We start from the raw sequence: 56730 nt of genomic DNA on the forward strand, positions 1-56730 counted from the left end.
GACGTCGCCGACGATCACGCCGCCGACCTCCAGGGCCCGGTGGGCGCGGAAGGCGGCCTGCACGTCGTGGGTGAACACCCCTGCCTGGAGGCCGTACTTGGAGTCGTTGACGGCCGCGAACGCCTCGGCCTCGCCGTCCACCTTGACGACGCTGAGGACCGGCCCGAAGACCTCCTCGCAGGCGAGGGTCACCTCGGCCGGCAGGTCCGTCAGCACGGTCGGCGCGTACGAGGCGCCGTCCCGCTTGCCACCGGTGAGCAGCTGGGCGCCGGCGGCCACGGCCTCGTCGACCCAGGACTCGACGCGCTGTGCGGCGGCCTCGCTGACCAGCGGCCCGACATCGGTCTTCGGGTCGGCCGGGTCGCCGGTGACCTGGGCCTCGACGGCGGCGACGAGGCGCGGCAGCAGCCGGTCGTGGACGGCGGCGTCGGCGATCACCCGCTGCACGGAGATGCAGGACTGTCCGCCCTGGTAGTTCGAGAAGGTCGCGATGCGGGTGGCGGCCCAGTCGAGGTCGGCGTCGCTCGCCCAGTCGCCGAGGACGACGGCCGCGCCGTTGCCGCCCAGCTCCAGGGTGCAGTGCTTGCGGGGCACCGAGTCCATGATCGCGTAGCCGACGGTCTCGGAGCCGGTGAAGGAGATCACCGGGAGGCGCTCGTCCTGGACCAGGGCGGGCATCTTGTCGTTGGCGACCGGCAGGATGCTCCAGGACCCGGCGGGCAGCTCGGTCTCGGCGAGCAGGTCGCCGATGATCAGGCCGGAGAGCGGGGTGGCCGGGGCGGGCTTGAGGATGATCGGGGCGCCGGCCGCGATGGCCGGGGCGATCTTGTGGGCGCAGAGGTTCAGCGGGAAGTTGAACGGCGCGATGCCGAGCACGACGCCCTTGGGGAAGCGCCGGGTGAGGGCGAGCCGCCCCTGTCCACCGGCGTCCGTGTCGAGGCGCTGTGCCTCACCGCCGTTGAACCGCCGGGCCTCCTCGGCCGCGAACCGGAAGACCGAGACCGCGCGGCCGACCTCGCCGCGCGCCCACTTGACCGGCTTGCCGTTCTCGGCGGAGATCAGCTGGGCGATCTCCTCGGTGCGCTCGACGAGCCGTCGGCTGACGTGGTCCAGGGCGGCGGCGCGCACATGCGCCGGGGTGGCGGCGAACTCGGCGCGCACGGCGTACGCGGCGGCCACCGCCTCCTCGACCTGGGCGTCGGTCGGCACGCTGACCGAGGCGACGGTGCGGCCGTCCCACGGGGAGGTGACGTCGAGGGTGTCCTCGCCGGTGACCTGGCGGCCGGCGAGCCAGAAGGCCTGGACGGCCCCCACGGTCTTTTCCTTGGGCATCTGCGAGTCCCGGCCCTTCCGCATCGGTGGTGTGTACGTGACGTTCGGCTCCACCGTAGGGCGGGGACGGCGCGGGTGCGTTTGTCCGGGGTGGAGCGGTGCGCCGCCGGGATGCTACGCATTGGCCGAACGGCGGCTCGGGTGAGGACGGCTACGCGGCCGAGGTGGTCTTCAGGGCGAGCCACAGTTCCATCCGCACGTCCGGGTCGTCCAGGGAGCGGCCGAGGATCTCCTCCACCCGGCGCATCCGGTAGCGGAGCGTGTGCCGGTGCACGCCGAGGTCGGCGGCGGCCGCGTCCCACTGGCCGTGCCGGGTGAGCCAGGCGCGCAGCGACGCCACCAGGTCGCCCCGGCCGGTCGCGTCGTGCTCCCGCAACGGCCGCAGCAGCCCGTCGGCGAAGGCCCGCACCGCGTCGTCGGCCAGCAGCGGCAGCACCGAGCCGGCCGCCAGCTGCTCGTGCTCGACGTATGCCCGGCCGCGCCTGCGGGCCACCGACAGCGCCTGTTCGGCCTGCTGGTACCCGGCCGGGGCGGCCATCGGACCCAGCGGCGCCGACACGCCCACGACCAGCTGCTCGTCCTCGCCCCCCGCCGACCGGTCGTCGGGGGCGCGGGCCGCCTCCAGCGCCGTCGCGTGCCGCTCGCAGCCGGCGAGCGCGGCGCCCGCGTCGGCGGCCAGCACGACCAGTCGTTCGCCGTCGGGCACCGCGAGGACCACCTCACCGGCGCGGGCGGCGGCGGACTCGACGGCCTCGGTGAGCCCGGCGAGCAGCTCGCCGCCGGTACCCCGCACGGGCTCGGCGACGATCATCCGGAACGGCGTGTCGAGCAGCCCCCCGTAGAGGTCGCCGGCGACCGCGCGGGCGTGGTCGGGCTGACCGGCGAGGAGCATGCGCAGCACGGCGGCGCCGATCCGCTGCTCGGCCGCCTGCAAGGCCCGGGACCGTTCCGTGGTGAGGGTGAGCAGGGCGATCGCGGAGTGCACGGCGTACCGCTCGGCGGTGCCGAGGGGCGCGGCGGTGCCGACGGCGAGGGCGGTGCGGGGGCGGCGTCCGGTGCCCAGGGAGTGGAGTTCGACGCGGTCCTCGTGGTCCGGGCCGCCGACCACCGAGGAGGCGGGCGCGGCGCGTTCGCGCAGCCGTTCGACGTCGGCGGTGAGCCGGGCGGCGCGGCGGCCCGCCCACTCGGGGGCGGTGGCGACGACGGCGCCGGTCGCGTCGTAGAGCGCGGCCCAGCCGTCGACCTGCGCGGCGAGCGCGCCGAGGAGTCCTTCGGGGCCGTGGGTGAGGGCCTGCCGGGTCAGTTCGCGCTGGGCGGCGAATCCGGCGGTGACGGCGCGGTACTGGTCGGCGGCTATGGCGGCGGAGACGGCCTTCATGATGGCGAGGAACGGTGTCCGGCGCGGCACTTCGAGCAGCGGCAGCCCCTCGTCGCGGGCCGCGTCGACGAGCGCGCCGGGCACGTCCTCGTAGTGCACGCCGACGGCGAATCCGAGGCCGACGACCCCGGCGCCGGCCAGCCGTCTCACATACCGGCGCATGGCCTCGGGGTCCTCGGCGGCCAGGTTGAGGGCGGTGATGAGCAGCAGCTCGCCGCCCTCCATGTAGGGCACCGGGTCGGTCAGCTCGCTGGCGTGCGCCCAGCGGACGGGCACGTCCAGGTGGTCCTGCCCGGCGCGCACGGTCAGCTTGAGCGCCGGGTGGTGGACGAGCGAGGCGAGCGTCGGCGGCATCGGGCCCTTCCGGGGACGTCAGGAACCGACGTGAGGTCCGGGTCTCACGCACGGCTGATCATTTGGCCGCCGCGTATGAACGACCTGTCCCGATTCTGCCTCATCGTCCGGTCGGGGGACGGGGGTGCGTGGAGGTGCCGACCGGCGCGCACGCACGCCGCGCGCCCTCACCCCCGCAGGTTCACCAGCAGCGGCGGCCCGTGCTCCCCGGTCACCGTCGTCAGGGAGAGGACCGCGTGGCCTGCCGGGATGTCGTGGGCCAGTTCGGAGGCGGACCAGCGTTCGCGTTCGACCTGGCGGACGGTGACGGCGTCGGTGGTGACGGCCTTGCCGGTGACGAGCTTGCGCAGGGCGTGCAGGGCGCGGGTCATCGGCTGGTCGGCGAAGACGGTGTGCTTGGCGACGTCCCGGGTCTCCACCCACTCGGTGCCCCAGGCGTGCGCGAACCGGCTGCCGTCCCAGGTGGTCACGCCGGACAGCGCCATCCGGCAGCCGACGGCGCCGTAGAGCGGTCCGTGCAGCGCCTCGGGGAGGTCACCGACGGTGCGCAGGGCGAGGACCACCCCGGCCGCGCGGGAGCGCAGCCGCTGGATCTGGCGGACCGACTCGGTGGTGACGGCGCCGGTCGCGTCGTCGAGGACCAGGCACGCGAAGTGCGGGTGGCCGCCGTCCCGTACGACGCTGGTGAACTGGGCGAGGACGAGCCGGGTGAGCAGCCGGGCCGCCTCCTCGTGGCCGCGTGCGGGCAGGTCGACGCGGACCCGCAGCGGATGACGCAGGACGGAGCGCAGCGAGAACGGCCGTGCCCCGCCCCCGGCGCCGAAGAAGTCGGCGAACACCGGCCGGTCCAGGAGCGCGAGCCGGTCGGCGAGGGCCGGGCCGACGTCGGCGGCGCCGCCGGCCTGCCGCAGCCGTGCCTCGAACTCCCGCCGCATCACGGTGTGTTCCTCCCCGGCGAGCGCCGCCCGCAGGTCGGCGAGGGCACCCGGCTCGCCCTCCAGGAGCGCGCGCAGCTCGGGCAGGCCGGGGAAGGCGCCGTGCACCGCGCGGTAGGGGCCGAGCAGCTGGGCCAGCGCGGTGGTCGCCCGCTGGGTGCCGACGCTCTCGACGTCCCCGGCGAGGGCCTCGGCGAGAACGGCGGCGGCCTCGTCGGGGTCGTCGCAGTCGGCGTACGGGTCGAGGCCGTGGCCGGGGTACCCGGTGCGGACGACGACGTCGTAGGCGTCGTCCGGGCCCAGCGGTGTCCCGGCGGTGGAGACGACGACGACGGCGCAGCCCCCGGTGAGCGCCTGGAGCGCGAGGGACTCGACGACCGGCGCGACGACCTGGCGGGTCTTGCCGGAGCCGGAGGGTCCGACGACGAGCAGGGAGGTGCCGAGGGCGTCGGGGGCCAGCGCCGCGCCGACGCCCCGGTAGGCGAGCGGCGCCCGCTCCCCCGTCCCCCAGCTGCCGATGCGCACCTGGCCCGCGAGGACGTCGTGCGCGGCGCTGCGGCCCGGCAGGTCGCGGTGGCCGGAGGGGTGGGTCCAGGCGGCGCCGCCCTGGCGCAGCACGGTGTCGGTGAACGCGGCGAGCCGGGCGGGGTCGTGCCGTGCCGCCCGCCAGGCGCGGGTGACGCGGGCGCAGTCGACGTCGGTCATCCGGCCCCCGGCGACCTCGCCGGTGAGCAGGTCGGCGGCCTGGTGCTGGCCGGCGCCGCGCAGTTCGGGCCAGTGCGCGGGGGGCACGTCCCTGACGGGCGGGGTGTCCCGGTCGGCGGCGGCGCGGCGGGCGGCGAGCAGGGCCTTGCCGTAGGCCCACCAGCCGCCGAGCCGGGCCCACGGCCACAGGACGAGGAGGGTGATGAGGGCGTAGAGGGAGTTGGTGAACAGCGGGGAGGTGAACAGGTCGTAGCCGCCCGAGAGCAGCACGGCGAGGGAGAAGACCGGGTCCTCGACGGGCAGCGGGGCCCAGCCGAGGCCGAAGGCGCGCGGGAAGACGAGGCTCAGCGTGAGCAGGGCACCGGCGGCGGCGAGGAGCGCGCGGGCGGGCTGCGGGCGCCGTCCGACGAAGTGCCGCAGCACGTCGGGCCAGCCGCCGAGCCGGCCGACGGCGAACACGAGCACCGCGAAGAAGACGCCGCTGTAGACGACGTCGGCCTCGGCGCCCTGGTAGCCCTTGGGCGAGACGGTGCCGGCCCACCACCAGTCGTCCGGGGTGAAGAGTTTCAGCACGACCGACTGGTAGGGCACGGCGCCCTGCTGCCAGAACGACCACACCAGGATCGCCACGGCCAGCGGGATCAGCAGTCCGACGACCGTGACCGGGGAGAGGCGCTCGGCGGAGCGGTCGGCCTTGGGCGGGCGGTAGCCGTAGCGCCAGATGCCGGGTTCCGCCTCGGGTCGTGGGGTGTCGAGCCAGGCGGCGACGGCGGACGTGGGCGCGGGGGGCTGTTCCTGTTCCTGTTCCTGTCCCGGTGCCGGTGCGTGGCCCGGTGCCTGGGCCGGGCGCGGGGGCACGCCGGGTGCTTGGGCGGGCCGGGGCGGCAGCGCCGGGCCCTGGGGCGGGCCGGGGAGGTGCTGCGATCCCGGGAGCGGGGGCGGGCCCGGGAGCTGGGGTGGGCCGGGGATCTCAGGCGGGCCGGGGAGGTGGGGTGGGCCGGGGAGGTGGGGTGGGCCCGCCGGTCGGGGTACCTGATCGGCCTGGGTGCCTCGCGCGTCCTGTGTCCCGTCGGTGTCCATCGCGCTCGCTTCCTGACCAGCTGTTCCGTCGGCCGTCTGCGGGCCAATCTAACGCCCCCGCAAGGGGAGTTCACCGATTGCCCCGGCCGGGGCGCCGTTGCGCCCGACCGTCCTGCTATGTCCACGGCGGACAACCGGGCCCGCCGACAACGCCCACATGGAGCATGCCCACCCCCCTTTCCCCGCCCTAGCCTGCGAGAAAAGAGTCAAAACGATAAAAGCACCGCCAGGAACCGTCCGGCACGCACGATCACCAGGGAGCCCCCATGACCGCACTTCCGCAGGAGCGCCGCGTCGTCACCGCCATCCCCGGCCCGAAGTCGCAGGAGTTGCAGGCCCGCCGGCTGGCCGCGGTCGCGCAGGGCGTCGGCTCGGTGCTGCCCGTGTTCGCCGCCCGCGCCGGTGGCGGGATCATCGAGGACGTCGACGGCAACCGCCTCATCGACTTCGGTTCCGGCATCGCCGTGACCAGCGTCGGCGCCGCCGCCGAGGCCGTCGTGCGCAAGGCGTCGGCGCAGCTCGCCGACTTCACCCACACCTGTTTCATGGTCACCCCCTACGAGGGCTATGTGGCGGTCGCCGAGGCCCTCGCCGAGCTGACCCCGGGCGACCACGCCAAGAAGTCCGCGCTGTTCAACTCGGGTGCCGAGGCCGTCGAGAACGCCGTCAAGGTCGCCCGCGCCTACACCAGGCGGCAGGCGGTCGTCGTCTTCGACCACGGCTACCACGGCCGGACCAACCTGACGATGGCGCTGACCGCGAAGAACATGCCGTACAAGAACGGCTTCGGTCCGTTCGCGCCCGAGGTGTACCGGGTGCCGCTGGCCTACGGCTACCGCTGGCCGACCGGTGCCGAGCACGCGGGCCCGGAGGCCGCCGCGCAGGCCATCGACCAGATCAGCAAGCAGGTCGGCGCCGACAACGTGGCCGCCATCATCATCGAGCCGGTGCTCGGCGAGGGCGGCTTCATCGAGCCGGCCAAGGGCTTCCTGCCCGCCATCAGCGCGTTCGCGAAGGCCAACGGCATCGTGTTCGTCGCGGACGAGATCCAGTCCGGGTTCTGCCGCACCGGCCAGTGGTTCGCGTGCGAGGACGAGGGCATCGTCCCGGACCTGATCACGACGGCGAAGGGCATCGCGGGCGGGCTGCCGCTGGCCGCCGTCACCGGGCGCGCCGAGATCATGGACGCGGCGCACGCCGGTGGCCTCGGCGGCACCTACGGCGGCAACCCGGTGGCCTGCGCGGGTGCGCTGGGCGCCATCGAGACGATGAAGGAGCTGGACCTCAACGCGAGGGCCCGGCACATCGAGGCGGTCATGAAGGGCCGGCTCACCGCGATGGCGGAGAAGTTCGACGTCATCGGCGATGTCCGGGGCCGGGGCGCGATGATCGCCATCGAACTGGTCACGGACCGCGCGACCAAGGAGCCGGACGCGGCGACCACGGCCGCCCTGGCGAAGGCCTGCCACCAGGCGGGCCTGCTGGTCCTGACCTGTGGCACCTACGGCAACGTGCTGCGGTTCCTGCCCCCGCTGGTGATCGGCGACGACCTCCTGAACGAGGGGCTCGACCTCCTCGAAGAGGCCCTCGCCCGCCTCTGAGCAACCCGCTCACCACCGGAAACGCACAGGTCGTCGCCTCATCCGCCCCACCCGTCACAGATCGTCGATCACCAGCGGCAGAGCGTGTGAAGAAGGTGTGGGAGGAGGATGGGGGGTCGGGATTCCGGCTGTCGCGGGCCTCTCGGCTGCCGTAGGTTCTACCCAGATGAGAGATACACCCCGTCCACAAGGGATTGTGGGCGACAACAGGTTGGGGCCTCCCCAGCTCCAGCCTGGTCGTGCCCTCGCGCACACCCCCGGAGTCTCCGGCTCCGGTTCTCCTCACCGATCGGACAGTCGCCCATCCCAAACCCCCCGGGGTGGGCGTCGTTCCGGTCAGGTCGGCCGCCTCGGACACACCCCCCCTGTTCCGAGGCGGCCGGCTTCCTCCCTCCTTCTCGGGCTCCCCGCTCTCCTTCTCGCGCTGATCACCTGGCAGGTCGTGGCCGACGGCCCGCTGCTGCGCCTGGACGAGCGGGTCAGCGCAGCCCTGGTCCATCCGGACCGCATCTCCGAACTCCTCGCCGACCTGGGCAACATCCAGGTCGGCGTTCCCGTGCTCGCCCTCGCCCTGATCCACGTCGCCTGGCGCGGCCGGGCCGCAGGCACCGGCCGCTGGTGGCTACCGCCGCTCGCCGGCGCCGTCACGATGGCGCTGGTCCCGGCGCTCGTCGTCCCCCTCAAGGACTGGACCGCCCGCCCGGGAACCCCCGCGGTTCCCCCGGGCGTCGGCTACTTCCCGTCCGGCCATACGGCGACGGCGGCGATCGCGTACGGCACGGCGACCCTGCTCCTCCTCCCCTGGCTGCGCACCCCCACCGCCCGGCGGGCGCTGGTCTGCGGCTGCGCGGCCCTGATCCTCGCCGTCTCCTACGGCCTGGTCCGGCGCGGCTACCACTGGCCGCTCGACGTGGTCGCCAGCTGGTGTCTGAGCACGATGCTGCTGACCCTGCTGACGCTCACGCTCGGCCGGTTCGGCCGCGACCGGTCGGCCACCTAGGGCTTCTCCTCCTCGGCGGCGAGCCCGGCCGCCGCCTCGTGCAGGGCCAGTTCGAGCAGGGCGGGATCGGTGAGGGTGCCCGAGCCGTCCGGCGGGACCAGCCAGCGCACCCCTCCGGTGGCCCGGCCCGGATACGGAACGACGATCCAGGTGCCCGCCCCGGCCGCGCGGATGCCGGTGCCGAGCCAGCGCGCGGCGGTGCCCGGCGGCACGAAGAACCCCATCCGCGCGTCCCCGAAGTCGACCAGTACCGGGCCGGGTCGGTCGATGACCCGGGTGAGCACGTCGAGCGTCGGATAGCCGAGCGTGGCCGGCAGGATCAGCACGTCCCAGGCCTTCCCGGCGGGCAGCAGCGCCACCCCGAGCGGATTGCGTTCCCACTCCCACCGGCACGCGTCGGGTTCCGGTGCCACCGAGACCAGCCATTCGACGGCCGTCTTCGCCCCAGCCATGAGGAGACCTCCCTTTTCTCGTCGACGCGGTGCGCGTCACGAGTAAGAGGGAGGTCACCCGGCCCGCATTACGCGGGTTACGGCACCCCGTGCGGGTGAACCGGATCACACTCAGCTGTCGAAGCCGAGCCCCATCCGGTCCATCGCCCTGAGCCACAGATTGCGCCGCCCGCCGTGCGCGTCCGCGCGGGCCAGCGACCACTTGGTGAGCGCGATCCCGGTCCAGGCGAACGGCTCCGGCGGGAACGGCAACGGCTTCCTGCGGACCATCGCCAGCCGGGTGCGCTCGGTGTCCGCGCCGTCCAGCAGGTCCAGCATCACGTCGGCACCGAACCGGGTGGCGCCCACCCCGAGCCCGGTGAACCCGGCCGCGTAGGCCACCTTCCCGTGGTGGGCGGTGCCGAAGAACGCCGAGAAGCGCGAGCAGGTGTCGATGGCGCCGCCCCACGCGTGCGTGAAGCGGACGCCCTCCAGCTGCGGGAAGCAGGTGAAGAAGTGCCCGGCGAGCTTGGCGTAGGTCTCCGGGCGATCGTCGTACTCGGCCCGCACCCGGCCCCCGTAGGGGTAGATGGCGTCGTAGCCGCCCCACAGGACGCGGTTGTCGGCGGAGAGCCGGAAGTAGTGGAACTGGTTCGCCGAGTCGCCGAGCCCCTGCCGCCCCCGCCAGCCGACGGAGTCCAGCTGGGCGTCGGTGAGCGGCTCCGTCATCAGGGCGTAGTCGTAGACCGGGACGGTGTAGGCGCGCACCCGTCTCACCAGGTTCGGGAAGATGTTCGTGCCGAGCGCGACCGTGCGGGCCCGCACCGACCCGTAGGGGGTGCGGACGGCGATACCGGCGCCGTGCGGCTTGAGGGCGGTGGCGGGGCTGTGCTCGTAGACGCGGACGCCGAGCCGCACGCAGGCCTCCTTCAGCCCCCAGACCAGTTTGGCGGGGTTGAGCATGGCGACGCCCCGCCGGTCCCACAGCCCGGCCTGGAACGTCGGTGAGTCGACCTGGGCGCGGACCGCGTCGGCGTCCAGGAAGTCGACGCCGTCGGCGAGGCCGGCCCGTTCCATCTCCTCGTACCAGTCGCGCAGTTCACGGGCCTGGTAGGGCGCGGTCGCCACGTCGATCTCGCCGGTGCGCTCGAAGTCGCAGTCCAGGGAGTGCCGGGCGACGGCGGCCTCGATGGCGTCGAGGTTGTGGGCGCCCAGTTCCTGGAGGCGGTGGATCTCCTCGGGCCAGCGGGCCAGGCCGTTGGGCAGGCCGTGGGTGAGGGAGGCGGCGCAGAAGCCGCCGTTGCGGCCGGAGGCGGCCCAGCCGACCTCGCGGCCCTCCAGCAGGACGACGTCCCGGGCGGGGTCGCGTTCCTTGGCGATCAGCGCGGTCCACAGGCCGCTGTAGCCGCCGCCGACGACCAGCAGGTCGCAGCTCTCGGGGCCGGTGAGCGCGGGCGCGGGGCGCGGGCGGCCGGGGTCGTCGAGCCAGTACGGGATCGGCTGCGCGTCGGAAAGGGACGCGGTCCAACGGGTCATGGCGCTCGGGGCCATGATTGTCAACTCCCTACAGGGTTTCTCCGGTCGTTCCGGCTTTTCCGGTCACGCCTTCTGCTTGCCGCGCCGGTTGGTGATGACCATGGCGGTCAGCACGAACAGTACGGCGACCAGGAACATGGCCGTTCCGATGACATTGATCTGGACGGGTGTGCCGCGCTGTGCCGAACCCCAGACGAACATGGGGAACGTGACGGTGGAGCCCGCGTTGAAATTGGTGATGATGAAATCGTCGAAGGAGAGCGCGAACGACAGCAGCGCGCCCGCGGCGATTCCCGGGGCCGCGATGGGCAGGGTGACGCGCAGGAACGTCTGCGCGGGACCGGCGTAGAGATCCTGGGCGGCCTGTTCCAGACGCGGGTCCATGGACATCACGCGGGCCTTCACGGCGACGACGACGAAGCTCAGGCAGAACATGATGTGGGCGATCAGGATGGTCCAGAAGCCCAGCTGGGCGCCCATGTTGAGGAACAGGGTGAGCAGCGAGGCGGCCATCACCACCTCGGGCATCGCCATCGGCAGGAAGATCAGCGAGTTGACGGCGGGGCGGGCCCGGAAGCGGTAGCGGACCAGCGCGAAGGCGATCATCGTGCCGAGGACGGTGGCGCCGACCGTCGCCCAGAACGCGATCTGGAGACTGAGCGAGAGCGAGCCGCACATGTCGGCGACCCCGCACGGGTCTTTCCACGCGTCCAGGGAGAACTGCTGCCAGGCGTAATTGAAGCGCCCCTTCGGTTTGTTGAAGGAGAACACCGTGACGACGACATTGGGCAGCAGCAGATATCCGAGGGTGAGCAGTCCCGCGATAACGACGAGATGCCGTTTGAACCAGGTGACGAAAGCCATTTAGACCAGGTCCTCCGTCCCCGACTTACGGATGTAGAAGGTGACCATGAAAAGGATCGCGGCCATCAGAAGGAAGGAAAGCGCGGCCGCCGTCGGATAGTCCAGAATCCGCAGGAACTGTGTCTGGATGACGTTTCCGATCATGCGGGTGTCGGTGGAGCCGAGGAGTTCGGCGTTGACGTAGTCGCCGGCCGCCGGGATGAAGGTGAGCAGCGTCCCGGAGACCACGCCGGGCATCGACAGCGGGAACGTCACCTTGCGGAACGTCGTGAAGGGGCGCGCGTACAGATCACCGGCCGCCTCGTGGAGCCGCCCGTCGATGCGTTCGAGGGAGGTGTACAGCGGCAGGATCATGAACGGCAGGAAGTTGTAGGTCAGTCCGCACACCACCGCGAGCGGCGTCGCCAGGACCCGGTCACCGGCCGTCCAGCCGAGCCAGTTGGTGACGTCGAGGACGTGCAGGGTGTGCAGGGCGCCGACCACCGGGCCGCTGTCCGCGAGGATCGTCTTCCAGGCGAGGGTGCGGATCAGGAAGCTGGTGAAGAACGGCGCGATCACCAGGATCATGATGAGGTTGCGCCAGCGGCCCGCGCGGAAGGCGATCAGGTAGGCCAGCGGGTAGCCGAGCAGCAGGCACAGGATGGTCGCGGCGGCGGCGTACAGCACCGAGCGCACGAACTGCGGCCAGTACTCGGACAGCGCGTCCCAGTAGGTGACGACATGCCAGGTGACCTTGTAGCCGTCCTCCAGGGAGCCCGTCTGGATGGAGGTGGAGGCCTGGTAGATCATCGGCAGCGCGAAGAACACGACCAGCCAGAGCATGCCGGGCAGCAGCAGCCAGTACGGCGTCAGCCGGCCGCGCCTGCGGGGCGGCTTGGCCTGCGGGGGGTCGGGCGCCAGGGGCGGCGCCTCGGTGGTGGTGGCCATCAGGGGGTCTCCTCCACGAGGTCGACGCCCGCGTCGATGTCCTGCGCCGCGTCGAGCCCGAAGGTGTGCGCCGGGTCCCAGTGCAGGACGACCTCGGCGCCGGGCACCAGGCGCGGGTCCCGGTCGATGTTCTGCGCGTACACCTCGAAGCCGGGGCAGACCGGGCTGTCGATGACGTACTGGGTGGAGACGCCGATGAACGACGAGTCGGCGATGGTGCCGGTGACGCGGTTGCGGCCCTCGGGGATCGTGCCCGACTCGTCGGCGTGGGTGAGGGTGATCTTCTCCGGGCGCACCCCGACCAGCACGGTGCCGCCGGTCGACGTCGGTGACGGACAGCGCCGGGAGGGCAGCACGAGTGTGCCGCCGCCCGCCGTCAGGACCAGGTCGCCGCCGCTCAGGCCGTCGACCTCGGCGGCGATGAGGTTGGAGGTGCCGAGGAAGTTGGCGACGAAGGTGGTGTTCGGGTTCTCGTACAGGTCGGCCGGGGAGCCGAGCTGTTCGACGCGGCCCGCGTTCATCACGGCGACCGTGTCGGCCATCGTCATGGCCTCCTCCTGGTCGTGCGTGACGTGCACGAAGGTGATGCCGACCTCGGTCTGGATGCGCTTCAGCTCCAGCTGCATCTGGCGGCGCAGTTTGAGGTCGAGGGCGCCGAGGGGTTCGTCGAGGAGCAGCACCTTGGGGTGGTTGATCAGCGCGCGGGCGACGGCGACCCGCTGTTGCTGGCCGCCGGAGAGCTGGTGGGGCTTCTTGCGGGCCTGCTCGCCGAGCTGCACCAGCTCCAGCATGTCGTCGACCTGCTTCTTCACCGACTTGATGCCGCGTCGCCGCAGCCCGAAGGCGACGTTCTCGAAGATGTCGAGGTGCGGGAAGAGGGCGTAGGACTGGAAGACGGTGTTCACCGGCCGCTTGTACGGCGGCAGGTGGGTGACGTCCTGGTCGCCGAGGTGGACGGCGCCGCCGGTGGGTTCCTCCAGGCCGGCGATCATCCGCAGGGTGGTGGTCTTGCCGCAGCCGGACGCGCCGAGCAGGGCGAAGAACGAGCCCTGCGGGACGGTCAGGTCGAGCGGGTGCACGGCGGTGAACGCGCCGTAGGTCTTGCTGATGCCGGTGAGGCGGACGTCGCCGCTGCCGCTGTCTGTGGTCTTCATCGTCATGCCCCTGTGAGCTTCGCGAACTTCTCTTCGTAGGCCGTCTCTTCCTTCTGCGTCAGCGAGCGGAAGGCGTGGGACTTCGCGGCCATGGCCTTGTCGGGGATGATCAGCGGGTTGGCCGCCGCCCCCTTGTCGATCCGGGCGAGGTAGGGCTTGACGCCGTCGACCGGGGTCACGTAGTTGATGTAGGCGGCGAGTTCGGCGGCCGGCTGGGGCTCGTAGTAGAAGTCGATGAGCCGTTCGGCGTTCGTCTTGTGCCGTGCCTTGTTCGGTATCAGCAGGTTGTCGGTGGACGTGAGATAGCCGCTGTCGGGGATGACGAAGTCGACGTCCGGGTTGTCCGCCTTGAGCTGGACGACGTCCCCGGCCCACGCGACACAGGCGGCGAGGTCGCCCTTGGCGAGGTCGGCGGTGTAGTCGTTGCCGGTGAAACGGCGGATCTGGCCCTGGTCGACGGCCTTCTGGAGGCGGGCGATCGCCGCGTCGAAGTCGTCGTCGGTGAACCGCGCGGGGTCCTTGCCCAGGTCGAGCAGGGTCATGCCGACGCTGTCGCGCATCTCGGAGAGGAAGCCGACCCTCCCTTTGAGCTGGGGCTTGTCGAGGAGGTCGGAGATGGAGGTGACCTCGACGCCGTCGAGCGCCTTCTTGTTGTAGGCGATGACGGTGGAGATGCCCTGCCAGACGTAGGAGTAGGCGCGTCCGGGGTCCCAGTCGGGCTCGCGGAACTGCGCGGACAGGTTGGCGTAGGCGTGCGGGAGGTGGGAGGCGTCGAGCTTCTGGACCCAGCCGAGGCGGATCAGGCGGGCGGCGAGCCAGTCGGTGAGGACGATGAGGTCGCGGCCGGTGGACTGGCCGGCTGCGAGCTGCGGCTTGATCTTGCCGAAGAACTCGTTGTTGTCGTTGATGTCCTCGGTGTAGTCGACCGTGATGCCGGTCCGTCTGCGGAACGCGTCCAGCGTCGGGTGGTGCTTGCCGCTGTCGTCGACGTCGATGTACTCGGTCCAGTTGGAGAAGGCGACCGTCTTCTCGGTGGCCGAGTGGTCCTCGGCCGAGGTGCCGCCCCGCGCCTTGCCCGCCGGTGGGATGCCGCAGCCGGTCAGCGCGCCGAGGCCGCCGACCGCGAGGGCGCCGCCCGTGGAGGCGCGCAGCAGCGAGCGGCGGGTGAGGGCGGCCCTGCCGTTGCGGACACTGCGCCGGACCGCGGCCAGCTGGGCCGGGGAGAGGCGGTCGGGCTCGTACTGCTTCATGCGCTGGATGCCCTTTCCGGAGTTCGGGCCGGCCGAAGGCGGCGGCCGGTGGTCGCTAGCGGTCCCCGAAGACGGTGCGGTGCCAGTCCTTCGCGGCCACCGCCGTGTTGTCGAACATCACATGCTTCACCTGCGTGTACTCCTCGAACGAGTACGCCGACATGTCCTTGCCGTAGCCGGACGCGCGGTGCCCGCCGTGCGGCATCTCGCTGATGATCGGGATGTGGTCGTTGACCCACACACAGCCCGCCTTGATCTCACGGGTGGCGCGGCCCGCCCGGTAGACGTCGCGGGTCCAGGCGGAGGCCGCGAGTCCGTAGGGGGTGTCGTTGGCGAGGGCGATCCCCTCGTCGTCGCTGTCGAAGGGGAGCACCACGAGGACGGGCCCGAAGATCTCGGACTGGACGACCTCGCTGTCCTGCGCCGCGTCGGCGATCAGGGTGGGGAGATAGTACGCGCCGTTCGTGAGAGCGCCACCAGGAGCTGTGCCGCCGGTCAGCACGCGCGCGTAGGCACGCGCCCGCTCGACGAAACCCGCCACCCGGTCGCGCTGGGCGTGCGAGATGAGGGGCCCGAGGTCGGTGCCGGCGGCGACCGGATCACCGACCCTGACCTGCGCCATCAGGGCGGCGGTCCGTTCGAGGAACGCCTCGTAGTGCGGGCGTTGCACATACGCGCGCGTGGCGGCCGTGCAGTCCTGCCCGGTGTTGATGAGGGACCCGGCGACCGCGCCGTGCACGGCGGCGTCGAGGTCGGCGTCGTCGAAGACCAGGAAGGGCGCCTTGCCGCCGAGTTCCAGGTGGAGGCGCTTGACGGTGGCGGTGGCGATCTCGGCGACGCGCTTGCCGACGGCGGTGGAGCCGGTGAACGACGTCATGGCCACGTCCGGGTGGCCGACGAGGTGCTCGCCCGCCTCCTTGCCGGTGCCGGTGACGATGTTGACGACCCCGTCGGGGATGCCGGCGTCCGTGACGGCCTGCGCGAACATCAGCGAGGTGAGCGGGGTCAGCTCGGCGGGCTTCAGCACGATGGTGTTGCCCGCCGCGATCGCCGGGAGGATCTTCCAGGCGGCCATCTGGAGCGGGTAGTTCCAGGGGGCGATGGAGCCGACGACGCCGATCGGCTCGCGCCGGACGTAGGAGGTGTGGTCGCCGGAGTACTCCCCGGCCGACTGGCCCTGGAGGTGGCGGGCGGCCCCGGCGAAGAACGCCGCGTTGTCGATGGTCCCCGGCACGTCGAACTCGCGGGTCAGTTTCAGCGGCTTGCCGCACTGGAGGGACTCGGCGCGGGCGAAGTCCTCGGCGCGGTCGGCGAGCACTCCGGCCAGCCGGTGCAGCGCGTCCGAGCGCTCCCCCGGGGTGGCTCCGGCCCAGCCCGGGAACGCGGCCCGGGCGGCGGCGACGGCCGCGTCCACGTCGGCGGCTCCGGCCAGCTCGTAGGTGAGGACGTCCGCGCCCGTCGCCGGGTCCACGACCGTGTGCGTACGGCCGGAGGTGCCCTTCGTCAGGCGGCCGCCGAGGTACTGGGCGCCGTCGGCGAAACGGTCCTGCGCGGGGAATCGGTCCGGGGTGGCGTTGCCCGGCTTGTGCATGTCGCTCTCCTCCGCCGTCACCCCGGCTGAGCCGAGGCCGGACGGCGTAGCTCCAGCTCGATTTGACTGCCGATCCTGACAGAGCAAGTGGCAGTCAACAAGTGATTCCGTTGTTGCCTTTTGGTTACGCGACGGAATCTGTCGACCAGGTGTCGAGCGGGTTCGGAAAAGGGGGGACGGATTGTCAGTGGTGGCTGGGAGAGTGGCGTGCATGGACACAGGCACGGGGATGAGCGCGTCGAGCACGTCAAGCGCGTCGAGCGGGATCATTCGCTCGCAGGAGGCGCTGATCGCGGCGGTGCGGGCGGGCGCCCGGATCAAGTACCTGCACTTCTGGGGCCACAGCCCCCGCGCCGACGGCCGGATCGGGCCGAGCTGTCTGAGCCAGTGGTGGCCGTCGCCGTTCACCGTGTCCGGCGTGGAGTACGCCACCGCCGAGCACTGGATGATGGCCGCCAAGGCCCGTCTCTTCGCCGACCCGGAGGCCGAACGCCGGGTTCTGGCGGCGGCGCATCCTGCCGAGGCGAAGAAGGCGGGGCGGCTGGTCCGGGGCTTCGACGACGCGGTCTGGGCGCGGGAGCGGTACGGGATCGTCGTCGAGGGCAACGTCCATAAGTTCGCGGCCGACGAGGAGGTGCGGGCGTTCCTCGTGAACACCGGGGAGCGGGTTCTGGTCGAGGCGAGCCCCGTCGACCGGGTGTGGGGGATCGGCCTCGCGGCGGATGACGCGGCGGCGCGGGAGCCGGAGCGGTGGCGCGGCCCGAACCTCCTGGGCTTCGCCCTGATGGAGGCCCGGGCACGGCTTCGGGAGGGGGCGGCGAGGTAGGGGGTGCGGGGGTGTTTTTCGGGTGCGGCGCGGTGTGGTTTTCGGGTGCGGCGGCGTGGGGGCTGGGCGCGCAGTTCCCCGCGCCCCTTCTCGGCATTGGCGGGCCGTGGGCTGGGGGCTCGGCCCGCTGAGTGCACGCCCTGCGGGGCGGGCGGGATGCGGGAGTCGGTGTGGTTTTCGGGTGCGGCGCCGTTGGGGCTGGGCGCGCAGTTCCTCGCGCCCCTTCTCGGCGTTGGTGGGCCGTGGGCTGGGGGCTCGGCCCCGCTGAGTGGGCCCCCTGCGGGGGGGGCGGGATGCGGGAGTCGGTGTGGTTTTCGGGTGCGGCGCCGTTGGGGCTGGGCGCGCAGTTCCTCGCGCCCCTTTACGGGGTTGGTGGGCTGGGGGCCCGGGAGGTCGTTGGCCGGGGCTGGCTGGGCCTAGCCGCGGCCGGGGTTCAGAACCTCGCGAAGGTCACCAGGGCGATCATGCCCACGCCGAGCAGGATGCCCAGTCCTCCGCAGATCATCCCGGTCAGGGCCGCGCCGGGGTTGGTCGCCTCGCCCCGGGACGCCTTGCCCCGGCCGAGGCCGCCGAGGACCAGGGCGAGCACGCCGAGGACGATCGCGACCGGCCAGAGGCAGAAGCCGACGGCCGAGATGATGCCCAGCACCATGGCTGCGGTCCCCATGCCGTTGTTGGGTGGCGGGGTCATCCCGCCGTTCCAGACCGGGTACCCGGCGTGCGGCGGAGCGCCGTGGGCGGGGCCGGAGGGGTAGCCGTACCCGACCGGCGGCGCGGGGTAGCCGTAGGGAGCCTGACCGGGACCGCCCGGCGCGATCGGGGGCGGCGGCACGGGCTCACCGCCGGTGAGCGGAGGCGCGTAGGGCAGACCGGCGGTGGGAGGGGTGAACGGGGTCTGGCCGTAAGGGGGTTGGACCGGCGGGGCGTAAGCCTGGGGAGCGGTGCCGTCGGCCGGCGGGGCGAAGGGATGCGCGGCGCTCTGGTCGGCCCGGGTCGGATCGGGAGCCGCGTAGGGACCGGCCCACGGCTGCGAGCCGGGGGGCGTGGAGCCGGGAGCCGTCGGCGCGGGCACACCGGGCATCGAGGTGACCGTCTGCTGGTCGTGAACGGAGGGTGCGCCGGGGGCGGGGGGCGTTGCGGGGGCGCCGGGTTGGGCGGGGGCGCTGGAGTGGGCGGGGCTGCCGGGGCCACCAGGGTGGGCGGGGCTGCCCGGGTGGGCGGGGCTGCCCGGGTGGGCCGGGGCGCCGGGTTGGGCAGGGCTGCCCGGGTGGGCGGAGTCACCCGCGTGGCCCTGAACGCCGGGCGGCTGGTGTGCCGTCGGCGGTGCGTTCAGCGACGTCGGGGCGTCGCCCGGGGTCGGGGTGGCCGTTGCGGCGCCGGGGTTGGTGTGATCCGGGTCGGGGCGGGATTGGCTGAGGGAGGCCCACGGGTCCGGGGTCGGGGAGGTGCCGCCGGGTGGGCGGGCGGTGTCGTCGGCCTTGGCCAGGGGCACTCGGGGTGCCTCCTCCGACGGCGTCGGTCCGCCCGGTGTCGGTATGTGTGCGGCGCCGTTCTCCGGCGCGGCCGGCGCCTGCGCGTCGTCGGACATGCGTGGAGTCCCCCTCAGTCGAACGTCCCGTCATGCTACGGCCCGGGCCAGCCTCCGGCCGAGGCGATAACGCCCCCGGCCCGGCGCCCACGCCCCACACTCCCCGGCGTTCCCGACGCTCCCCGCCTCACCGCGCCCCCGGCACGCACACCCCGCACGCCCGGGCGAACGCCCTTGCCCAGTACCGCCGGCCGTCGGCACCCCGGGGCGTCTGCCGCGCCCGGGGTTCCCAGGCACACGCGCCACCACCCGCGCTCCCAGCGCACCCGACCCCCCGGCTCGACCAGGACGCCCCACCCGGTGCTCCCCGCCCGCACGCGGCCGAACCCCCATCGCCCGCCCGACCGCGCTCACGCCATGGCCGGGTCACCCCGACCGAGGCCCCGCCGCCTCTCCATTCCCCAAGCCCACCACGCCCCCGGCACTCCCTATCTCCACCTCCGCCTCACCCCCGTTCCCGGCGCCCGCGCCCCCCACCCACCGGCGTTCCCCACCTCGCCGCGCCCCCGGTACGCACACCCCGTGCCCCCGGGCGAACGCCCACGCACACTCCCCGGCGTTCCCGGCGCTCCCCGTCCCGTCCCGCCTCGTCCCCGGTACGCACACCCCGGGCTTCCCGGAGGGACCTCCTCAGTCCGCCCCCGTTCCGTCTCTGCGGCCTACCATGTGGCCGGGTTGTTGGTCCGTTGAGTGCGTGTCCTGTGTCGCTGTGGTGGTGTGGGGTGCTGTTTCTGGGAGGTAAGTTTGTCCGGGTTTCGTGGGGCGTCGGGTGCTGGGGCGCGGGATCTGCACGGGTTCGTCGCCGGGTTGCCCAAGGCTGAGCTGCATGTTCATCAGGTCGGGTCCGCCTCGCCGCGGATCGTGGCGGAGTTGGCGGCGCGGCACGCCGACTCGCGGGTGCCGTCCGATCCCGAGGCGCTGGCGGACTACTTCACGTTCACGGACTTCGCGCACTTCATCGACGTGTATCTGTCCGTCGTCGATCTGATCCGCACGCCCGAGGACGTCCGGCTGCTGACCTACGAGGTCGCGCGGGAGCTGGCCCGGCAGCGGGTGCGGTACGCGGAGGTGACGATCACGCCGTGGTCGTCGACGCGGCGGGGCATCGACGAGCGGGCGTTCATGGACGCGATCGAGGACGCCCGCACGGCCGCCGAGGCCGACTTCGGGACCGTGCTGCGCTGGTGCTTCGACATTCCCGGCGAGGCGGGCCTGGAAGCCGCCGAGGAGACCGCGCGGCTGGCCACGGACGACCGGCTGCGCCCGGCGGGGCTGGTGTCGTTCGGGCTGGGCGGGCCCGAGATCGGCGTGCCGCGCCCGCAGTTCAAGCCGTACTTCGACCGGGCGATCGCGGCCGGGCTGCGGTCGGTGCCGCACGCGGGCGAGACCACGGGCCCGGAGACGGTGTGGGACGCCCTGACGCATCTGCGCGCCGAGCGCATCGGACACGGCACACACTCCTTCCGCGACCCGAAGCTCCTGGCCCACCTCGCCGCGGAGCGCATCCCGCTGGAGGTCTGCCCGACCTCGAACATCGCGACCCGCGCGGTCGCCAGCCTCGACGAGCACCCGGTCAAGGAGTTCGTGCGGGCCGGCGTCCTCGTGACGATCAACTCCGACGACCCGCCGATGTTCGGCACCGACCTCAACAACGAGTACGCCGTCGCCGCGAGGCTCCTGGAACTGGACGAGCAGGGGCTCGCCGCGTTGGCCAAGGACGCCGTCGAGGCGTCGTTCCTGGACCCGGCGGGCAAGGCGCGGCTGGCCGCCGAGATCGACACCTACACCTCGGGGTGGCTCGCGAACTGACGCCCGCCACAATGGGCGGATGCGCACCCTGACTGCCGTGGGCCATCGCGGCGCCCCGTACCACGCCCGTGAGAACACTCTCGATTCGCTGCGTACCGCGTTCCACCTGGGCGCGGACGCGGTCGAGATCGACGTCCGTCTGTCCAAGGACGGCGTTCCCGTGCTGTTGCACGACGCGACGCTGGCCCGGCTGTGGGAGCACGACCGGCCGCTCGGGTCGCTGTCGGCGGCCGAGGTGCGGGGGCTGACGGACGGCGGGGTGCCGACGTTGGCCGAGGCGCTGGCGGCGACGGAGGGCGGCCGGGTGATGGTCGATCTGCCCGGCGAGCCGTCCGCGCGCGCGGTGCGGCGGATCGTCGACGAGGTGCGGGAGTGCGGCGCGGCCGACCGCGTGTTCTACACGGCGGCCGCGCCCGCGATGCTCCATGTGCGCGCGGCCGACCCGGACGCGGAGATCGCGCTGACCCGCACGACGTCCGCCCCGGCCCGCCCGACGCTGCTGGCGGCGATCCGGCCGCGCTGGCTCAACTACCGTTTCCCGCTGGTCGACCGGGCGCTTGCCGAGGAGGTGCACCGGGCGGGTTGCCTGGTGTCGGTGTGGACCCCGGACACCGGCCGGTCGATGCGCCGGCTGATCGGTCTGGGCGTCGACGCGATCACCACGAACCGCGTCGACACCCTGCACGCGGTGCGCGCCCGCTACACCCGCGACTCCTGACCCACCGTCGCCGGGTCGGCCGGGGTGGCGCGGGTGGCGTACTGCGGGACGGGCGTGGTGTCGGAGCCGGTGTCGCGGACCAGGCCGTAGCGGGTGGCGCCCTGGGCGGGGCCGGTGATGAGGTCGTTCTCGACGGCGTCCCAGCTGGTGGGGAAGACGTTGAGGCCGTAGTCGGCGCCGCGTTCGTTGACGGTGAGGGTGACGGCGCCGTCGACGTAGAAGTACTCGTTCTGCCACATCTGTTGGGTGCCGGGGGGCAGGACGGCGAAGCCGGTGGTGTCGCTGCCCATGCCGGTGGCGGAGATGTCGGTGGCGCTGACCCGGTCGTCCATGCGGCGGCCGCCGCCCGAGGCGACGTGGAAGAGCTTGCCCTTGAGGCCGGTCCAGGACGGCATGACGACGTTGCCCGCCCGGTACTGCGGGGAGATCTGCCAGCGGACCAGGACATAGCCGCGGCCGGTGAGGGTGACGGCGTCGCCACGGTGGTTCATGGTGGCGTGGGCGCCGCCGGTGCTGGTGAGCCCGGTGGCGGGCCGGTGCGGGAGGGCGGCGGGCGGGGTGTCCGGGTTCGGGGCGCGGTCGACGGCGTCGACGACGCTGCCGTAGCGGGCCGCCGTCGCGCTCGGGGACGGGGTGGCCGACGCGGACGGGGTGGGCGTGGCCGACGGCAGGGGTGCGGTGGTCCGGGGTGGCGGGGCCGGAGCGGTGAGCGCTGCGGTGGCCCGCGTGTGCGGGGTGCTGCTCGGCTCGGGGGCGCGGGTGACGACGTAGGCGCCGCCCGCCACCAGCGTCGCGCCCGCCGCCACCGCCACCGCCGGTTTGGTGAGGACGCCGAGCGCCTTCGCCGACCAGCTCACGGTGGTCGCGGCCACCGCCGACTTGGAACCGAGGGCCAGCGACAGCGTGAAGCCGACCGGCACCGGGACCAGCGCGATCCCGACCAGCAGCCGTTCCGCCGGAACGACCGTCTCGCGCGGGTCGCCGCAGTAGGCGCAGCCCCTGATGTGCCGGGCGAGCCGCTTGCGCCACACCGAGTCGGGCCGCCCCGACCAGCGGGCGGTCACCTCGCGCAGGCGGGGGCAGGCGCCGTCGAGGGCGCGGACGATGCCCCGTGCGGTCTCCAGCCGTTCCTTCATCCGCTGGACGCGCACGGCGGCGTGCTGGCGGCTGATGCCGACGGCGGCGGCCAGCTCACGCCGGGTCAGTTCGCCGGCCACCTCCAGCCACCACAGGGACAGGAGTTGGCGGTCCTCGCCGTCCAGCCACCGTACGGCTTCGGCGACTTCACGTCGTTGTCCCTCCAACTGGAGGCGCAGGACGGTGAGTTCGGCGAAGTCGGTGGCCTCGCGGGCGGCGGACTCGTCGAGCGGTTCGGGGGTGCGGCGGCGGGCCCGGTCGCGGATCTGCCGGACCGCGATCGCCATCAGCCAGGACCGGAAACTGTCCGGGTCGCGCAGGGAGCCGAGGTTGTCGACGGCCCGCAGCATCGTCTCCTGGACGACGTCGTCGACGTCCGCGTGGCCGTTGAGGGCGCGGCCGACGACGTTGTAGACGAGCGGCAGCCAGCCGGCGACCAGTTCGTCGAGCGCGCGGCGGTCGCCCGCCTGCGCGGCGGCGATGGTGGAACGCCACGCCCGCCCGTCCATGCCGACCCGTTCCGTTCCGCGCGAGATCACTTCCTGCCCGACCGCACCTTCTCAGCCGGACCCCCGGTAACACCTAGGGCGGAGGTCACAGCGGGCTGCGGGTACGGAGAGAGGGTTCGTGGCTCCATGGGAGGGGAGACGGGGGTGGTCCGGGGGCGATAACACTTTTTCGACGGCGGGTTTCCGCCGGTTCCCGGCCCCTGCGCGGGCCGGGTCAGGTCTGCGGTGTGGCCGTCGGGGTCCGGGACGCGGGATCGGCGGCGGCGGTGCGGGGCACCGAGGTCGGGGTCGCCGAGGCGGCGGCTGACGGCTGCTGGGCGACCCGGCTGGGGGCGAGGGTCGGGGCCGGCGTGGGGACGGTCCGGCTCGGCCCCGGGCTCGGGGACCTGCTGCCGGGCGTGGGGTCGGTGGCGGAGGGCGGGGCCATCGGGACCGTCGGGGTGTCGGGGGGCGCGGGCGTCGACAGCCGCAGCGGAACGGCGACCAGGACGGCGGCGGCGCAGGTCACCCCGGCGGCGAGGGCGGCGCGGCGCAGTCGGCGGCGGCCCGCGGTGCGGCGGATCGCCTCGTAGCGGCCGGTGGGCGGGCCGAGGAACTCGGCGGGCGGGCGCAGGAGGACGGCCAGCGGGTCGTCGGGGTCGGGGCCCGCGCTGTCGTCAAGGCGTGTGGTCAAGGCTTCTCCTCAGATGGACGCGGAGCAGTTCTCTGGCCGCGTGGAGGTCGGCCTTGACGGTTCCTTCCTTGCGTCCGGTCAGTGCGGACACCTCACGGATCGGCATGTCAGCGTAGTAGTGCAGGAGGATCGGGACCCGCAGTCGTTCCGGCAGCGACTGGACCAGCAACCGGACGGAGGGGTCGGCCTGTTCGGGGTGCGGGCGGACGGCGGCCTCGGTGGTGGCGCGGCGCATCGCCCGGCGTTCACGCTCCAGTTTGCGCCAGTGGTCCCGGACCAGGTTGGCGGCGGTGACGTAGAGGAAACCCCTCGGTTCCTCCACGGACGTCCAGCGGGCCCAGAGCCGGGTGAACGCCTCCGAGGCGATCTCGTGCGCCGTCTCGTCGTCGTCGACGAGCCGTCGGCACCAGCCGGCCAGGCGGGGGTAGAGGGCGGCGAACAGCTCGGACGCCGCTCGGTCACGGGACCGTTTCAACGCTCTCCATCGTCGTGGGGGCACGGGTCGTGGGGGCATATGAGGAAGGACGGCGGGCCGACGGCGTACGTTCCGTCGGCCCACCGTTCTCCCCATATGTGGATCAGCCGTGAACGGCGGTCAGGTCAGCGCCGCGAAGACGATCACGTTGTCGGCGTAACCGTCGCCGGTGCGGGCGCCGCCGCAGGTGATGAGGCGCAGTTCCGGCCGGTCGACGTCGCCGTAGACCTCGTTCGAGGGGAACGTCGACTTGGCGACCGTCCTGACGGCGGTGACCGCGAACCAGGCCGTGCGGCCGTTCTCCAGGCGGGCGTCGACGGTGTCGCCCCGGCGCAGCCGGTCGAGGCGGCGGAAGACGCCGTCGCCGAAGGAGCCGACCGTGACATGGCCGAGGATCACCGACGGGCCGCGCTGACCCGGCGTCGGGGAGTGCTCGTACCAGCCGGCCCGGTCGTGCGCGGTGATCGGCGGCACCTCGACGGTGTGGTCGGCGGCGAGCCCGAGCCGCAGCAACGGGGTGTCGACGTCGATGGCCGGCACCAGCAGCCGTACCGGCACCGAACGGGCCAGCGGGCTCGGCGAGTCGGCCGGGGTGGCGGACGGCGCGGCCCCGGCGTCCTTGCCCGTGCCGGAGCCGGAGCCGGTGCCGCCCACGCCTTCCGCGCGGACGCCGGTGCCGTCGCCCGGGCCGCAGGCCGCGAGCACCGGCACCGCGAGCCCGGCCGCCGCGCCGAACAGGGCACGCCTGGAGAGCGGGCTCATGCCCCGGTCGCCCTCCGGCGCCGGACGACGACGAAACCGGCGCCGCCGGCCAGCAGGGCCGCGCCGACTCCCCCGCCGATCGCGGCGGCCGGGCTGCCGGAGTCCTGGCCGGTGCCGGTGACGCCGGTGTCGGGCGCGCCGGACGGCACGACCGAGACCTGGCCGCCGGAGGGCGCCTTGGAGGGGGCCGGGGCGGGGGCGGCCGTGCGGGTCGGCACGGGGCTCGGCGCGCGGGTCGGTTCGGCGCTGGGCGCCTGCGACTCCGGCACCGCCGGGGAGGGCGCGGTGGTGGGGGCCTGGGAGGGTACGGCGGTGGGGGCGGTCCCCTGGGCGAACGCGGGCACGCAGCTCAGCAGGACGGTGGCACAGCCGAGTGCCGCGGCACCGAGGACAGTTCGACGCATGAAGTGGCTCGCTCTCGTCGGCCGCCCGGTGACGCCGGGCGGGAAGTGATCGAGCGAAGAGACGAGGCAGCAGGGGACCAGGTTGTAAAGCGTTGGCAAAGTCCCGAGCCGGGGCACTCGGGCCCGCCGCAACGTCAGCCGTGCGGCGCCCGGTACGCCGTCACCGCGCCCGGGTGCAGGGGGATGCCGCCGGTGCCGATGAGGCCGCGGACGTCGAGGAACTGGGTGCCGACGGCGTTGCTCGGGACCAGGGCGCCGGAGCGCGGCACCAGCAGCCGGGTGAGCAGTTCGGCGCGGCCCGGCCGGCCCAGGCGGAACGGGACCGGGCTACGGCCCCGGCCCGATCTCAGGCGGGCGCGGCCGGGCTCGCCGGGGGCTCCCGGCGGTAGACGTCCTTCAGGTACAGGATCAGGGCCGCGACCAGGACCCACAGCGGCAGGAGGAGCAGGGCGCGGCCGAGGCCGTCGTCCTGGAAGCGGGACAGGCCCTGCATCGCGCGGACGCCTATGCCGACGGGCAGGATGTCGGAGAGGGGCCGCAGCCAGCCGGGGAGGTAGGCGGCCGGCATGATGCCGCCGCTGCTGCTGTTGCCGAGGATCAGCATGAGGATCGACGCGAGGCTGACCCCGGCCGAGCCGAAGATCCGCAGCAGCACCATGGTCGTCGCCCCGACGGCGGCGCCCATCAGCGCGACGACGGCGGCAAGGGGCAGGAACGGTCCCGGCAGCGCCCCGAAGCCGACGCTCCCGGCGATGGTGGTGACCAGGAGACCGCCGACCGTGCCGAACAGGGCCAGGCTGGCCATCCGCCAGCGGTACTGGAGCCGGGGTGCGAGCTGGTAGGTCGTCATGCCGAAGAGGTAGCCCGCCAGGACCAGGCCGAACGCCGCGTAGAAGACGGACAGTCCCCGGGTGTCCCCCGCCGCCGCCGGGGCGACGTCCAGGGCGGCGAGTTCATGGTGCTCGGCGTGCGCGACGGTGGCGAACGCGGTGGTCACCGTGGCGGTGACGGCGGCCCCGTTGGCGCTGCCGTAGAGGAGGGTGCCGTCGCCGAGGTAGGCCGCGTAGACGGACCGGTCCTGGACGGCCCGCCGGGCGGCGTTCTCGTCGGGGTAGGTGGTGAGGCTGAAGCCGCCCGGGGTCACCTTCGCGAGGTCCTGGCGCAGGTGGGCCTGGTGGGTGCCGACCTCGGTGGTGCCGACCCGCAGTTGGTGGGGGCGGGGCGCGTGAAAGGCTGCCAGGTAGACGGTGACGAACACGGTGCCGATCAGCAGCACGACCGCCACCGGCAGCAGGACGGCGCGCAGGTTGCCGGGTCCCGGTGGCGGGTGGGCCACGTCGAGGGTCCGCCGGTGCGAGGGGCGGACGACCGGGAGGGGCATGGTGGCCCGGTCGCCCAGGGCGGCGGGAACGCCGGGGACGGCCGAGGCTCCTGGGGTGCCTGGGGCGGTCGGGGCGCCTGATGCGGCTGCGTGCTGAGACATCGGGTCGTTCCTCGATTGGAAGGTGGCTGATAATATTCTTACAGCACTATCAGTCGCCTTACAAAAGAGGTCCACCCCGTGAACCACCCCGACCGGCGCACCGGCTATGTGGCCTGGCAGATCGGCCAGATCATGGCGTCCCGGGTCGAACGCACGCTGCGCCCCTTCCACCTGACCCTCGCCCAGCACAGCGCCCTGGCCCAGGCGATCCGCGAGCCCGGCGTCTCCGGCGCGACGGCGGCCCGCCGGGCGGCGATCACCCCGCAGTCCATGGGAACGGCGGTCAACGGCCTCGTCGAGCGCGGGCTTCTGGAACGCCGGACCACCCCGGGCGACCGCCGCACCCACCGGCTCCACATCACGGAGTCGGGGCTGCGGCTCGCGACCGAGGCGGGCGAGGCCGTGGACGCCGCTCACGCGGACGCCTTCCAGGTACTGACGCCCGCCGAACAGGAACAGGCCCACGCCCTGCTCCTGAAACTCCTGGCGTCCCTGAACCCGGCGGCGGTGAGCACACCGACCCCCGCCCCCTGACCCGGGTACGCCGGGCCACCCGAGCAGGCCGACGGTGCCACAGAACGCCGTCAGGTCAAGGGAGTCGGCCCGCCCCCGCCTACTCCCACACCACCACGTTCCGCCGGACCGGCACCGTCGAAGGGCCGCTGGCGAAGAGTTCGGGTGAGTGGGCGCGGATGCGCTCGATGTCGTTGAAGACGGCCCGCAGATGGGTGCGCATGGCCGTGCGGGCGAGCGGGACGTTCCCGGCGACGACCGCGTCGAAGATCTCGCGGTGCTGACCGGCGAAGACGGCCGGGGACACGTTCTCGTGGAGGCCGAGCCGCCGGGCCCGGTCGAGGTGCCCCTTGGCGGCGGCGACGTTGGTCCAGACGTTGCCGTGCCCGCTGAGCCGCATCAGGCCCTGGTGGAACGCCTCGTCCAGCGCGAAGAACTCCTCAAGGCCGAGGTCGGCGCGCTGCTGACGCGCGAGGTTGTCGCGCAGTTCCCGGCCGACCTCGGGGTCGAGCACGGCGGGCAGGTCGTCGAGCGAGGCGAGTTCGACGGCCTCCCGCAGGAACTGCGCGTCGGCGACCTGCACCGGGTCGACCCGGGAGACGAACGACCCGATCTTCGGGAAGACCTGCACCAGCCCCTCCTGCGCCAGCAGGATCAGGCTCTCCCGCACCGGGGTCCGGCTCACGCCCAGCGACGCCGCGAGTTCGTTCTCCGACAGGGCGGCGCCCGGGGCGAGTTCGAGGGTCAGGACCATCTGACGCAGGTGCAGATAGATCGCGCGCCGACTCGTCCGGCCCCGGTTCGATTGAGCCATACGCCCATCGTATCGGTGGGTGCGCACGCGGTGAGCTGCGCTGCGCCGGGTGCGGGGCACGCGTGGGGCCGCGCGCAAAAACGTCGTGACGCGACCATTGCCACTGCACGACAGGTACTTGTATACAAGTACTGCCCGACCAAACCGGCCACCCCGAACCAGCCACTCCAGCCACCCCCCCCCACTTCGGCCACTTCAGCCACTCTGGCTACCCCGGCCACCCTGGCCACTCCAGTCGCCCCCCACGTCTCCCAAGGAGCCCCACGTGAGCAAGATCGAGCGCGTTGACGTGTTCGTCGCCTCTCCCGGGCGCACGTTCGTCACGCTGCGCATCACCACGGACGACGGGGTGACCGGCCTCGGCGACGCCACGCTCAACGGGCGTGAACTGGCCGTCGCCAGCTATCTGCGCGATCACCTGGTCCCGTTGCTGATCGGCAGGGACCCGGCCCGCATCGAGGACATGTGGCAGTACCTCTACCGGGGCGCGTACTGGCGGCGCGGCCCGGTCACCATGACGGCCATCGCCGCCGTGGACACCGCGCTGTGGGACATCAAGGGCAAGACCGCCGGGCTGCCCGTCTACCAGCTGCTCGGCGGCCGCTCCCGGGACGGGGTCCTGGTCTATTCGCACGCCAGCGGCACCGACGTTCCGTCTCTCCTGGACGACGTCGAACGGTATCTGGAGCTGGGCTACAAGGCGGTGCGGGCGCAGGCCGCGGTGCCCGAGGTCGGCGGCACCTACGGGGTGCGCAAGGGCCCGGTCTACGAACCGGCGGCGAGTGAGCTGCCGGACGAGCAACCCTGGGACACCGAGGCCTACTTGGGGTTCGCGCCGACCTATCTGGAAGCCGTCAGGGAACGGTTCGGGTTCGGGTTCCATCTGCTGCACGACGTCCATCACCGGCTCACGCCGATCGAGGCGGCGCGGTTCGGCAAGAGCGTCGAGGCGTGCCGGCTGTTCTGGATGGAGGACCCGACGCCGGCCGAGAACCAGGAGGCGTTCCGGCTGATCCGGCAGCACACGACGACGCCGATCGCGGTCGGCGAGGTGATGAACTCGATCTGGGACGTCAAGGACCTCATCACCGAGCAGCTCATCGACTACGTCCGCACCACCGTGGTGCACGCGGGCGGCATCACGCATCTGCGGCGGATCTTCGACCTGGCCGCGCTGTACCAGGTGCGGACCGGGTCGCACGGCGCGACCGACCTCTCCCCCGTCAGCATGGCGGCGGCCGTGCACCTCGACATCACCGTGCCGAACTTCGGCATCCAGGAGCACATGGGCCACCCCGACGAGGCCGCCGAGGTGTTCCGCACCGGCGTCACCTTCGCCGACGGCATGCTCCACCCGTCCGAGGAACCGGGACTCGGCGTCGAGTACGACGAGAAGGCCGCCGAGCGCTTTCCCTACCAGCAGCGTTACCTGCCCATCGCGCGCCGTCTCGACGGGTCGGTGCACGACTGGTGAGCGCCGACCGACTCCCCCCGCTCAGCCGCGCGGCACTGGACCGGCTCGCGCCCGAGCAGCGCCCCGCCGTCGACCCGGCCGAACTGCGCACCCGTGCCGTGCACTTCGGGCTCGGCGCCTTCCACCGCGCCCACCAGGCCCTGTACACCGAGAACGCCGCCGCCCGCTCCGGCGAGCCGTGGGGCTCCGTCGCCGTCGCGCCCCGTTCGACGGCGACCGTGGCCGCCCTGCGCGCCCAGGACTGCCTGTACTCGCTGACCGAACGGCATCCGGACCGCAGTGTCTGCCGGGTCGTCGGCTCGGTCACCGGGGCACTGGTCATGGGAGCGGACGCCGCCGCCGTCGACGCCCTGCTCGCCGACCCCGAGGTGACGGTGGTGACCCTCACCATCACCGAGAAGGGCTACCACCGTTCGCCCCGCACGGGCGGGCTCGACACCGCCGCGCCCGCGATCGCCGCCGACCTCGCGGCCGGCCCCGACGGCCCGCTCACCACGGTGATCGGCCGTCTGGCCGCCGGACTCGCCGCCCGGATGCGCGTGGGAGCGCCTCCGGTGAACGTCGTCAGCTGCGACAACATGGCGGACAACGGCGCCCAACTCGCCCGCGTCGTCCAGGACTTCGTCCGCGCGTCCGCCTGGCCCGACCGCGCGCCGATCCTGGACCGGCTGGCCGAGGCCGTCACCTTCCCCGCGACGGTCGTGGACCGCATCGTCCCCGCGACCGGCCCCGGCGACCGGTCAACGGCCGCTGCCGCACTGGGAGTTGACGACGCGCTCCCGGTGGTGGGCGAGCCCTACCGGCAGTGGGTGCTGGCGGACTCGTTCACCGCGCCCCGGCCGCCCTGGGAGCTGGACGGCGCCCTGTTCGTCCCGGACGTCGCCCCCTACCAGCTCACCAAGCTGCGGCTCCTCAACGGCTCCCACTCCGCCCTCGCCTACCTCGGCACCGCCGTCGGCCGCACCACGATCGCCGACGTCATGGCGACCGACTGGGGCGAACGGCTGGTCAGGGCCCTGTGCGCGGAGGTCGCGCCGACCCTCCCGGCCGACGGGCCCGACCCGCGCGCCTACGCGGACGATCTCGTCGTGCGCTTCCGCAACCCCGCGATGCACCACCTGCTGCGGCAGATCGGCACCGACGGATCACTGAAGATCACGGAACGCTGGCTGCCCGCCCTGCGCCTCGCACGCGCCCGGGGCGCCGCCACCCCGGTGCTCGAACTCGCCCTGGCCGCCTGGGTGTTGAGCACCCGCCGGGTCGACGCCGGCGCCGACCCGGCGGCCGCCGCGCTCGCCGCCTGCTGGCGTCCCGCAGCCCAACCCGCCGACGCCGTAGGCGCGTTGCTGCGCGTCCTCGGCGCGGCGGACCTCGCGGACGACGCCGTCCTCACCACCGCCGTCGCCGACCGGCTCCCCGCCCTGCGGGCCGGACGCGTCGAGATCTGAGCACCCCGCGCTCAACGCAGCACCCGAACAACGGAGTTCACGATGCAGCACAGCCCCGCCCGCACGGAAAGTCCCGGGCCCGCCCAGCGGTCGACCCGCGATCTCACCAAGGCCGCCGTCTCGGGGTGGCTCGGCACGGCGATGGAGTTCATGGATTTCCAGCTCTACTCGCTGGCCGCCGCGATCGTCTTCAACAAGGTCTTCTTCCCCGACGTCAGCCCCGCCATCGGCCTGATCGCCGCGATGGCCACCTACGGCGTCGGGTATGTCGCCCGGCTCGCCGGTGCCGTCTACTTCGGGCGGATGGGCGACCGGCTCGGCCGCAAGAAGGTCCTCTACCTCACGATCCTGCTGATGGGGGCGTCCACCACCCTCATCGGCGCCCTGCCCACCTACGCCACCATCGGCATCCTCGCGCCGATCCTGCTGGTCGCGCTCCGGCTGGTCCAGGGCTTCGGGGCGGGCGCCGAGATCGCCGGGGCGACGGTGATGCTGGCCGAGTACGCGCCCGCCAGGCGACGCGGTCTGATCTCCTCCCTCGTGTCCCTCGGCACCAACTCCGGCACCCTGGCCGCCTCCGGGCTGTGGGCGATCCTGCTCTCGGTGCTCAGCGAGGAGCAGTTGCTGTCCTGGGGCTGGCGGCTGCCGTTCCTGCTGAGCTTCCTGCTGATGTTCTTCGCGGTGTGGCTGCGCCGGGGCCTCAAGGAGAGCCCGGTCTTCGAGGAGCGCCCCGATGTCGTCGACGGCGTGGCCATGGACCGCGCCGAGGTCGAGTCGTCGATCGCCACCGCCGGTGCGGAACGGGCCGACGTGCTGGCGGCGGGCGTACGGGGGCGCAAGGGGCGGGCGTTCTTCCTCGCCCTCGGTCTGCGCTTCGGCCAGGCGGGCAACTCCGGGCTGATCCAGACGTTCCTGGTCGGCTACATCGCCACCAACCTCGCGGTCGGCCGCTCGGTGCCCACGGACGCGATCGTGTACGGCTCCCTGGTGGGCTTCGTGACCGTGCCGGTGGTCGGGCTGATCGGCGACCGCTTCGGACGCCGCCCGGTGTATCTGGCGCTCTCGCTGCTGACGGTCGCCCTCGCCTTCCCGGTGCTGTTCCTCATCACGTCGGGCTCCTCGGCGGGCGTGCTGGTCGGCATGGTGCTCGGCCTGAACGTCGGTGTCCTCGGCCTGTTCTCGCTGGAGAGCGTGACGATGGCCGAACTCTTCGGCTCCCGCACCCGGTTCACCCAGCTGGCGCTGGCCAAGGAGATCGGCGGCATCCTCGCCACCGCGATCGGCCCGGTCGTCGCGGCCTCGCTCACGGCCGTCACCGGCAGCTGGTGGCCGATCGCCGCGATGCTCGTCGTGTACTCGCTCATCACCTTCGTCAGCGCGTTCCTCGCGCCCGAGACCCGCGGCCGTGACCTGGTCCGCCTGGAGGACGCCGTATGAGGGCCGTCGTGGTGCACGGTGCCGGAGATGTCCGCGTCGACGAACGGGCCCGCCCGGTCCCGGCCGAGGGCGAGGTGCTGCTCGCCCTGGAGTGGGGCGGGATCTGCGGCTCCGACCTCGCCTACTGGAAGAACGGCGCGTCCGGCACCGCCGCGCTGACCCACCCGCTGGTGCTGGGGCACGAGGTCGCGGGCCGGATCGCCGCCCTCGGCAAGGGCGTCACCGGCCTCGACGAGGGCCGACCCGTCACCGTCCACCCGGCCCAACTGGTCGGCGACGGCGCCCTCCCGCCCCGCATCGCCGGGCGCACCAATCTGTACCCGCACATCCGCTACTTCGGCTCGGCGGCCTTCACCCCGCACACCGACGGCGGCTTCAGCGAGTACCGCGCCGTCCCGGCGTCGCAGATCCGCCCGCTCCCGGAGGGCGTGGACACCCGGCAGGGCGCCCTGGCCGAGCCGCTCGCGGTGGCCCTGCACGCGGTGACCCGGGCCCCCGACCTGCGCGGCCGAACCGTCCTGGTCAACGGCGCGGGCCCGATCGGCTCCCTGGTCACGGCGGCGGCCCGGCACCACGGGGCGGCCACGGTCATCGCCGCCGACCTGTCCGCGTCCTCCCTCGCGATCGCCCGGGCGATGGGCGCCGACGAGACCCGCGACCTCGCACGCGGCGAGCCTCTCCCCCAGGACGTGGAGGTGGTCTTCGAGGCGTCCGGCGCCGCCGCCGCACTCGGCCCGGTCCTGCGCGCCACGGCCCGCGGCGGCACCCTCGTCCAGGTGGGCAACCTCCCCGGAACGGCGGTCTCCGCGGCCCTCGGTGACCTGGTGACCCGGGAGATCACCTGGATCGGCTCCTACCGCTTCGTCGAGGAGATCGACGAGGCCCTGACCGCCCTGGCCGACGGCCTGGACGTGACCCCGATCATCACCCACACCTTCCCCCTGGCCGACGCCGAGAAGGCCCTGTCGACCGCGGCCGACCCGGCCGGCAACAGCAGCAAGGTCATGCTCGACCTGACCCCGCAGCCGTCCCCGGACACCAGGACGACCCCGTAGCGCCGACGCCACGGCGAGAAGGCACCACCCGCCGTCCAGGGCGGATGGTGCCTTTTCTTCCTGTGCGGTGCCTACTTGGTGGTGCGGTACGCGCCGTAGAGGGTCTGGGTCAGGGTGTTGCCGGACGCGTCGGTGAGGGTGGTGCGGAGGGAGACCGTGCCGGGCTTCGCGGGGCTGTGCAGCGTGAGGTGGTTGCCGGTGGCGGCCTTGGCCGGCTTCCAGGTCGTGCCGTTGTCGTAGGAGACGGCGAAGGCGAGCTTGCGCAGGGTGCCGACCTTGGTGGCCGCGCCCTGGAGGGCGAAGGGCACGGTGAGGGTCGTTCCGGCCTTGGCGGTGCTGGCCGTGGACAGCTTCGGGGTGAAGCGGACCACCGTCAGCGGCAGCCGCTCGGCCCGGTCACCGGAGACGTGCGCCGAGGTGAACGTCCAGGACGCGGTGACCCGGCCGCCGACCGAGGACTGCGACGCGGCACGGGAGACGTCCACGTCGAGCGTGTAGGTGCGCTTGCCCGCGGGAACGGTGTGGGAGTCGCCGTTGAGCGGGTCGTTCCCGGCGAAGATCTTCTTGCCGTCGGCGTAGAGCGAACTCCTGGCCTTGGTGTAGTCGGACGTGCCCCAGTTGCCGGCGCCGTCGGAGAACAGCGGCATGTACGCGGCGATGGTGTCGCCGGAGCGGACTGCGCCGGGCCGGTCGAAGCCGTGCTCCAGGTCGGCCGACGGCAGGGACGGGCCGAAGACGCCGATGTTGAAGCGCCGGGTGTACTCCTTGCCCGCCGTGTACGCCGTGGGCGCGCTGACCTGGGTGTTCTCCCAGGTGGGGTCGCCGTCGGCATCGGGGGCGCCCTGCTGGGTGGCCTGGTAGAACCACATGAGGCCGTTGGGGAGGACATAGTCGGTGGTGGTCAGCGGCAACGTCCCCTCGGTGGCGAAGGGGTTGTAGAAACCGCCGGGCATCAGCGGCGTCGAGGAGACGGCCACGGTCTTGCCCTTGGCCGGAGCCCCGACGACGACCTTGACCTTGGTCAGCTGGGAGCGCTTGACGTGCTCGGTGAAGCCGGACAGGTCACCGGTGCGGGGGAAGGCCAGCCGGTAGGTGACGGCCTGGCCGGCCCAGATGCCGTGGTAGATCGCGGACGCCTCACCGCCCGGCACCGCGCCGCCGAGCTGCGCGACCCGCAGGTTCTTGAGCGCGGCGGCGTCGTAAAGAGACGTGTACGCGCGGTCGTCGACGTCGACGTGGAAGAAGAACATGGCGCCGGTGGGCTTGGCCGCGCTGTCCGGCACCGTGATCCGGGCGGGCTTGGTCGTGCGGGCGTCCATGACCAGGGTGGTGTCCTTGGTCAGCGCGAACTTCGGGTGCAGCACCACGGCCCAGCCGGTGTCGGCGGTGGGTGTCCGGCCGTCCAGGGAGTAACGCCCCTTCGGCAGCCGGACGGTGACCTCGCCGTCGTTCTCGTCGGCGGCGCTCGTCCAGATCGTGTTGTCCAGGCCGAAGATGTCCGTCACGGCCGCGCCGTCGGCCTTGCCCTGGAGGTCGAGGTGCTTGAGCGTCAGGTTGTACGACTCGACCTCGCGGACGACGCCGAGGGAGGTGCGCGCGGCGGTGGTGCCGTCGGCGCTGGTGGCGGTCACCGAGCCCCCGAAGGCGCCCTCGGCCGTTCCGCCCCGGGTGTCGGCGGTCACCGACGCGGTCGCCGTGCCGCCCGCCGGGACGGTGAGGCGCTGCGGGGAGACGGTGAACATGCCCTCGGCGGCGGGCTTGCCGTCGTTGCCGTAGGCCTCGGTGGCGAGGTCCAGGGTGACCGGCTCGGTGCCCGCGTTGCGGTACGTGACGTCCTTGACGACGGGCTGGTCGTCGGTGTGCGGATACCGCTGCATGCCGAAGTCCAGCGAGGTCGGCCCGCTGGTGACCTGCTGAACGACGGCCCGGGCGACGTCGACCCGGCCGGTGCCCTGCGTGTACGCGGAGGTGGCGGCGGTCGGCACGGCGGAGGCGGTGAGGGCGGCCTTGAGCTGCTCGCCGGTCCAGTCCGGGTGCTCCTGGGCGAGGATCGCGGCGGCGCCGGTCACGTGCGGGGTCGCCATCGACGTGCCGCTCATCGAGACATAGCCGTCGGCTGCGGGGTCGCCCATCGTGCCCTCGGCGGCCCGGGCGGCGACGATGTCCACGCCGGGCGCGGTGATGTCGGGCTTGAGGGCGTTGTCGGTGGTGGGGCCTCGGCTGGAGAAGTCGGCGAGGGCGTTCTGCCGGTCGACGGCGCCGACGGTGAGCGCGGCGGCCGCGGTGCCGGGTGAGCCGATGGTGCCCTCGCCTGGACCGTCGTTGCCCGCGGCGATGACGAACAGGGTGGGGGAGCTGGCCGACAGGTCGTTGACGGCCTGTTCGACGGGGTCGATGCCGGGCGTGTCGTCGGTGCCCAGGCTCATGTTGACGACCTTGGCGCCCTCGGCGACCGCCCACTGCATACCGGCGATGGCGGCGGAGGAGTCGCCCTCTCCGTTGTCGTCGAGGACCTTGCCGACGAGGAGCCGTGCGCCGGGTGCCACGCCCTTGTACGTGCCGCCCGCCTTGGCGCCGGAGCCCGCGATCGTCGAGGCCACGTGCGTGCCGTGGCCCGCGCGGTCGACGGTGTCGGCGGCGGCGGAGAAGTTCTTCGTGGCGTCGATGCGGTCCGTGAGGTCGGGGTGCGTGGCGTCGATGCCGGAGTCGAGGACGGCGACCTTGACGCCCTTGCCGTCGTATCCCTTGGCCCAGGCCGTGGGCGCGCCGATCTGCGGGACGCTCTTGTCCAGGTTCACCTTGATCCTGGCGTCCAGCCAGATCTTCTTGACCTTCGTGGCGCCGGTGGCCCCGGTGAGGGTCTCCCACAGGGCGGAGCCCCCGGACTTGGGGACGCGCACGGCATCGCCGTTGATGCTGGGCAGGCTGCGGCGGACCGTGGTGCCGGAGCTGCGGTAGGTGTTCGTGGAGAGGGATCTGCCCCGGTCGTAGGTGACGATCAGCGGCAGGTCGGAGCGGCGGGCGTCGTCCTGACGGGTGCTGACCAGGCGTGTCACGTCGAACAGCCGCCGGTCGGCGGTGCCGTCCGCGAGGAGCTTCTCGGCGTCGCGCGGCACGACATAGGCGTGCCCGTCGGCCTGCTGGACGCGGAACGGCATGCCCGTGCGGCCCTCGGCGGCCACCACGGAGGTGACCTTGCCGTGGTCGTCGAGGCCGACCTTGTCGCCGGTGACGAGCGTGACCGTCTTGGCGGCGGTGCCGGTCGCGCCGGTGGCGGCGTCGGCCCGGGCGTCGTCGGAGGTGCTCGCCAGCAGCCCGGCACCGATCGCCGTCGCCACGACGGCCGCCACGGGGAGCGTGAGGACCGCTCGTTTCCTGTGCTTGTGCGACTTCAACTCGCGCCTTTCATGAGGGTTGTTGACGATCTCCCCGACGGCGCGGGGCAGCGTCAGGGCGCGACGGAGCGGCGAGGTGGCCGCGCGGCCGCGTACGGAGAGGGGGAGGGAGGGAGCGAGGGAGAGCGGGGGGAGGCGCCGGAGCGGTGAACCGAGTGCGCTCGGGCGGGCCGTAGTCCAGGCCGATCACGGCCGGGGAGATCACGGCCGGGGAGATCACCGTCGGGGTGCTGAGGGCCGGGGCGGCGACGCGCTGTCGGCCGGGCGGCCGCCGGGTCCCGTCCGTGGGACCCGGCGCGGCATGTTCCCTGTGGGTCCGTGGGTCAGACGAGGCGCTTGCGTCCCCAGAGGATGACGAACGCGGCGATACCGGCGGTCAGGGCCAGCAGGATCGAGGCGCCGAGCCACTGCATGGAGGCCATCTGGGAGAGCGGGATGTACTCGATGCCCCAGCCGACGACGTGTGCCTGTTCCAGGCAGGCGTTGCTGGCCTTCTCGGTCGCCTCGGCGCAGCTGCCCCAGCCGATGAAGTCGCCGGACGAGGTGACGTAGGACTGGTCCACGATGTAGGCGCCCTCGGGCACCGGCGGCATGGAGCCGTCGCCGACGCCCTTGTCGCTGGTGACGGTGAGGACGGTGCCGAGCGACTGACGCACCTGCGACCAGGCCACCTGCACGGCGACGGCGAAGCCGAAGGTGACGACCATGGAGATCAGGGTGCGGCGCAGCAGCATGCCGATGGCGACGCCGCCGACCACGGTGAGCAGGGTGAGCGCGGCGGGAAGGGGCCCGGTGTTGTCGAAGGCGGGGCCCTCGATCCAACTGAAGACGTACGACGACGTCTTGATCGGCGTCCACCACCAGCCGAACGCGACGGCGACCACCGTGGTGGACACCGCGACCACGAGGGCGGTCACCCCGAGCTTGGTGGCGAGCCAGCGGACGCGGCTGGCGGACTGCGAGTTGACCAGCTTGGCGGTGCCGTTCTCCAGGTCTCCGGCGAGCAGCGGCGCGCCCACGAAGATGCCGACCAGGATGGGCATGTACCCGATCACCAGGGCGGCTATGTCGAGCCACCGATGGTTGAACCGGTCCTCCCAGTCGGGCTTCAGCTGCGGATAGCCGTACCCGTCGAGGTACGTCATCATCTGCTGACGTGCGACGACGATGAGAACGACGGTGACCGCGGCGGCGGCCAGCAGGGTCCAGTAGGCGGCCCGGTGCTGTCGCCAGACGAGCCAGTTCATGCCGCCGAGCCGCAGGCCGCGAGCCCGGCCGGGGGCGGCGGGGGCGGAGCCGGTGGGGGCCTGGTTCCCGGCGGTGGTCATCGTGCTCATGCCGCCACCGCCTGCGGGCCGACCTGGGAGCTGGGGCTGATGAGGGGCGGTGCGTCGGGGGAACGCAGGTAGGCGAGCAGGAGTTCCTCCAGGTTCGGGGCGTCCGCCTGCCAGGGGCCGCCGACCGGTCCGTCGGGGCGGATCAGCGCGGTGAACTGCCGTCCTTCGGTGCGGGTCTCGACCACGGTGTGGCGGCTGAGGTCCGGGGTGAGCTGTCCGTCGGGGCGGACGCCGGTGAGCAGGGCGTGGGCGGAGAGGATCTCGTCGACGCCGCCGGCCATGCGGAGCCCGCCGTCGGCGATGACCAGCAGGTAGTCGCAGGCGCTCTCCAGCTCGGTGAGCATGTGGGTGGACATCAGCACGGTGGTGCCGTGCTCGGCAGCCTCGGCCAGCAGGGCGCCCATCAGCTCGTGGCGCACCAGCGGGTCGAGGTCGGACATCGGCTCGTCGAGGAGCAGCAGGTCGGGGCGCTTGCCGAAGGCGACGGCGAAGGCGACCCGGGTGCGCTGACCGCCGGACAGGGTGCCGATCTTCGCGTCGAAGGGCACGTTGCCCGCGCGGACGATGTCCTCGGCGGCCTTCTGGTCCCAGCCCGGGTTCAACTCCCGGCCCAGGCGCAGCGATTCGGCGACGGTGAAGCGCCGGAACAGCGGCTTCTCCTGGGCGAGGAACGCGGTGCGCCGACCGGCCTCCGCGGACTGTGGGGGCGCCCCGAACACCCGCAGGGTGCCGGCGGTCGGCTCCAGCAGGTTGGCGGCGATGCCCATCAGCGTGGTCTTGCCGGCGCCGTTGGGGCCCACCAGGCCGCAGATCCGCCCGGCGGGCAGCCGGAAGGAGCAGTCCCGCAGCGCCCAGCCCCGGCGGTACTTCCTGCCGACCCCGTGGGCTTCTATCGCGGACTCGTCCGCCGGGTCGCCGAGGCCCGTCCTGTAGCTCATCATCCGTTTCCTTCCCTCCCGGCGGCCACCCCGGTGGGGGCGTACCGCTCCTGCATCACCGACGTGACCAGCGCGGTCACGTCCTCCTGGTCAAGTCCCGCGGCACGGGCCCTGTCCATCCACGCGGCCAGCTCGCCGCGCAACGGCGAATCCGCCCCGGCCTGCGGGCGGGCCAGCGACTGGCACACGAAGGTGCCCACCCCTGGTCGCGCCTCCACGAGGCCCTCGCGCTCCAGCTCGCGGTACGCCTTGAGCGTGGTGTTCGGGTTGACCGCGCACATCTCGGCGACCGCTTTGGCCGTCGGCAACTGGTCCCCGGGCACGAGCACACCGAGACGCAGCGCCTGTTTGGTCTGCTGGACGATCTGCTGATAGGCGGCAACGCCGCCCCGTCTATCGATACGGAACTGCACCCTCCACCAACACCATTCCACTAGTCGACTAGTGGAAGCATGATGAACTGCCGATCGCGAACCTGTCAAAGCCCTAGGAGCCCCGAACACGCCAAAGGCCCTCCCGCCACGCCCGACGGAAGGGCCCACATCACACACAAACAGCAGCTCAGGAGGGCCGCGACCAGCCCGGACCCCCCGAAGCCCCCACACAGAACACCCACACACTCAACACCCCCAACACACCCCGCCCCCGGCATGCCGTCGGGGCCACCCCCTCACCACGACAGGGCTCACGGGGCCGCCAGGCCTCACAACCCCACGATCTGATTCCACCGTTTCGCGAATTCCACCCGTTCCTTGGACGTGATGTCGCGGGCGATGACGAGGCGCTTGCGCATGGCGCCGTGGGGGAAGATCAGGGGGTTCTCGGCGAGGGCGGCCGTGTCCTTGTCCTTGGACGCGGCGAGGACGGCCTGGGCGGCCGGGACGGGGCAGACGTAGTTGACCCAGGCGGCCAGCTCCGCGGCGACCGTCGGCTCGTAGTAGTAGTCGATCAGCCGTTCCGCGTTCCGCTTGTGCAGCGCCCGGTCCGGGATCATCAGGGAGTCGGACCACAGCTCGGCCCCCTCCTCCGGCACGACGAAGTGGATGTCGGGGTTGTCGGCCTGGAGCTGGATGACGTCACCGGAGTACGCCTGGCAGGCGAGGACGTCGCCGCTGACGAGGTCCTTCGTGTAGTCGTTGCCCGTGAAGCGCCGTATCTGGCCGTCGGCGACCTGCCGCTGGACCTGGTCGCAGACGCGGTGGAAGTCGGCGGCCGTCCAGCGCGTGATGTCGACGCCGTTGCCCTGCATCAGCAGCGCGAACGCCTCGTCGAGCCCGGACAGCAGCGTCACCCGGCCCTTCAGGTCCTTGGCCCACAGGTCGGAGACCTGACGGATCTCCCGGCCCACCTTGCGCCGGTTGTAGGCGATGCCGGTGATGCCCGACTGCCACGGCACGGTGTACCGGCGGCCGGGGTCGAAGGCGGGCGAACGCAGCAGCGGGTCGAGGTACGTGGCCACGTTGGGCTGGCCCGCCCGGTCCATCCGCTGGACCCAGCCCAGCCGCACGAACCGCGCGCACATCCAGTCGCTGATCACGATCAGGTCCCGGCCGGTCTGCTGGTGGTTCATCAGCGCGGGGCTGATCTTGCCGAAGAACTCGTCGTTGTCGTTGATCTCCTCGACATAGTCGACGGTGATCCCGGTGCGCTTCTCGAACGCGTCCAGCGTCGGCCGCTTCGACGCGTCGTTGTCGTCGGTGTCGATGTACAACGGCCAGTTCGCGAACGTCAGTTTCCGGTCCTCGGTGGAGAGGTCGGCCACCGCGCGGTCACCGGGCGCCACATAGGCGGCGGGCACCCCGCAGCCGGCCAGCCCGCCGAGCACCGCCCCTGCCCCCAGCGTGCGCAGCACGGTCCGGCGGGACGGCGGGAGGTTCTTCGGTGTCAGCGCCATGGGCGCAGCATGCCGTGCCCGTGGCGGCCCGGACAATCGACGCTGCGTCGAGCGCGACCGCTCCCCCGCCGGACACCCTGTCGACCGACTCGGTCAACATCTGCCCAGGTCGAGGAGGGCAGGGACGGCCGGACAAGGCAGCGGGCCGGAGCGGCCCGGCGGGGAAAGGGACTGAAAGGGACCGAAAGGCAGAGGGAGGCCCCGAACGGCGTCCTGCGCCGCCCGGAACCTCCCTCACGCGTCCCGGCCCGAGTGACCGCTCCCGAGTGACAACTCCCGTGTCACGCCGGGTCGTTCACGACGTCCGCCTCACGCCTCCAGCGACGTCATGACGTGCTTGATCCGCGTGTAGTCCTCGAAGCCGTACGCCGACAGGTCCTTGCCGTAGCCGGACTTCTTGAAGCCGCCGTGGGGCATCTCGGCGACCAGCGGGATGTGGGTGTTGATCCAGACGCAGCCGAAGTCGAGCCGCTTGGACATCCGCATGGCCCGGCCGTGGTCCTTGGTCCACACCGAGGAGGCCAGCGCGTAGTCGACGCCGTTGGCCCACGCGACGGCCTGGTCCTCGTCGGTGAAGGACTGGACGGTGATGACCGGTCCGAACACCTCGTTCTGGATGATCTCGTCGTCCTGCCGGAGTCCCGACACCACGGTCGGCGCGTAGAAGTAGCCCTTCTCGCCGACCTGGTGGCCGCCCGCCTCGACCTTGGCGTGGGCGGGCAGCCGCTCGATGAAGCCGGCGACCTGCTGGAGCTGGTTCGGGTTGTTGAGCGGGCCGTACAGCACGTCCTCGTCGTCCGGCTGGCCCGTCTTGGTGTCGGCCGCGGCCTTCGCGAGGGCGGTCACGAACTCGTCGTGGATGGACTCCTGGACGAGGACCCGGGTGGCCGCCGTACAGTCCTGCCCGGCGTTGAAGTAGCCCGCCACCGAGATGTCCTCGACGGCCTTGGCGATGTCGGTGTCGGCGAACACGACGACGGGAGCCTTGCCGCCGAGTTCCAGGTGGACGCGCTTGAGGTCCTTGGACGCGGACTCGGCGACCGACATGCCGGCGCGTACCGAGCCGGTGATGGAGGCCATCGCCGGGGTCGGGTGCTCGACCATCAGCCGGCCGGTGTCACGGTCGCCGGTGACGACGTTGAAGACGCCCTTGGGGAGGAGGGAGCCGAGGATCTCGGCCATCAGCACGGTGGACGCCGGGGTGGTGTCCGACGGCTTCAGCACGACCGTGTTGCCGGCCGCGATGGCCGGCGCGAACTTCCACACGGCCATCATCATCGGGTAGTTCCACGGCGCGACCTGCGCGCAGACGCCGACCGGCTCCCGGCGGACGATCGACGTCAGGCCCTCCATGTACTCGCCGGCCGAGCGCCCCTCCAGCATCCGGGCCGCGCCCGCGAAGAAGCGGATCTGGTCGACCATCGGCGGGATCTCCTCGGAGCGGGTCAGCCCGATCGGCTTGCCCGTGTTCTCCACCTCCGCCGCGATCAGCTCCTCCGCGCGCTCCTCGAACGCGTCGGCGATCTTCAGCAGGGCCTTCTGCCGCTCGGCCGGGGTGCTGTCCCGCCAGCTGGGGAAGGCCGCGGCGGCGGCCGCCATCGCGGCGTCGATGTCCGCCTGCCCGGACAGCGGCGCGGTCGCGTACGCCTCGCCCGTCGCCGGGTTGACCACCTCGGTGGTCCGTCCGTCGGCGGCGTCCCGGAACTCACCGTCGATGTAATTGCGCAGACGACGCAGCTCGGTGCTCACTGCCGGCCTCCTGATCGGTCGAACTGTCCATGGACTGAGACACCAGCCTAATCGGACGCTCCACGTTTTCAACACCCCTGATCGCGCCAGGGCTGCGAAATCCGTAGGTATCTGTCACGTGAACAACGGATATCATCGCCCGACCCTTGCGCGACCGTCGAGACGTCATGCAGAGTGAGGGCGTGGCCAGTCGAAGCGCAGACCCGAAGGACTCCCGCGAGTCCAAGAGCGGCACTCCCCCTCCGGACGCCGTCTCCCTCGCCATCATCGAGCAGCTCCAGGAGGACGGCCGGCGGCCGTACGCCGCGATCGGCAAGGCCGTCGGGCTCTCCGAGGCGGCCGTGCGCCAGCGCGTGCAGAAGCTGCTCGACCAGGGCGTGATGCAGATCGTCGCCGTCACCGACCCGCTCACCGTGGGCTTTCGCCGACAGGCGATGGTCGGGGTGCACGTCGAGGGTGACGTGGAGGAGATCGCGGACGCGCTGACGGCCATGGCGGAGGTCGAGTACGTGGTGATGACCGCGGGCTCGTTCGACATCCTCGCGGAGATCGTCTGCGAGGACGACGACCACCTGCTGGACGTCATCAGCAAACGCATCCGGACACTGCCCGGCGTGCGCTCCACCGAGAGTTTCGTCTACCTGAAGCTCAAGAAGCAGACCTACATGTGGGGAACCCGATAACCGTGAGCCAGAAGGACCTCAGCAGGACCGCGTACGACCACCTGTGGATGCACTTCACCCGCATGTCCTCGTACGAGAACGCCCCCGTGCCGACGATCGTGCGCGGCGAGGGCACCTACATCTACGACGACAAGGGCAAGCGCTACCTGGACGGTCTCGCGGGTCTGTTCGTGGTCCAGGCGGGGCACGGCCGCACGGAGCTGGCCGAGACCGCGTTCAAGCAGGCGCAGGAGCTGGCGTTCTTCCCGGTCTGGTCCTACGCCCACCCCAAGGCCGTCGAACTGGCCGAGCGGCTCGCCCATCACGCGCCCGGCGATCTGAACAAGGTCTTCTTCACCACCGGTGGCGGCGAGGCCGTCGAGACCGCGTGGAAGCTCGCCAAGCAGTACTTCAAGCTCACCGGCAAGCCCACCAAGTACAAGGTCATCTCGCGGGCGGTCGCCTACCACGGCACCCCGCAGGGCGCCCTGTCCATCACCGGACTGCCCGCGCTGAAGGCGCCGTTCGAGCCGCTGGTGCCCGGTGCGCACAAGGTGCCGAACACGAACATCTACCGCGCCCCGCTCTACGGTGACGACCCGGAGGCGTTCGGACGCTGGGCCGCCGACCAGATCGAGCAGCAGATCCTGTTCGAGGGCCCGGAGACGGTCGCCGCGGTCTTCCTGGAGCCGGTGCAGAACGCGGGCGGCTGCTTCCCGCCGCCGCCCGGCTACTTCCGGCGGGTGCGCGAGATCTGCGACCAGTACGACGTGCTGCTCGTGTCCGACGAGGTGATCTGCGCGTTCGGCCGGCTCGGAACGATGTTCGCGTGCGACAAGTTCGACTACGTGCCGGACATGATCACCTGCGCCAAGGGCATGACCTCGGGCTACTCCCCGATCGGCGCCTGCATCATCTCCGACCGCCTCGCCGAGCCGTTCTACCAGGGCGACAACACGTTCCTGCACGGCTACACCTTCGGCGGCCACCCGGTCTCCGCCGCCGTCGGCCTCGCCAACCTCGACCTGTTCGAGCGCGAGAACCTCAACCAGCACGTCCTGGACAACGAGGCGGCGTTCCGCTCCACCCTGGAGAAGCTGCACGACCTGCCGATCGTCGGCGACGTCCGCGGCAACGGCTTCTTCTACGGCATCGAGCTGGTCAAGGACAAGGTGACCAAGGAGTCGTTCGACGACGAGGAGACCGAGCGCGTCCTGTACGGGTTCCTCTCCAAGGCGCTGTTCGACAACGGCCTGTACTGCCGGGCCGACGACCGCGGCGACCCGGTCGTGCAGCTGGCGCCGCCGCTCATCTCCGACCAGGGGACGTTCGACGAGATCGAGCAGATCCTGCGCGCGACCCTCACGGAGGCGTGGACCAAGCTCTGAGCCGTACCCTCCGCCCCACTGATCAACACCGGCCCCGGTGGCGCCCGTTCGAGTGAGAAACGGGCACCCGGGGCCGCGTGCTGTCCGGCCTCACGGGCCTGGCTGCCTAGCGTGCCCCTGACCCCTCCGGCCCCGTCCCCCCTCTCCCGCCTCTCCCGCACGGGCCCGCGCACGGCATTCCTGATCCGAACCGAGGTGTACGCCCATGGTGGCCCCGCCCGACAACGACGTGCTCTGGGCACGCGCTCTCCACTACCGCCACAAGGACGGTTCGCCCGCGCTCGGCGGCGTCTCACTCGGCGTCAAGGAGGGCGAGATCCTGGCCGTGGGCGGCCCCCGGGGCAGCGGCAAGACGACGTTGCTGCGCTGCCTGTCCGGCCAGCTCCCGGTCCAGGACGGCGACCTCTGGTTCGACGGCGTCGACCTGCGCGCCCTGCGCGCGAGGGCCCGGGAACGGCTGCGGCGCGACCGTTTCGGCTGGGTCGACACGGCACCCGTGCTGATCCCGGAGCTGACCGCGTGGGAGAACGCGGCGCTCGCCCTGATGCTGCGCGGCATCGGCCGCAGGGCCGCCAGGGCAGCCGCGATGGAGTGGCTGGACCGCCTCGACATCGCCGACCGGGCGGGCCGTCGGCCACAGGAGCTGACCCAGTCCGAACGCCAGCGCGTCTGTCTGGCCCGCGCGCTCGCCCAGGCGCCCAGCGTGCTGTTCGCGGACGAGCCGACGGCCCCCCTGCACCACGCCGACCGGGCCCATGTGCTGCGCTCGCTGACCTCGGCGGCCCGCTCGCACGGCATCACGGTGGTCCTCGCCACCCACGACACGGAGATGGCGGCGCTCGCCGACCGCACGGTCACCCTGCTGGACGGGCGGCGCGTCACCACCGTTCACCTGCCCCCGGTCGTCGAGTCGGAAGGCCGCGCCGCGTGCTCACTCTCCGCCTGACCCGGGCCGCCCACCCCGCCGTCCATCTGCGCCGCGCCCTGGTGACGGCGGCCTCCGCGGGCACCGGCTTCCTCCTCCTGTGCACCCTCGGCTACGCCCTGAGCCACCCCGACGACGCCTCGACGGCCGCGCTGCTGCGGCTCGCCTGGTGTCTGACGCCGCTGGCCGCGACCGTCTACCTCGCGGTGGCCGTGGCCCGCACCGACCCCGGCACCCGGCCCAAGCCGGGGCTCGCGGCGATCGGCCTGGGCCCCGGCCGCCTGATGGCCGTCTCGGCGGTGACGACGGCGCTCTCGTGCGCGCTCGGTTCGCTGCTGGCGCTGCTGGTCTTCCTGCATCTGCGCGGCGACCTCACCGGCACGCCGTCGAACGGCACGGCGCAGCAGTTCCTCGCGGTCGGCCAGTCGTTGCCGCTGCCGGGCGCGCTGACGCTGCTGGCGCTGGTCCCGGTGAGCGCGTCGCTGACGGTGGCGCTGCTGCTGCCCCGGCGGGGGCGGCCGCTGGCGGCGGGGCGGGCGTTCGGCCGCTTCGGCGCGTACGGCAGGCCCGACGTGCGGGAGTCCTTCGGGGCGTACGGCCGTTTCGGCGCCCGGCGCCGGGGCCCGCGCGCGGACGAGGCGCCGGACGGGACCGCGCCCGCCGGGCAGGCCGACGGCCCGCACGACCCGGCCGACCCGCGTTCCGCGCAGGCCGGGCTGCCCTGGGGCATCACCACCCTCGCCGCAGGGCTGGCCGTCGAGTCTTACGCGGGCCGGGCCGCCGACGGTTCCGCGCTGCCGTTGCCCGGCGGGCTCGCCGGGGGCGCTCCGGCGGTGCTGCTCGGCTGGATGCTCACCGCCGTCGGGCTCGCCCTGGCCGGGCCCGGCCTCACCCAGCTGTGCGGGCGGCTGCTCCAGACGGCCCGGCCGGGCGCGATGCGGCTGCTGGCGGGCCGGGTGCTGATGGCGGAGGCGCACCGGATCGGGCGCCCGCTGGGCGTCGTCTGCGCGGTCGCGTCGGGCGCGTGGGCGATGGCGGTGCTGTACGACCCGACGAAGCCCGCCTTCGGGCCGCTCACCGTACTGGGCGCGCTGCTGGTCACCGGGTGCGCGGTCGCGACGCTCGGCACGGCCGCCGTGGAGGCCCGCCAGTCCCGCGTCGGCACCACGGCCGCGCTGGTGCGCCTGGGCGCCCCCACCGCCACCCTGCGCGGCGCGGCGGCCGTCCGGGCGGGCGCGCTGCTGGCGCTGTTCGGGCCGCTGACCCTGATCGTCGCCGAGCTGGCGGCACTGCCCCTGGCCTCCTGAGCCCGACAGTATTGACGCCAGTATTAACCGGTGTTCCTCGGTGCCCGTGGGGGCGGCTCTCCCCACGGGCACCGATGATTTCCGGTGCGGGCGCCGGTCTCCCCTTCGACCGCCACATCAGCGACGACCGAACGGGAGACCCCGCCATGTACCAGCAGATGATCTTCGTGAACCTGCCCGTGACCGACCTCGACGCCTCGAAGAAGTTCTTCACGGCGCTCGGCTACTCGATCAACCCGCAGTTCAGCAACGACGACGCGGCCTCGGTCGTGATCAGTGACACGATCGTGGCGATGCTGCTCACCCGGCCGTTCTACGCGACGTTCACCGACAAGGAGATCGTGGACCCGCGGACGACCAGCGGGGTGCTGGTCTGTCTGAGCGCCGAGAGCCGCGAGGAGGTCGACGCGCTGCTCGGCAGGGCGATCGCGGCGGGCGGCACCGATCTGGAGCGGGTCCAGGACCACGGCTTCATGTACGGCCGTTCCTTCGACGACCTCGACGGCCACACCTGGGAGGTCATGTGGATGGACCCGACGGCCGTAGAGGCCTGAGCCTCACGCAGGGCGACCGGCTGCCTAGCATGGCGGGGTGCACACCAGCCCGGCCCATGCGGCCCCTCACGACGCCCGCGAGATCGAGACGCTGGAGGACTTCGACGCGACCGTCGCGGCCCGCTCCACCCTGGCGGGGTGCCGGGTCCAGAGCGTCGATCTGACCGACCGGACCCGGGAGTTGCTCGCCCACGACACCGGCGGCGCGGTCTTCCTCGGCTGCCCGATGCGGGAGGAGGCGGCGGCGAAGGTACGGGCCGACGGCGCCCTCGTCTTCCCGCCGGTGCCGAACCTGCCGTTCGATCCCTACCGGGGGCGGCTCTACACGCCGGACGAGCTGTTCGCGTCGTTGGAGAAGGGGTACGAGGGGACGCCGGACGCGCTGTCGTACGCGTGGTTCCAGCGGACCCGGGCCGACGGTGACATCTTCGCGTCGATGCTGCGCTCGGTCCACGACGACGCCGTCTCCGACGCCCTCGACGAACTCCTGCGCCACGCCCGGGTGGTGGGCGTCATGGGCGGTCACGCGATGGCCCGGGGGACGGACGCGTACGCGGGGGCGGCGCGGCTGGGGCGGGAGTTGAGCCGGTCGGGGTGGACGGTGGCGACCGGGGGCGGGCCCGGTGCGATGGAGGCGGCGAACCTCGGTGCCTACGCCGCGCCCTACGAGGACGCGATGCTCGACGAGGCGTGTGAACTCCTCGGCCGGACACCGTCGTTCACGCCCTCGGTCACCGAATGGGCGCTGCGCGCCTTCGAGGTGCGGGAGCGCTGGCCGAAGGGGAACCACTCGGTGGGCATCCCGACCTGGTTCTACGGCCACGAGCCGCCGAACGCGTTCGCGTCGCACATCGCCAAGTACTTCGCCAACGCCCTGCGCGAGGACGGCCTGTTGGCGCGCTCGAACGCGGGGGTGGTGTTTCTGCCGGGGGCGGCGGGGACCGTTCAGGAGATCTTCGACAACGCGACGCCCAACTACTACGCGTCACGGGTCGAGCCGACGCCGATGGTGCTCGTCGACCGGGAGCACTGGACCGAGCGGCTGCCGGCGTGGCCCCTCTTGCGGTCGCTCGCCCGGGAACGGTCGATGGAGTCCCGTATCGCACTCGTTGACCGGATCGAGGAGGCGCCCGCGATGCTGAAACGTCTCGCTGGTTAATAAGCAGGCAAAGCCAACGCCCCGAACCCGCATATGCGTTGACACTCCTTATCGAACGCTTATAGACCTGTGAGACTCCTGGGGAATGCGAAGCGGTCCTCACGCGATCGCCTCAACTCCCCCTCACTCCCCCGCAGTTCTGCATGTAAAGGACAAACGTGTCCATAACTCGCCGCAGCGCACGACGTACCGTGCGCGTTCTGGGTGTCGCCTCCGCTTCCGTGGCGCTCACTCTGGGTGTCGCCAACTCGGCGCTGGCCTGCAACATCAGTGAGTTCTCGGCCGAAGCCAGCTGTGCCGGCGACAAGGGCCAGATCGTCGTCACCGACAAGGACTACTCCGGCACCAAGGCCGTCATCACGGTCTTCCTGGAGAACAACGGCGCCGACGTGCACCAGGTCGGTGAGGCGCAGGAGATCCAGGGTTCCCGCGAGGGCACCACGGTGACGTTCTCCGAGGACTGGAAGCCGAACGCGGAGTACCGCATCCACGTCAAGGCGTCCGGCAACATCGTCGACGAGGACATCAAGCCCAACCTGACCACCCCCTCCGAGGCCTGCGCGAAGGACGAGAGCCCGGCGCCGTCGGACTCCCCGGCGCCCTCGGACTCGCCCACCCCGCCGGCCGAGAGCGCGTCCCCGGCGCCCTCCGAGTCGCCGTCGGTGTCGCCGTCGGAGAGCGAGTCCCCGGCCGCCCCGGCGAGCAACGCGCCGTCCCCGGCGGTCGGTGACTCCCACCTCGCCGAGACCGGCGCCAACTCCAGCACCCCGATCATCGCCGGTGTGGCGGGCGCGCTCGTCCTCGTCGGTGGCGGTGCCGTGTTCTTCGGCATGCGCCGTCGTGGGGCGAACAGCGGTCGCTGACCCCTCACCGCGTGTGCGAGTGGCCCGTCCCGGTCCGGGGCGGGCCACTCGTGCGTCAGCCGAACGACGTCCGGGTGAGCCAGAACGCCAGCAGCTCCCGATCGCCGGTGATCCCCAACTCCGGCGCGTCCAGCGGGAGTCGGCGGTAGAAGGCGAGCAGCACGGCGGTGAGCGGGCCGCTCAGGGTGACCGTCGCGTCGGCCCGCGCACGGCGCCAGGTCAGCCCGTCGTCGGCCAGTTCGATCAGCCACGGGGGCTCGGCGTCCTGGGCGTGCAGGGCGATCGTGTCGCCGCCCCGGCGCAGTTCCCGGGCGCCGGTGTCGCCCGGCCGGGTGCGCTGCGCCCACGCGACGATCTCCAGCCGCTCCTCGATCGCGTCGGCGGCGATCTCCGGCGCGACCTCGTAGGGCAGGCCGGCCGCGAGGGTGGCGTCGGCGCGGTGGACGGTGAGTTCATGGGTCATCCGGCGCGCCCAGAAGCCGGACGTGGGAATCCCGGCCCAGCTCCACACCGCGACGTCGGGACCGGCCGCGCGCAGGGAGCCGACGAGAAGGTCGCCGCTCTCGGCGAGCCAGGCGTCCAACGCCTGTGCGTCGCCCTGGACTTCGGGGCCCGCGTAGCCGGGGACCTCGGTCATGGGGATGCTCTGGGCGGCCCGGGTGCGCACATGCAGCTCCACCCAGCGCAGGACCCCGCCCATATGCCGCACGAGCTGTTCAAGGGTCCAGTCGGGGCAGGTGGGCACGGGGGTGGACAGGTCGGCGCCGGAGGCCACCACGGACCTCAAGCGGCCCAGCTGATCGGCGATCTCGTCGCAGTAGCGGTCATGTGAGAGTGCGGGCATGCTCCACACCCTAGGGAGCCGCCGTCACTCCAGCACCAGGATCTCCGTCGTGTCGAAGTCGACGCCGACCGTGTCGCCGGTCTCCGGCGCCGCGCGCAGCGGGCAGGCCGCTTCGAGACGCGGGGCGTGGGGCGGCTGGAGGTGGACGGTGACATGGGTGCCGCGGAAGGTGCGGGCGGTGACCGTGCAGGGCAGGCCCTGTCCGGCGGGGACGAGCCGGACGCCGGGCGGCCGGACCAGAAGCGTGCGCGGGCCCTGGGGGGCGCCCTCGGGGACCGGGAGCTTGCCCCAGGGGGTGAGGGCGACCTGGCCGGTGACGGTGGCCTCCACGACGTTCTCGAAGCCGAGGAAGCGGGCCACGAACGCGTCGGCGGGGTGCTGCCAGACGTCGAGGGGGCTGCCGGACTGGGCGATCCGCCCGTCCCGCATCACAACGACCCGGTCGGCGAGCGCGAAGGCCTCGCCCTGGTCGTGGGTGACGGCGAGCACGGTGGTGCCCAACCGGCAAAACAGCTCCCGCAGTTCGACCACCAGACGTTCCCTGAGCGAGCGGTCGAGCTGGCCGAGCGGTTCGTCGAGCATCAGCAGCCGGGGCCGGGGCGCGAGGGCGCGGGCCAGCGCCACCCGCTGCTGCTCGCCACCGGACAGCGCGGCAACGGCCCTGCGGGCGGCGCCCGGCAGCCCGACCAGGTCGAGCAACTCCCCCACCCGGCGCTCCTGTTCGCTCTTCGCGGCGCCCCGCACCCGCAGCCCGAAGGCGACGTTGCCGCCCACGTCCCGCTGCGGGAACAGCTGGTGGTCCTGGAACATCAGACCCACCCCGCGCCGGTGCGCGGGCACCCCCGCCTGGTCCCGTCCGTCGAGCAACACCCGTCCCCCGGACAGGGGTTGGAGTCCGGCGACCGCCCGCAGCAGGGTGGACTTGCCGCTGCCGCTGGGGCCGAGCACACACACGATCTCGTGCTCGGCGACATCGAGGCCGACGGCGTCGAGCACCACCCGGCCATGGAACCGGACGGTCGCGTCGTCGAGGCTGAGCAGCATCAGAACTCCCCGCTGCGGTCGGTGCGCAGGCGTTCCAGGATCAGCAGCGCCACCGCGCACACCACCATCAGAATCGTCGAAAGGGCCATCGCCTGGCCGTAGTTGAGATCGCCGGGGCGGCCGAGCAGCCGCGCCACGGCGACCGGCAGGGTCGGATGGTCGGGCCGCGCGATGAACACCGTCGCCCCGAACTCCCCGAGCGACACGGCGAACGCGAACCCGGCCGCGACCAGCAACGCCCGCCGCACCAACGGCAGATCGACCTCGCGCCACACCCGCCAGGGCGACGCCCCGAGCACCGCGGCCGCCTCCCGGAGCCGGTCGTCGACCGCGCGCAGCACCGGCAGCATCGTCCGCACCACGAACGGCACACCCACCAGGGCCTGCGCGAGCGGCACCAGAATCCACGACGACCGCAGATTCAACGGCGGCTCGTCGAGGGCGATCAGGAACCCGAACCCGACGGTCACCGCGGACACCCCGAGCGGCAGCATCAGCAGCGCGTCGAAGCCCCGCACCAGCCGTCCCGCGTCCCGGCGCGCGAGGGCGGCCGCCGCGAGAGCGCCGATCACCACGGCGATGACGGTGGCGGCCAGCGCGTACTGGAGCGAGGTGCCGATCGCCTGGATCGGCGGCACCAGGAAGGTCCCGCCGTCGTCCCGGGTCAGCGCCCGGTAGTACGCGAAGTCGGGGGCGTCCAGGGAGCGTTGGACCAGTACGGCGAGCGGCAGCACCAGCAGCACCGCGACGGTGGCGAGGACCGCGCCGAGCAGCGCCCACTGGCGGGGGCCGCGCGGACGCCGGGCGGTGCGGGAGGCGTCGACCAGGCGCAGCGCCGTCTCCCGCCGCCGTACCGTCCAGGCGTGCACGGCGAGGATCGCGCCCACCGCGAGGAACTGGACGATCGTGAGGACGGCGGCCGTGGACAGGTCGAAGATCTCCGAGGTCTGCCGGTAGATCTCCACCTCCAGGGTGGCGAAGGTGGGCCCGCCGAGGATCTGCACGACGCCGAAGGAGGTGAACGTGAACAGGAACACCATCAGCGCGGCGGCGGCAAGCGCGGGCCCGAGCGCGGGCAGCGTCACCGTGCGCCACGCGGCGAACGGCGAGGCCCCCAGCATCCGCGCCGCCTCCTCCTGCCGTGGGTCGAGCTGCGCCCACAGCCCGCCGACGGTCCGTACGACGACGGCGTAGTTGAAGAAGACGTGCGCCAGCAGGATGGCCCACACGGTGGTGTCCAGGCGGACGCCCCACAGCTCGTCCAGGAGCCCGCCCCGGCCGACGAGCGCGAGGAACGCGGTGCCGACGACGACCGTCGGCAGCACGAACGGAACGGTCACCACGGCCCGCAGCACCTGTCGGCCGGGGAAGTCGTAGCGGGCGAGCACATAGGCGCCGGGCAGCGCGACCAGCAGGGTCAGGGCGGTGGAGGCGAGCGCCTGCCAGGTGGTGAACCACAGGACGTGCCGGATGCCGGACTGCCCGAGCACGTCCACGATCCGCCCGGGCCGCCAGCCGCCGTCGACGTCGAGACCGCGCCCGACGATCGCGGCGACCGGGTAGGCGAAGAACACCCCGAAGAACGCGACCGGCACCGCCATCAGCCCGAGCCGCGCCACGCTCCCCTTCCGGGTGCGGGCCGGGATCGGGGTGCGGGCCGGGGTGCGGGCCGGGTCCGGGGGCGCCGGGGCTACTTCAGTACGAGTGACGTCCACGACTTGACCCACTGGTCGCGGTTGGCGGCGATCTTCTCGGGCGCCATGGTCTCGGGGTCCTCGGCCTGCGGACCGTCCTTGGTGAACACGGACGGCACCTGGGCACCCCGGACCACCGGGTACACGAACATGTTCAGCGGCATGTCCTGCTGGAACTCCTTGGTGAGCAGGAAGTCGATCAGCGCCTTGCCGCCCTTGGTGTTGCCCGCGTTGCTGAGCAGCCCCGCGTACTCGGTCTGCCGGAAGCAGGTGCCGTCCGCGACGCCGGTGGGCGCGGTGGCCGGCTGCGGGTCGGCGTAGACCACTTCGGCGGGCGGCGAGGAGGCGTAGGAGACGACCAGCGGGCGGTCCCCCTTGGCCTTCTTGCCGCCGGCCGACCCGGAGAACTCCTCGTTGTACGCCTGCTCCCAGCCGTCGACGACCTTGACGCCGTTGGCCTTCAGCTTCTTCCAGTAGCTCTGCCAGCCCCCGCTGCCGTACTCGGCGGCGGTGCCGAGCAGGAAGCCGAGGCCGGGCGAGGAGGTGGCGGCGTTCTCGGTGACGAGGAGGTTCTTGTACGCCGGGTCGGTCAGGTCGGCGAAGGAGGTCGGCGGGGCCAGCCGGTGCTTGCTGAAGTAGGCCTTGTCGTAGTTGACACAGATGTCGCCGGTGTCGATGGGGGTGACCCGGTGCTTGCCCTGGTCGACCCGGTAGCGGGACTCGACGGTGGCGGCGCCCTTGGCCTGGTACGACTGGAACAGTCCGTTGTCGAGGGCGCGGGAGAGCAGGGTGTTGTCGACGCCGAAGAAGACGTCGCCCTGCGGGTTGTCCTTGGTGAGGATCGCCTTGTTGACGGCCTGCCCGGCGTCGCCGTCCTTGAGGACGCGGACCGTGTAACCGGACCGCTTCTCGAAGTCCGCGAGGACGTCCTTGGAGACGGCCCAGGAGTCATGGCTGACGAGGGTGACGGTCGTGGAGTCGGCCGCGTGGTCGCCGGTCGACGAGCCGCACGCGGAGAGCGTGACGAGGCCGAGGCCGACGGCCACCGCCGTGAGCTTCCTGGTGTGCGGCCGCCCGTTGAGCGGCTTCTTGGTGTGCACTGGTTTTCCTCCTGGGGGTGACCAGGAAGAGACGCGGCCCTGCCCGGGACCGTGAACGGGTCCAGGGCAGGGCGCAACAGCATGAGTAGTGTCCGAACTTCCTACCCAGAATGACCTGGGCGAGGTTCAGAGGGTCTGCGGCCAGGTTGCCGCACTCTCAGCGCTGTGGCGCTCCCCTGTCGGAATATGAAGATGTTCGTCCTGAGAAGAGGCGACCTGACGGGATCACCTCACCCGGTCAGGCTACCGCTCGGTGGCCGCGAGCTGTCCACAGGCACCGTCGATCTCCTGGCCCCGGGTGTCCCGCACGGTCACCGGCACCCCGTGGGCCGCGATCGCCTCGACGAACGCCTTCTCGTCCTCGGGGCGTGACGCCGTCCACTTGGAGCCGGGCGTGGGGTTGAGCGGGATCAGGTTGACGTGCACGGGCCTGCCCTTGAGCATCCGCCCGAGCCGGTCGCCGCGCCACGCCTGGTCGTTGATGTCGCGGATCAGGGCGTATTCGATGGACAGCCGCCGCCCGGACCGCTCGACGTACTCGAACCCGGCGTCGAGGACCTCACGGACCTTCCAGCGGGTGTTCACGGGCACGAGGGTGTCGCGCAGCTCGTCGTCGGGCGCGTGCAGGGAGATCGCAAGACGGCACTTGAAGCCCTCGTCGGCGAACCGGTTGATCGCCGGGACCAGTCCGACCGTCGACACGGTGATCCCGCGCTGCGAGAGACCGACCCCGTCCGGGGCCGGGTCGGTGAGGGCGCGGATGGCGCCGACGACCCGCTTGTAGTTGGCGAGGGGCTCGCCCATGCCCATGAAGACGATGTTGGACAGCCGCGCGGGCCCGCCCGGCACGTCACCGTCGCGCAGCGCCCGCATGCCGTCGACGATCTGGTGCACGATCTCGCCCGTCGACAGGTTCCGGTCCAGACCGGCCTGCCCGGTCGCGCAGAACGGGCAGTTCATCCCGCAGCCGGCCTGTGAGCTGATGCACATGGTGACCCGGTCCGGGTAGCGCATCAGCACGGACTCGACGAGCGTCCCGTCGAACAGTCGCCACAGCGTCTTGCGGGTACTGCCCTCGTCCGTCGACAGATGCCGTACGACGGTCATCAGCTCGGGCAGCAGCGCCTCTCTGAGCTTCTCGCGCGCGCCCGCGGGGATGTCGGTCCACTCCGCGGGGTCGTGCGCGTACCGCGCGAAGTAGTGCTGCGACAGCTGCTTGGCACGAAACGGCTTCTCACCGATCTCGGCCACGGCGTCTTTGCGCTCGGCGGGCGTGAGGTCGGCGAGATGCCGCGGCGGCTTCTTGGCTCCGCGCGGGGCGACGAATGTGAGTTCTCCGGGCTTAGGCATGGCGGTACCAGTGTCGCAGACTCCGCGCAGTGGCCCGTTCCCCCTGTGGATAACCGCCTCTTCAGGCCCCGCGGAACGCACGGGAGCCCCCGCCCGGCAAGGGTCAGGGGCTCCACGTCCGTGCGCGGTACTGCCGGTCAGCCGGAGCCGACGAACACCACCAGCAACAACCACACCACCGGCGCCGTGGGCAGCAAGGAGTCCAGCCGGTCCATGATGCCGCCGTGGCCCGGCAGCAGCGTGCCCATGTCCTTGATGCCGAGGTCGCGCTTGATCATCGACTCGCCGAGGTCACCGAGGGTCGCGGTGGCGGCGACGGCGAGGCCGAGCAGCAGACCCTGCCACCAGGTGCCGTTGTCGATCAGGAACTGCATCAACAGCGCGCCGACCACCATGGCGAACGTCACCGCGCCGACCAGGCCCTCGCGGGTCTTGCCGGGGCTGATGCGGGGGGCGAGCTTGTTCTTGCCGAAGCGCCAGCCGACGGCGTACGCGCCCGTGTCGCTCACGACGGTCAGCAGCAGGAACGTCAGTACCCGGTACGCCCCGTCGTGAGCCGTCAGCATCATCGCGACGAACGTCGCCAGGAACGGCACGTAGAACGCGGCGAAGACGCCCGCCGTGACGTCCTTGAGGTAGCCCTCGGGCGGTTCCGTCATACGCCAGACGAGGACGGCGAGCGCGGTGAGTGCCATGGCGACCCAGGCGCCCTCGGGCCCCCGGACGTACCCGGCGACGACCATCGCCGCGCCGCCGACCGCCAGCGGGACCAGCGGCGCCTTGATGCCCTTGCGCTCCTGGAGCCGACTGGTCAGCTCCCACAGCCCGACGACCACGGCCACCGCTATCACGCCGATGAACGCGGCCTTGACGAAGAACAACGACGCGATGATCACCACGCCGAGTCCGAGGCCGACCCCTATGGCCGCGCCCAGGTCCCGGCCCGCGCTCTTCTTCTGCGGTGCGGGCGCCGGCTGTGGGGCGTCGGGCATGGGCTCCGGATTCTGCTGGGCCGCCGGGTGGGGCGGCACGTGTGGCGTGTCGTCGCGGAACGAGGGGCCGCTCGACGAAGCGGCCCCCCGGTCGTCATCCTGGTCTCCGCCGTACGCGGGTCCCTCGGGCACGATGGGCATGGGGCGAGTCTGCTGCGCCGGAGGCGCGTCGTACGTGGGACCCGCCGGGGCAGCACCCGGGACAGGGCCCCGGTCGGACGGCGCCCAGTACCCGGCCTGCGGCGGCGCCCCCCAGGAAGAGTCGTTCATCA

49 protein-coding genes and 1 riboswitch (2 of these 50 running past the window's edge) are annotated in these 56730 nt (G+C 72.5%); of the genes, 17 read left to right on the top strand and 32 right to left on the bottom strand.

All coding sequences use genetic code 11. The features are described 5' to 3' along the window. The 3 genes from ACIQOU_RS13695 to ACIQOU_RS13705 form a co-directional block, all read right to left on the bottom strand. Nucleotides 1–1332, bottom strand: partial view of an aldehyde dehydrogenase family protein gene (locus ACIQOU_RS13695; protein WP_401537339.1) — the 5' portion only. 132 nt of this gene lie to the left of the window's left edge; only the first 1332 of its 1464 coding nucleotides appear in the window; its start codon is at nt 1330–1332; its stop codon lies off the left edge, out of view. Nucleotides 1333–1483: 151 nt separating this feature from the next. Then, complete coding sequence (locus ACIQOU_RS13700; RefSeq protein WP_401536820.1) at nt 1484–3064, bottom strand: PucR family transcriptional regulator; 1581 nt, start codon at nt 3062–3064, stop codon at nt 1484–1486. Between the two features lie 167 nt (nt 3065–3231). Continuing rightward, nucleotides 3232–5784: an ATP/GTP-binding protein gene (locus ACIQOU_RS13705; protein WP_401536821.1), complete on the bottom strand. Its 2553-nt coding sequence runs from the start codon at nt 5782–5784 to the stop codon at nt 3232–3234. Nucleotides 5785–6050: 266 nt separating this feature from the next. Between ACIQOU_RS13705 and gabT the strand changes: the two genes are divergently transcribed. Together gabT and ACIQOU_RS13715 are read left to right on the top strand one after the other, a co-directional pair. Further along, nucleotides 6051–7385, top strand: a complete 1335-nt coding sequence (gene gabT, locus ACIQOU_RS13710) for a 4-aminobutyrate--2-oxoglutarate transaminase (protein WP_401536822.1) — start codon at nt 6051–6053, stop codon at nt 7383–7385. A 196-nt stretch (nt 7386–7581) separates the two neighbouring features. Further along, entirely contained in the window at nt 7582–8385 is an 804-nt protein-coding gene (locus ACIQOU_RS13715; RefSeq protein WP_401536824.1) for a phosphatase PAP2 family protein, read from the top strand. On the opposite strand, the gene ACIQOU_RS13720 is transcribed toward ACIQOU_RS13715, so the two are convergent. From ACIQOU_RS13720 to ACIQOU_RS13750, 7 genes are all read right to left on the bottom strand, one after another. Next, nucleotides 8382–8837, bottom strand: a complete 456-nt coding sequence (locus ACIQOU_RS13720) for a hypothetical protein (RefSeq protein ID WP_401536825.1) — start codon at nt 8835–8837, stop codon at nt 8382–8384. The genes ACIQOU_RS13715 and ACIQOU_RS13720 overlap by 4 nt on opposite strands. A 111-nt stretch (nt 8838–8948) precedes the next feature. Beyond that, nucleotides 8949–10367, bottom strand: a complete 1419-nt coding sequence (locus ACIQOU_RS13725; protein WP_401536826.1) for an NAD(P)/FAD-dependent oxidoreductase — start codon at nt 10365–10367, stop codon at nt 8949–8951. A 48-nt stretch (nt 10368–10415) separates the two neighbouring features. Beyond that, the gene (locus ACIQOU_RS13730; RefSeq protein ID WP_401536827.1) at nt 10416–11216 is read right to left on the bottom strand and encodes an ABC transporter permease; all 801 of its coding nucleotides are present in this window, start codon (nt 11214–11216) and stop codon (nt 10416–10418) included. After that, nucleotides 11217–12143 carry an ABC transporter permease gene (locus tag ACIQOU_RS13735; RefSeq protein ID WP_401536828.1) on the bottom strand — a complete coding sequence of 309 codons (927 nt, stop codon included), beginning with the start codon at nt 12141–12143 and terminating at the stop codon, nt 11217–11219. Then, nucleotides 12143–13303 carry an ABC transporter ATP-binding protein gene (locus ACIQOU_RS13740; protein WP_401536830.1) on the bottom strand — a complete coding sequence of 387 codons (1161 nt, stop codon included), beginning with the start codon at nt 13301–13303 and terminating at the stop codon, nt 12143–12145. The genes ACIQOU_RS13735 and ACIQOU_RS13740 overlap by 1 nt, the downstream gene beginning before the upstream one ends. Next, nucleotides 13300–14547 carry a spermidine/putrescine ABC transporter substrate-binding protein gene (locus tag ACIQOU_RS13745; protein WP_401536831.1) on the bottom strand — a complete coding sequence of 416 codons (1248 nt, stop codon included), beginning with the start codon at nt 14545–14547 and terminating at the stop codon, nt 13300–13302. The genes ACIQOU_RS13740 and ACIQOU_RS13745 overlap by 4 nt, the downstream gene beginning before the upstream one ends. A 55-nt stretch (nt 14548–14602) precedes the next feature. Beyond that, the gene (locus tag ACIQOU_RS13750; protein WP_401536832.1) at nt 14603–16138 is read right to left on the bottom strand and encodes a gamma-aminobutyraldehyde dehydrogenase; all 1536 of its coding nucleotides are present in this window, start codon (nt 16136–16138) and stop codon (nt 14603–14605) included. Nucleotides 16139–16349: 211 nt separating this feature from the next. On the opposite strand from ACIQOU_RS13750, the gene ACIQOU_RS13755 reads away from it, so the two are divergent. Further along, the gene (locus ACIQOU_RS13755; RefSeq protein WP_401536833.1) at nt 16350–16964 is read left to right on the top strand and encodes an NADAR family protein; all 615 of its coding nucleotides are present in this window, start codon (nt 16350–16352) and stop codon (nt 16962–16964) included. A 433-nt stretch (nt 16965–17397) separates the two neighbouring features. Here ACIQOU_RS13755 and ACIQOU_RS13760 read toward each other — a convergent pair whose 3' ends face one another. Next, a complete protein-coding gene (locus ACIQOU_RS13760) occupies nt 17398–18552 on the bottom strand; it encodes a hypothetical protein (protein WP_401536835.1) in 1155 nt (384 codons plus the stop codon). Between the two features lie 744 nt (nt 18553–19296). Here ACIQOU_RS13760 and ACIQOU_RS13765 point away from each other — a divergent pair. Next, nucleotides 19297–20361 carry an adenosine deaminase gene (locus ACIQOU_RS13765; RefSeq protein WP_401536837.1) on the top strand — a complete coding sequence of 355 codons (1065 nt, stop codon included), beginning with the start codon at nt 19297–19299 and terminating at the stop codon, nt 20359–20361. Nucleotides 20362–20380: 19 nt separating this feature from the next. Then, nucleotides 20381–21079 carry a glycerophosphodiester phosphodiesterase gene (locus ACIQOU_RS13770; protein ID WP_401536839.1) on the top strand — a complete coding sequence of 233 codons (699 nt, stop codon included), beginning with the start codon at nt 20381–20383 and terminating at the stop codon, nt 21077–21079. Here ACIQOU_RS13770 and ACIQOU_RS13775 read toward each other — a convergent pair. The 7 genes from ACIQOU_RS13775 to ACIQOU_RS13805 form a co-directional block, all read right to left on the bottom strand. Further along, nucleotides 21061–22725: a sigma-70 family RNA polymerase sigma factor gene (locus tag ACIQOU_RS13775; RefSeq protein ID WP_401537340.1), complete on the bottom strand. Its 1665-nt coding sequence runs from the start codon at nt 22723–22725 to the stop codon at nt 21061–21063. The genes ACIQOU_RS13770 and ACIQOU_RS13775 overlap by 19 nt on opposite strands. A 214-nt stretch (nt 22726–22939) precedes the next feature. After that, nucleotides 22940–23398: a hypothetical protein gene (locus tag ACIQOU_RS13780; RefSeq protein ID WP_401536841.1), complete on the bottom strand. Its 459-nt coding sequence runs from the start codon at nt 23396–23398 to the stop codon at nt 22940–22942. Continuing rightward, on the bottom strand, nt 23382–23873 hold the full coding sequence (locus ACIQOU_RS13785) for an RNA polymerase sigma factor (RefSeq protein WP_401536842.1): 492 nt from the start codon (nt 23871–23873) through the stop codon (nt 23382–23384). Before ACIQOU_RS13785 ends, ACIQOU_RS13780 begins: the two co-directional genes overlap by 17 nt. 120 nt (nt 23874–23993) lie before the next feature. Then, nucleotides 23994–24635, bottom strand: coding sequence for a class F sortase (locus ACIQOU_RS13790; RefSeq protein ID WP_401536844.1), 642 nt, complete (start codon nt 24633–24635; stop codon nt 23994–23996). Further along, nucleotides 24632–25039: an LPXTG cell wall anchor domain-containing protein gene (locus ACIQOU_RS13795; RefSeq protein WP_401536845.1), complete on the bottom strand. Its 408-nt coding sequence runs from the start codon at nt 25037–25039 to the stop codon at nt 24632–24634. Before ACIQOU_RS13795 ends, ACIQOU_RS13790 begins: the two co-directional genes overlap by 4 nt. A gap of 134 nt (nt 25040–25173) precedes the next feature. After that, a complete protein-coding gene (locus tag ACIQOU_RS13800) occupies nt 25174–25308 on the bottom strand; it encodes a hypothetical protein (RefSeq protein WP_401536846.1) in 135 nt (44 codons plus the stop codon). A gap of 77 nt (nt 25309–25385) precedes the next feature. After that, entirely contained in the window at nt 25386–26522 is a 1137-nt protein-coding gene (locus ACIQOU_RS13805) for an ABC transporter permease (RefSeq protein WP_401536847.1), read from the bottom strand. Between the two features lie 78 nt (nt 26523–26600). On the opposite strand from ACIQOU_RS13805, the gene ACIQOU_RS13810 reads away from it, so the two are divergent. Further along, complete coding sequence (locus ACIQOU_RS13810; RefSeq protein WP_401536848.1) at nt 26601–27056, top strand: MarR family winged helix-turn-helix transcriptional regulator; 456 nt, start codon at nt 26601–26603, stop codon at nt 27054–27056. Between the two features lie 79 nt (nt 27057–27135). Here ACIQOU_RS13810 and ACIQOU_RS13815 read toward each other — a convergent pair whose 3' ends face one another. Continuing rightward, entirely contained in the window at nt 27136–27849 is a 714-nt protein-coding gene (locus tag ACIQOU_RS13815; protein ID WP_401536849.1) for a GntR family transcriptional regulator, read from the bottom strand. 265 nt (nt 27850–28114) lie between these two features. Between ACIQOU_RS13815 and manD the strand changes: the two genes are divergently transcribed. Genes manD through ACIQOU_RS13835 form a run of 4 tightly spaced genes read left to right on the top strand, consistent with a single transcriptional unit; the run spans nt 28115 to nt 33263 of the window. Then, nucleotides 28115–29323 carry a D-mannonate dehydratase ManD gene (gene manD, locus ACIQOU_RS13820; protein ID WP_401536850.1) on the top strand — a complete coding sequence of 403 codons (1209 nt, stop codon included), beginning with the start codon at nt 28115–28117 and terminating at the stop codon, nt 29321–29323. Then, entirely contained in the window at nt 29320–30771 is a 1452-nt protein-coding gene (locus tag ACIQOU_RS13825; RefSeq protein ID WP_401536852.1) for a mannitol dehydrogenase family protein, read from the top strand. The genes manD and ACIQOU_RS13825 overlap by 4 nt, the downstream gene beginning before the upstream one ends. Nucleotides 30772–30813: 42 nt before the next feature. Beyond that, the gene (locus ACIQOU_RS13830) at nt 30814–32208 is read left to right on the top strand and encodes an MFS transporter (RefSeq protein WP_401536854.1); all 1395 of its coding nucleotides are present in this window, start codon (nt 30814–30816) and stop codon (nt 32206–32208) included. Then, on the top strand, nt 32205–33263 hold the full coding sequence (locus ACIQOU_RS13835) for an L-idonate 5-dehydrogenase (RefSeq protein WP_401536856.1): 1059 nt from the start codon (nt 32205–32207) through the stop codon (nt 33261–33263). The genes ACIQOU_RS13830 and ACIQOU_RS13835 overlap by 4 nt, the downstream gene beginning before the upstream one ends. Before the next feature lie 71 nt (nt 33264–33334). Here ACIQOU_RS13835 and ACIQOU_RS13840 read toward each other — a convergent pair whose 3' ends face one another. The 6 genes from ACIQOU_RS13840 to ACIQOU_RS13865 form a co-directional block, all read right to left on the bottom strand. Further along, entirely contained in the window at nt 33335–36613 is a 3279-nt protein-coding gene (locus ACIQOU_RS13840; RefSeq protein ID WP_401536857.1) for a S8 family peptidase, read from the bottom strand. Nucleotides 36614–36981: 368 nt separating this feature from the next. Further along, nucleotides 36982–37995, bottom strand: a complete 1014-nt coding sequence (locus ACIQOU_RS13845; RefSeq protein WP_401536858.1) for an ABC transporter — start codon at nt 37993–37995, stop codon at nt 36982–36984. Further along, the gene (locus ACIQOU_RS13850; protein ID WP_401536860.1) at nt 37992–38936 is read right to left on the bottom strand and encodes an ABC transporter ATP-binding protein; all 945 of its coding nucleotides are present in this window, start codon (nt 38934–38936) and stop codon (nt 37992–37994) included. The genes ACIQOU_RS13845 and ACIQOU_RS13850 overlap by 4 nt, the downstream gene beginning before the upstream one ends. After that, nucleotides 38933–39346, bottom strand: coding sequence for a GntR family transcriptional regulator (locus ACIQOU_RS13855; protein ID WP_401536861.1), 414 nt, complete (start codon nt 39344–39346; stop codon nt 38933–38935). Before ACIQOU_RS13855 ends, ACIQOU_RS13850 begins: the two co-directional genes overlap by 4 nt. A 290-nt stretch (nt 39347–39636) precedes the next feature. Then, nucleotides 39637–40827, bottom strand: coding sequence for a spermidine/putrescine ABC transporter substrate-binding protein (locus ACIQOU_RS13860; protein ID WP_401536862.1), 1191 nt, complete (start codon nt 40825–40827; stop codon nt 39637–39639). 309 nt (nt 40828–41136) lie between these two features. Continuing rightward, nucleotides 41137–42576: a gamma-aminobutyraldehyde dehydrogenase gene (locus ACIQOU_RS13865; RefSeq protein WP_401536863.1), complete on the bottom strand. Its 1440-nt coding sequence runs from the start codon at nt 42574–42576 to the stop codon at nt 41137–41139. Between the two features lie 167 nt (nt 42577–42743). Here ACIQOU_RS13865 and ACIQOU_RS13870 point away from each other — a divergent pair, with 167 nt between their 5' ends. The 7 genes from ACIQOU_RS13870 (at nt 42744) to ACIQOU_RS13900 (ending at nt 49434) form a co-directional block, all read left to right on the top strand. Beyond that, entirely contained in the window at nt 42744–43259 is a 516-nt protein-coding gene (locus tag ACIQOU_RS13870) for an Lrp/AsnC family transcriptional regulator (RefSeq protein ID WP_401537341.1), read from the top strand. Continuing rightward, nucleotides 43244–44626, top strand: a complete 1383-nt coding sequence (locus ACIQOU_RS13875; protein WP_401536864.1) for an aspartate aminotransferase family protein — start codon at nt 43244–43246, stop codon at nt 44624–44626. The genes ACIQOU_RS13870 and ACIQOU_RS13875 overlap by 16 nt, the downstream gene beginning before the upstream one ends. Before the next feature lie 205 nt (nt 44627–44831). Continuing rightward, the gene (locus ACIQOU_RS13880) at nt 44832–45572 is read left to right on the top strand and encodes an ABC transporter ATP-binding protein (protein WP_401536865.1); all 741 of its coding nucleotides are present in this window, start codon (nt 44832–44834) and stop codon (nt 45570–45572) included. Then, nucleotides 45554–46858: a hypothetical protein gene (locus ACIQOU_RS13885; RefSeq protein WP_401536866.1), complete on the top strand. Its 1305-nt coding sequence runs from the start codon at nt 45554–45556 to the stop codon at nt 46856–46858. Before ACIQOU_RS13880 ends, ACIQOU_RS13885 begins: the two co-directional genes overlap by 19 nt. A 146-nt stretch (nt 46859–47004) precedes the next feature. After that, the gene (locus ACIQOU_RS13890) at nt 47005–47412 is read left to right on the top strand and encodes a VOC family protein (RefSeq protein ID WP_401536867.1); all 408 of its coding nucleotides are present in this window, start codon (nt 47005–47007) and stop codon (nt 47410–47412) included. Nucleotides 47413–47449: 37 nt separating this feature from the next. Next, on the top strand, nt 47450–48571 hold the full coding sequence (locus ACIQOU_RS13895) for an LOG family protein (protein ID WP_401536868.1): 1122 nt from the start codon (nt 47450–47452) through the stop codon (nt 48569–48571). 158 nt (nt 48572–48729) lie between these two features. Then, a complete protein-coding gene (locus ACIQOU_RS13900; protein ID WP_401536869.1) occupies nt 48730–49434 on the top strand; it encodes an LAETG motif-containing sortase-dependent surface protein in 705 nt (234 codons plus the stop codon). A 55-nt stretch (nt 49435–49489) separates the two neighbouring features. On the opposite strand, the gene ACIQOU_RS13905 is transcribed toward ACIQOU_RS13900, so the two are convergent. The 7 genes from ACIQOU_RS13905 to frr all read right to left on the bottom strand — a co-directional run. Next, nucleotides 49490–50278 (bottom strand): maleylpyruvate isomerase family mycothiol-dependent enzyme, encoded by a 789-nt coding sequence (locus ACIQOU_RS13905; RefSeq protein ID WP_401536871.1) that lies wholly within the window; start codon nt 50276–50278, stop codon nt 49490–49492. Nucleotides 50279–50302: 24 nt separating this feature from the next. Next, nucleotides 50303–51322 (bottom strand): ABC transporter ATP-binding protein, encoded by a 1020-nt coding sequence (locus tag ACIQOU_RS13910; RefSeq protein WP_401536872.1) that lies wholly within the window; start codon nt 51320–51322, stop codon nt 50303–50305. After that, the gene (locus ACIQOU_RS13915) at nt 51322–52923 is read right to left on the bottom strand and encodes an ABC transporter permease (protein WP_401537342.1); all 1602 of its coding nucleotides are present in this window, start codon (nt 52921–52923) and stop codon (nt 51322–51324) included. The genes ACIQOU_RS13910 and ACIQOU_RS13915 overlap by 1 nt, the downstream gene beginning before the upstream one ends. Before the next feature lie 89 nt (nt 52924–53012). Then, on the bottom strand, nt 53013–54116 hold the full coding sequence (locus ACIQOU_RS13920) for a thiamine ABC transporter substrate binding subunit (RefSeq protein WP_401536873.1): 1104 nt from the start codon (nt 54114–54116) through the stop codon (nt 53013–53015). An 80-nt stretch (nt 54117–54196) separates the two neighbouring features. After that, nucleotides 54197–54304, bottom strand: a riboswitch (TPP riboswitch). 55 nt (nt 54305–54359) lie between these two features. Next, complete coding sequence (gene rlmN / locus ACIQOU_RS13925) at nt 54360–55466, bottom strand: 23S rRNA (adenine(2503)-C(2))-methyltransferase RlmN (RefSeq protein WP_401536874.1); 1107 nt, start codon at nt 55464–55466, stop codon at nt 54360–54362. 137 nt (nt 55467–55603) lie between these two features. After that, complete coding sequence (locus ACIQOU_RS13930) at nt 55604–56728, bottom strand: phosphatidate cytidylyltransferase (protein ID WP_401536875.1); 1125 nt, start codon at nt 56726–56728, stop codon at nt 55604–55606. After that, on the bottom strand, nt 56728–56730 hold the end of the coding sequence (gene frr / locus ACIQOU_RS13935) for a ribosome recycling factor (RefSeq protein ID WP_401536877.1). 555 nt of this gene lie beyond the right edge of the window; only the last 3 of its 558 coding nucleotides appear in the window; its start codon lies beyond the right edge, outside the window — the gene reads right to left on this strand; it ends in the stop codon at nt 56728–56730. Before frr ends, ACIQOU_RS13930 begins: the two co-directional genes overlap by 1 nt.

This window comes from Streptomyces sp. NPDC091279 (genome assembly GCF_044757465.1).
Lineage (GTDB): Bacteria > Actinomycetota > Actinomycetes > Streptomycetales > Streptomycetaceae > Streptomyces.

Excerpts from the sequence above, each read along its gene's own strand:
- ACIQOU_RS13700 (WP_401536820.1), bottom strand. The coding sequence starts at position 3,064 with ATGCCGCCGACGCTCGCCTCGCTCGTCCACCACCCGGCGCTCAAGCTG.
- ACIQOU_RS13705 (WP_401536821.1), bottom strand. The coding sequence starts at position 5,784 with ATGGACACCGACGGGACACAGGACGCGCGAGGCACCCAGGCCGATCAG.
- gabT (WP_401536822.1), top strand. The coding sequence starts at position 6,051 with ATGACCGCACTTCCGCAGGAGCGCCGCGTCGTCACCGCCATCCCCGGC.
- ACIQOU_RS13720 (WP_401536825.1), bottom strand. The coding sequence starts at position 8,837 with ATGGCTGGGGCGAAGACGGCCGTCGAATGGCTGGTCTCGGTGGCACCG.
- ACIQOU_RS13725 (WP_401536826.1), bottom strand. The coding sequence starts at position 10,367 with ATGGCCCCGAGCGCCATGACCCGTTGGACCGCGTCCCTTTCCGACGCG.
- ACIQOU_RS13730 (WP_401536827.1), bottom strand. The coding sequence starts at position 11,216 with ATGGCTTTCGTCACCTGGTTCAAACGGCATCTCGTCGTTATCGCGGGA.
- ACIQOU_RS13735 (WP_401536828.1), bottom strand. The coding sequence starts at position 12,143 with ATGGCCACCACCACCGAGGCGCCGCCCCTGGCGCCCGACCCCCCGCAG.
- ACIQOU_RS13740 (WP_401536830.1), bottom strand. The coding sequence starts at position 13,303 with ATGACGATGAAGACCACAGACAGCGGCAGCGGCGACGTCCGCCTCACC.
- ACIQOU_RS13745 (WP_401536831.1), bottom strand. The coding sequence starts at position 14,547 with ATGAAGCAGTACGAGCCCGACCGCCTCTCCCCGGCCCAGCTGGCCGCG.
- ACIQOU_RS13750 (WP_401536832.1), bottom strand. The coding sequence starts at position 16,138 with ATGCACAAGCCGGGCAACGCCACCCCGGACCGATTCCCCGCGCAGGAC.
- ACIQOU_RS13755 (WP_401536833.1), top strand. The coding sequence starts at position 16,350 with ATGGACACAGGCACGGGGATGAGCGCGTCGAGCACGTCAAGCGCGTCG.
- ACIQOU_RS13760 (WP_401536835.1), bottom strand. The coding sequence starts at position 18,552 with ATGTCCGACGACGCGCAGGCGCCGGCCGCGCCGGAGAACGGCGCCGCA.
- ACIQOU_RS13770 (WP_401536839.1), top strand. The coding sequence starts at position 20,381 with ATGCGCACCCTGACTGCCGTGGGCCATCGCGGCGCCCCGTACCACGCC.
- ACIQOU_RS13775 (WP_401537340.1), bottom strand. The coding sequence starts at position 22,725 with ATGGACGGGCGGGCGTGGCGTTCCACCATCGCCGCCGCGCAGGCGGGC.
- ACIQOU_RS13790 (WP_401536844.1), bottom strand. The coding sequence starts at position 24,635 with ATGAGCCCGCTCTCCAGGCGTGCCCTGTTCGGCGCGGCGGCCGGGCTC.
- ACIQOU_RS13795 (WP_401536845.1), bottom strand. The coding sequence starts at position 25,039 with ATGCGTCGAACTGTCCTCGGTGCCGCGGCACTCGGCTGTGCCACCGTC.
- ACIQOU_RS13805 (WP_401536847.1), bottom strand. The coding sequence starts at position 26,522 with ATGTCTCAGCACGCAGCCGCATCAGGCGCCCCGACCGCCCCAGGCACC.
- ACIQOU_RS13815 (WP_401536849.1), bottom strand. The coding sequence starts at position 27,849 with ATGGCTCAATCGAACCGGGGCCGGACGAGTCGGCGCGCGATCTATCTG.
- ACIQOU_RS13830 (WP_401536854.1), top strand. The coding sequence starts at position 30,814 with ATGCAGCACAGCCCCGCCCGCACGGAAAGTCCCGGGCCCGCCCAGCGG.
- ACIQOU_RS13835 (WP_401536856.1), top strand. The coding sequence starts at position 32,205 with ATGAGGGCCGTCGTGGTGCACGGTGCCGGAGATGTCCGCGTCGACGAA.
- ACIQOU_RS13845 (WP_401536858.1), bottom strand. The coding sequence starts at position 37,995 with ATGAGCACGATGACCACCGCCGGGAACCAGGCCCCCACCGGCTCCGCC.
- ACIQOU_RS13850 (WP_401536860.1), bottom strand. The coding sequence starts at position 38,936 with ATGATGAGCTACAGGACGGGCCTCGGCGACCCGGCGGACGAGTCCGCG.
- ACIQOU_RS13860 (WP_401536862.1), bottom strand. The coding sequence starts at position 40,827 with ATGGCGCTGACACCGAAGAACCTCCCGCCGTCCCGCCGGACCGTGCTG.
- ACIQOU_RS13870 (WP_401537341.1), top strand. The coding sequence starts at position 42,744 with ATGCAGAGTGAGGGCGTGGCCAGTCGAAGCGCAGACCCGAAGGACTCC.
- ACIQOU_RS13880 (WP_401536865.1), top strand. The coding sequence starts at position 44,832 with ATGGTGGCCCCGCCCGACAACGACGTGCTCTGGGCACGCGCTCTCCAC.
- ACIQOU_RS13890 (WP_401536867.1), top strand. The coding sequence starts at position 47,005 with ATGTACCAGCAGATGATCTTCGTGAACCTGCCCGTGACCGACCTCGAC.
- ACIQOU_RS13905 (WP_401536871.1), bottom strand. The coding sequence starts at position 50,278 with ATGCCCGCACTCTCACATGACCGCTACTGCGACGAGATCGCCGATCAG.
- ACIQOU_RS13910 (WP_401536872.1), bottom strand. The coding sequence starts at position 51,322 with ATGCTGCTCAGCCTCGACGACGCGACCGTCCGGTTCCATGGCCGGGTG.
- ACIQOU_RS13915 (WP_401537342.1), bottom strand. The coding sequence starts at position 52,923 with ATGGCGGTGCCGGTCGCGTTCTTCGGGGTGTTCTTCGCCTACCCGGTC.
- rlmN (WP_401536874.1), bottom strand. The coding sequence starts at position 55,466 with ATGCCTAAGCCCGGAGAACTCACATTCGTCGCCCCGCGCGGAGCCAAG.
- ACIQOU_RS13930 (WP_401536875.1), bottom strand. The coding sequence starts at position 56,728 with ATGAACGACTCTTCCTGGGGGGCGCCGCCGCAGGCCGGGTACTGGGCG.